General features: G+C 64.2%; 46 protein-coding genes and 1 tRNA gene (2 of these 47 only partly in view). 17 read left to right on the top strand and 30 right to left on the bottom strand.

Features of this window, described 5'->3' with window-relative positions:
- Positions 1 to 618 carry the 3' end of an NAD(P)H-hydrate dehydratase gene (locus WIT60_RS04405; protein ID WP_339582721.1) on the top strand. The gene continues 927 nt to the left of window position 1, outside the view, so 618 of the gene's 1545 nt are visible here — the last part of the coding sequence; its start codon lies off the left edge, out of view; it ends in the stop codon at positions 616 to 618.
- Here WIT60_RS04405 and WIT60_RS04400 read toward each other — a convergent pair whose 3' ends face one another.
- The 3 genes from WIT60_RS04400 to WIT60_RS04390 are packed head-to-tail and all read right to left on the bottom strand — an operon-like array spanning position 619 to position 7898.
- A complete protein-coding gene (locus WIT60_RS04400; RefSeq protein ID WP_339582720.1) occupies positions 619 to 2361 on the bottom strand; it encodes a GGDEF domain-containing protein in 1743 nt (580 codons plus the stop codon). It abuts the gene before it with no gap.
- Positions 2362 to 2364: 3 nt separating this feature from the next.
- On the bottom strand, positions 2365 to 4587 hold the full coding sequence (locus tag WIT60_RS04395) for a putative bifunctional diguanylate cyclase/phosphodiesterase (protein WP_339582719.1): 2223 nt from the start codon (positions 4585 to 4587) through the stop codon (positions 2365 to 2367).
- The gene (locus WIT60_RS04390) at positions 4584 to 7898 is read right to left on the bottom strand and encodes a response regulator (RefSeq protein WP_339582718.1); all 3315 of its coding nucleotides are present in this window, start codon (positions 7896 to 7898) and stop codon (positions 4584 to 4586) included. The genes WIT60_RS04395 and WIT60_RS04390 overlap by 4 nt, the downstream gene beginning before the upstream one ends.
- Before the next feature lie 89 nt (positions 7899 to 7987).
- On the opposite strand from WIT60_RS04390, the gene WIT60_RS04385 reads away from it, so the two are divergent.
- Positions 7988 to 8773, top strand: coding sequence for a sensor histidine kinase (locus WIT60_RS04385; protein WP_339582717.1), 786 nt, complete (start codon positions 7988 to 7990; stop codon positions 8771 to 8773).
- 40 nt (positions 8774 to 8813) lie between these two features.
- Here WIT60_RS04385 and apbC read toward each other — a convergent pair whose 3' ends face one another.
- Complete coding sequence (gene apbC / locus WIT60_RS04380; protein WP_339582716.1) at positions 8814 to 9926, bottom strand: iron-sulfur cluster carrier protein ApbC; 1113 nt, start codon at positions 9924 to 9926, stop codon at positions 8814 to 8816.
- Positions 9927 to 10054: 128 nt separating this feature from the next.
- On the opposite strand from apbC, the gene metG reads away from it, so the two are divergent.
- Positions 10055 to 12136, top strand: a complete 2082-nt coding sequence (gene metG / locus WIT60_RS04375; RefSeq protein ID WP_339582715.1) for a methionine--tRNA ligase — start codon at positions 10055 to 10057, stop codon at positions 12134 to 12136.
- Between the two features lie 107 nt (positions 12137 to 12243).
- Here the strand turns inward: metG and WIT60_RS04370 are convergent, their stop codons facing one another.
- On the bottom strand, positions 12244 to 13809 hold the full coding sequence (locus WIT60_RS04370; protein WP_339582714.1) for a CYTH domain-containing protein: 1566 nt from the start codon (positions 13807 to 13809) through the stop codon (positions 12244 to 12246).
- Between the two features lie 118 nt (positions 13810 to 13927).
- Here WIT60_RS04370 and WIT60_RS04365 point away from each other — a divergent pair, with 118 nt between their 5' ends.
- The 6 genes from WIT60_RS04365 to WIT60_RS04340 all read left to right on the top strand — a co-directional run bounded on the left by WIT60_RS04365 (position 13928) and on the right by WIT60_RS04340 (position 18637).
- Positions 13928 to 14131, top strand: a complete 204-nt coding sequence (locus WIT60_RS04365; protein WP_320365461.1) for a DUF3460 family protein — start codon at positions 13928 to 13930, stop codon at positions 14129 to 14131.
- A 49-nt stretch (positions 14132 to 14180) separates the two neighbouring features.
- On the top strand, positions 14181 to 15029 hold the full coding sequence (locus WIT60_RS04360; protein ID WP_445207647.1) for a segregation and condensation protein A: 849 nt from the start codon (positions 14181 to 14183) through the stop codon (positions 15027 to 15029).
- Between the two features lie 50 nt (positions 15030 to 15079).
- Positions 15080 to 15904 carry a 3-methyl-2-oxobutanoate hydroxymethyltransferase gene (panB, locus tag WIT60_RS04355; protein WP_339582713.1) on the top strand — a complete coding sequence of 275 codons (825 nt, stop codon included), beginning with the start codon at positions 15080 to 15082 and terminating at the stop codon, positions 15902 to 15904.
- Between the two features lie 41 nt (positions 15905 to 15945).
- Positions 15946 to 16821, top strand: coding sequence for a pantoate--beta-alanine ligase (panC, locus tag WIT60_RS04350; RefSeq protein WP_339582712.1), 876 nt, complete (start codon positions 15946 to 15948; stop codon positions 16819 to 16821).
- A gap of 82 nt (positions 16822 to 16903) precedes the next feature.
- A complete protein-coding gene (locus tag WIT60_RS04345; RefSeq protein WP_445207642.1) occupies positions 16904 to 18244 on the top strand; it encodes an ammonium transporter in 1341 nt (446 codons plus the stop codon).
- A gap of 51 nt (positions 18245 to 18295) precedes the next feature.
- A complete protein-coding gene (locus tag WIT60_RS04340; protein ID WP_339582711.1) occupies positions 18296 to 18637 on the top strand; it encodes a hypothetical protein in 342 nt (113 codons plus the stop codon).
- Positions 18638 to 18688: 51 nt separating this feature from the next.
- Here the strand turns inward: WIT60_RS04340 and WIT60_RS04335 are convergent, their stop codons facing one another.
- From WIT60_RS04335 to WIT60_RS04265, 15 genes are all read right to left on the bottom strand, one after another.
- Positions 18689 to 20926 (bottom strand): ATP-dependent DNA helicase, encoded by a 2238-nt coding sequence (locus WIT60_RS04335; protein ID WP_339582710.1) that lies wholly within the window; start codon positions 20924 to 20926, stop codon positions 18689 to 18691.
- A gap of 84 nt (positions 20927 to 21010) precedes the next feature.
- Positions 21011 to 23485: a zinc-dependent metalloprotease gene (locus WIT60_RS04330; RefSeq protein ID WP_339582709.1), complete on the bottom strand. Its 2475-nt coding sequence runs from the start codon at positions 23483 to 23485 to the stop codon at positions 21011 to 21013.
- 290 nt (positions 23486 to 23775) lie between these two features.
- Positions 23776 to 25929, bottom strand: a complete 2154-nt coding sequence (locus WIT60_RS04325; RefSeq protein WP_339582708.1) for a TRAP transporter large permease subunit — start codon at positions 25927 to 25929, stop codon at positions 23776 to 23778.
- 74 nt (positions 25930 to 26003) lie between these two features.
- Positions 26004 to 27056 (bottom strand): putative solute-binding protein, encoded by a 1053-nt coding sequence (locus tag WIT60_RS04320; RefSeq protein ID WP_339582707.1) that lies wholly within the window; start codon positions 27054 to 27056, stop codon positions 26004 to 26006.
- A gap of 198 nt (positions 27057 to 27254) precedes the next feature.
- Positions 27255 to 28280, bottom strand: a complete 1026-nt coding sequence (locus WIT60_RS04315; protein ID WP_339582706.1) for a hypothetical protein — start codon at positions 28278 to 28280, stop codon at positions 27255 to 27257.
- A 169-nt stretch (positions 28281 to 28449) separates the two neighbouring features.
- The gene (gene ettA, locus WIT60_RS04310; protein ID WP_320365476.1) at positions 28450 to 30114 is read right to left on the bottom strand and encodes an energy-dependent translational throttle protein EttA; all 1665 of its coding nucleotides are present in this window, start codon (positions 30112 to 30114) and stop codon (positions 28450 to 28452) included.
- Between the two features lie 169 nt (positions 30115 to 30283).
- Complete coding sequence (locus WIT60_RS04305) at positions 30284 to 30619, bottom strand: DUF167 domain-containing protein (protein ID WP_339582705.1); 336 nt, start codon at positions 30617 to 30619, stop codon at positions 30284 to 30286.
- Positions 30620 to 30704: 85 nt separating this feature from the next.
- On the bottom strand, positions 30705 to 31202 hold the full coding sequence (locus tag WIT60_RS04300; protein WP_339582704.1) for a histone: 498 nt from the start codon (positions 31200 to 31202) through the stop codon (positions 30705 to 30707).
- Positions 31203 to 31360: 158 nt separating this feature from the next.
- A complete protein-coding gene (locus WIT60_RS04295) occupies positions 31361 to 32584 on the bottom strand; it encodes a ribonucleotide-diphosphate reductase subunit beta (protein WP_339582703.1) in 1224 nt (407 codons plus the stop codon).
- 168 nt (positions 32585 to 32752) lie between these two features.
- Entirely contained in the window at positions 32753 to 35620 is a 2868-nt protein-coding gene (locus WIT60_RS04290) for a ribonucleoside-diphosphate reductase subunit alpha (protein WP_339582702.1), read from the bottom strand.
- A 225-nt stretch (positions 35621 to 35845) separates the two neighbouring features.
- Entirely contained in the window at positions 35846 to 36436 is a 591-nt protein-coding gene (gene ampD, locus WIT60_RS04285; protein ID WP_339582701.1) for a 1,6-anhydro-N-acetylmuramyl-L-alanine amidase AmpD, read from the bottom strand.
- A complete protein-coding gene (locus tag WIT60_RS04280; RefSeq protein ID WP_339582700.1) occupies positions 36426 to 37988 on the bottom strand; it encodes a sigma-54-dependent transcriptional regulator in 1563 nt (520 codons plus the stop codon). The genes ampD and WIT60_RS04280 overlap by 11 nt, the downstream gene beginning before the upstream one ends.
- On the bottom strand, positions 37985 to 39808 hold the full coding sequence (locus WIT60_RS04275) for a two-component system sensor histidine kinase NtrB (protein ID WP_339582699.1): 1824 nt from the start codon (positions 39806 to 39808) through the stop codon (positions 37985 to 37987). The genes WIT60_RS04280 and WIT60_RS04275 overlap by 4 nt, the downstream gene beginning before the upstream one ends.
- A gap of 13 nt (positions 39809 to 39821) precedes the next feature.
- Positions 39822 to 40085 carry a PP0621 family protein gene (locus tag WIT60_RS04270; RefSeq protein WP_339582698.1) on the bottom strand — a complete coding sequence of 88 codons (264 nt, stop codon included), beginning with the start codon at positions 40083 to 40085 and terminating at the stop codon, positions 39822 to 39824.
- 7 nt (positions 40086 to 40092) lie between these two features.
- Positions 40093 to 40959 (bottom strand): cytochrome C assembly family protein, encoded by an 867-nt coding sequence (locus WIT60_RS04265; RefSeq protein ID WP_339582697.1) that lies wholly within the window; start codon positions 40957 to 40959, stop codon positions 40093 to 40095.
- 32 nt (positions 40960 to 40991) lie between these two features.
- Between WIT60_RS04265 and ffh the strand changes: the two genes are divergently transcribed.
- Both ffh and WIT60_RS04255 read left to right on the top strand, forming a co-directional pair.
- The gene (gene ffh, locus WIT60_RS04260) at positions 40992 to 42365 is read left to right on the top strand and encodes a signal recognition particle protein (RefSeq protein ID WP_339582696.1); all 1374 of its coding nucleotides are present in this window, start codon (positions 40992 to 40994) and stop codon (positions 42363 to 42365) included.
- Between the two features lie 103 nt (positions 42366 to 42468).
- On the top strand, positions 42469 to 43362 hold the full coding sequence (locus WIT60_RS04255; protein WP_339582695.1) for a DUF2726 domain-containing protein: 894 nt from the start codon (positions 42469 to 42471) through the stop codon (positions 43360 to 43362).
- Between the two features lie 21 nt (positions 43363 to 43383).
- Here the strand turns inward: WIT60_RS04255 and ftsY are convergent, their stop codons facing one another.
- Entirely contained in the window at positions 43384 to 44511 is a 1128-nt protein-coding gene (ftsY, locus tag WIT60_RS04250) for a signal recognition particle-docking protein FtsY (RefSeq protein ID WP_339582694.1), read from the bottom strand.
- Positions 44512 to 44567: 56 nt separating this feature from the next.
- Between ftsY and rsmD the strand changes: the two genes are divergently transcribed.
- Genes rsmD through WIT60_RS04235 form a run of 3 tightly spaced genes read left to right on the top strand, consistent with a single transcriptional unit; the run spans position 44568 to position 46123 of the window.
- On the top strand, positions 44568 to 45263 hold the full coding sequence (gene rsmD / locus WIT60_RS04245) for a 16S rRNA (guanine(966)-N(2))-methyltransferase RsmD (protein WP_339582693.1): 696 nt from the start codon (positions 44568 to 44570) through the stop codon (positions 45261 to 45263).
- Positions 45264 to 45317: 54 nt separating this feature from the next.
- Positions 45318 to 45818, top strand: a complete 501-nt coding sequence (coaD, locus tag WIT60_RS04240) for a pantetheine-phosphate adenylyltransferase (RefSeq protein WP_339582692.1) — start codon at positions 45318 to 45320, stop codon at positions 45816 to 45818.
- Positions 45819 to 45871: 53 nt separating this feature from the next.
- Positions 45872 to 46123: a YfhL family 4Fe-4S dicluster ferredoxin gene (locus WIT60_RS04235; protein WP_339582691.1), complete on the top strand. Its 252-nt coding sequence runs from the start codon at positions 45872 to 45874 to the stop codon at positions 46121 to 46123.
- On the opposite strand, the gene WIT60_RS04230 is transcribed toward WIT60_RS04235, so the two are convergent.
- The 8 genes from WIT60_RS04230 to WIT60_RS04195 form a co-directional block, all read right to left on the bottom strand.
- Complete coding sequence (locus tag WIT60_RS04230; RefSeq protein WP_339582690.1) at positions 46124 to 46693, bottom strand: hypothetical protein; 570 nt, start codon at positions 46691 to 46693, stop codon at positions 46124 to 46126.
- A gap of 42 nt (positions 46694 to 46735) precedes the next feature.
- On the bottom strand, positions 46736 to 47413 hold the full coding sequence (gene pth / locus WIT60_RS04225; protein ID WP_339582689.1) for an aminoacyl-tRNA hydrolase: 678 nt from the start codon (positions 47411 to 47413) through the stop codon (positions 46736 to 46738).
- A gap of 105 nt (positions 47414 to 47518) precedes the next feature.
- Positions 47519 to 48139 carry a 50S ribosomal protein L25/general stress protein Ctc gene (locus tag WIT60_RS04220; protein WP_339582688.1) on the bottom strand — a complete coding sequence of 207 codons (621 nt, stop codon included), beginning with the start codon at positions 48137 to 48139 and terminating at the stop codon, positions 47519 to 47521.
- Between the two features lie 83 nt (positions 48140 to 48222).
- Positions 48223 to 49185: a ribose-phosphate pyrophosphokinase gene (locus WIT60_RS04215; RefSeq protein ID WP_339582687.1), complete on the bottom strand. Its 963-nt coding sequence runs from the start codon at positions 49183 to 49185 to the stop codon at positions 48223 to 48225.
- Positions 49186 to 49342: 157 nt separating this feature from the next.
- Positions 49343 to 49419 (bottom strand) — tRNA-Gln (locus WIT60_RS04210).
- Positions 49420 to 49564: 145 nt separating this feature from the next.
- Positions 49565 to 50473, bottom strand: a complete 909-nt coding sequence (gene ispE / locus WIT60_RS04205; protein WP_339582686.1) for a 4-(cytidine 5'-diphospho)-2-C-methyl-D-erythritol kinase — start codon at positions 50471 to 50473, stop codon at positions 49565 to 49567.
- Between the two features lie 30 nt (positions 50474 to 50503).
- The gene (locus WIT60_RS04200) at positions 50504 to 51124 is read right to left on the bottom strand and encodes an outer membrane lipoprotein LolB (protein ID WP_339582685.1); all 621 of its coding nucleotides are present in this window, start codon (positions 51122 to 51124) and stop codon (positions 50504 to 50506) included.
- Positions 51121 to 52953, bottom strand: coding sequence for a tetratricopeptide repeat protein (locus WIT60_RS04195; protein WP_339582684.1), 1833 nt, complete (start codon positions 52951 to 52953; stop codon positions 51121 to 51123). The genes WIT60_RS04200 and WIT60_RS04195 overlap by 4 nt, the downstream gene beginning before the upstream one ends.
- A gap of 70 nt (positions 52954 to 53023) precedes the next feature.
- Between WIT60_RS04195 and mutM the strand changes: the two genes are divergently transcribed.
- The 3 genes from mutM (at position 53024) to mutY (ending at position 57053) form a co-directional block, all read left to right on the top strand.
- On the top strand, positions 53024 to 53854 hold the full coding sequence (gene mutM, locus WIT60_RS04190; protein ID WP_339582683.1) for a bifunctional DNA-formamidopyrimidine glycosylase/DNA-(apurinic or apyrimidinic site) lyase: 831 nt from the start codon (positions 53024 to 53026) through the stop codon (positions 53852 to 53854).
- Positions 53855 to 53952: 98 nt separating this feature from the next.
- A complete protein-coding gene (locus WIT60_RS04185; protein WP_339582682.1) occupies positions 53953 to 55962 on the top strand; it encodes a dynamin family protein in 2010 nt (669 codons plus the stop codon).
- Positions 55959 to 57053 (top strand): A/G-specific adenine glycosylase, encoded by a 1095-nt coding sequence (mutY, locus tag WIT60_RS04180; RefSeq protein WP_339582681.1) that lies wholly within the window; start codon positions 55959 to 55961, stop codon positions 57051 to 57053. Before WIT60_RS04185 ends, mutY begins: the two co-directional genes overlap by 4 nt.
- Here mutY and WIT60_RS04175 read toward each other — a convergent pair whose 3' ends face one another.
- On the bottom strand, positions 57054 to 57671 hold the 3' portion of the coding sequence (locus WIT60_RS04175; RefSeq protein ID WP_339582680.1) for an exodeoxyribonuclease III. The gene runs 162 nt beyond the window's last position; 618 of the gene's 780 nt are visible here — the last part of the coding sequence; the start codon falls outside the window, past its right edge — the gene reads right to left on this strand; the stop codon is at positions 57054 to 57056. It lies immediately after the preceding gene.

The raw sequence follows: 57671 nt of genomic DNA, 5'->3' as shown, positions 1-57671 counted from the left end.
CAGGGGGGGCTGCAGTCCTTGCTCGACGATGCTCGCTTGAGCGCCGTGCTGATCGGCCCCGGGGCTTTGGGGGGAACGCACCCTGGCGGCCTCAAGGGCCTGGTCTTGACAGTGTTGGCCAGTGGTCGGCCTGTGGTGCTCGATGCCGATGCGCTGTCGGTCTTCCAGGACGATCCTGAGTTGTTGTTCGCGGCGATTGCCGGCCATGGACGCCCGGTGGTCATGACGCCGCACGATGGCGAGTTCTCGCGCATCTTCGCCCCCTCGACGATGGCAAACTGCGACAGCAAGCTGGCGCGGGCACGCAAGGCTGCGCAATTGAGTGGGGCGGTGGTGTTGCTCAAAGGACCGGACACCGTGGTGGCGGCCCCCGATGGCCGTGCGGTGATCAATGCGTCTGCGCCACCCACGCTGGCCACGGCTGGCTCCGGCGATGTGCTGGCAGGCTTGATCTTGGGCTTGCTGGCGCAGGGCATGCCGGCCTGGCAGGCGGCCTGTGCCGCCGTCTGGTTGCATGGCGAGGCGGCTCAGGCCTTTGGGCCGGGCCTGTTGGCCGATGACTTGCCGGAGCAGATTCCCACAGCATTGCGCCGCCTGGCGGCCCATGGGCTGGGCTGATCAGCCTGTGCAGGTCCGGTTCTTGCCCGTGCGCTTGGCCTCGTAGAGTGCCACGTCCGCACGGTCGAGGGCCGCTTCAATGGCTTCACCGGGGCGGTAAATCGTGACACCCGCCGAGAAGGTGATGAAGACCTTGTGGGTGTCGTGGGTGAAGAACTCGGCGCTGAGGCTGCGTTGCAGCCGTGTGAGCGCCTTCTGAGCTTCGTCCAGCGGGGTATCGGGCAACATGACCACGAACTCCTCCCCGCCATAGCGCGCGACGACGTCCACCGGTCGCAAGGACTCACTGACCCGTCTGGCCAGGAATTTCAGGGCTTCGTCACCGGTCTGATGGCCCAGTTGGTCGTTGAGCTTCTTGAAATTGTCCACGTCCAGCAATCCCACCGCCAACGGGGTGCCCTGACGTTCGACACGGGCTTGCTCGGCCTCGAACGCACGCATCAACCCCCGGCGGTTGGCGATCTGGGTGAGCGGGTCGGTGGAGACTTCGTCAGACAACTTGCGGATTTCATCTTCCAACTCACGCACGCGGTCGGTGAGTTCGGTGGCCCGCGCGTGTTCGCTTTGCAAGCGGGTTTGCGTTTGTGTGACGACGGACTGAACCTCGCGGCTTTCTTCCACCATTTCACGCACGATGCCCGCGAGGCTCTGGATGGAGTCGGCGGCGCCAATCGTTTCGGCGTACACACCCAGCTTGCTCTGGAAGCGATCGGTGGTGCTGCCCAGCAGAGCGATCTGCTGCAGCATTTGGTGGATCAGATCCTTGAGAGCTTTGCGGGCGGCTTCCCGCTCCTGCTTGAGCTCGAGTTGGCGCGCCCGCGTGTCGCTGAGCAGTTGCTGCATGTGGCGCACGCCGCGGCTGTGCAGCCCTTCGTCGAGTTGGTGGCGCATGGCCTGGCACTGCCCCTGCACCCAGCTGTCATCCTCCGACAGGTCGACGAGGCTGTCGGTGAGCGAGTGACACAACTCGGTGAGCTGTGTGATCAGGTGGTGGCGGTGCTCAATGATGCGCTGCGCCTGCTCGCACGCCTGGGTGAGTTCGGCTTGAACAGCGGTGGCGTCGGGCTGGTCAGAAGCGCGGCTGTGTGCCAGCGCGTCGCGCAGGGCCTGAGCGGCCTCCCGGGATGGCGGCTGATCTGGGGGCAGCGCCACCAGCACGGTCTGCTCCAGCTGGGCCAGGGTGTGCAGCGCCACGGCCGGCCAGGTGACCTGCTCGCTGCTGTCGCTCTCACCGAGCGTGAGCTTGATGGGGCTGACCGGAGCTGAACCCTGGGAGGCGGTGCTGATGTCGTCGCTCCCAGGGGCCTGTGGCAGCGGTGCTGAGCCGTCGTCTTCCAGCAGGGTGTTGTCCAGTGTGTCGCTGTCCCAGCTGCTGACCAGTTGGCTGAGGCGCTGGTGCAGGCGCGTGGCAGAGCTGCGGCTGCCTTCGATGACACGCTGCAGACTGTCCTTCTTGCGTGCGGTGGTCCACTGCCGCCCTCCGCGCTCGGCGCCGCGCACGATGCGCGCGATCAGGTCTGCCCAGCGTGCGCCCTCTTCGGAAGGGGAAGGCAAGCCATCCAGTGGTGCAGGTTGGGTGATGCCGCCAAAGTCGGTTTCCTCGCCCGACTCCAGGGCGTAGGCCTTGCGGTAGTTTTCGGGGGTGGGTTCCTGTCGCTGTTGGGCCAGGCGCACCAGCGCTGCTTTGGCAATCTGTGCAGGAGTGAGTTCGCCGGATGGACGCCGGCTAGGGGTGGTGGACATGTTTCAGCTCAGGGTGCTGACAGGTGGGGGAAACAAAGGGGCAGTGTCGGACACGCGCGGCAGGCCATCACCCTGGAGCACCTCGTTCAACCATGTGGCAACCTGGGCTGCGGGCATGGGCCGCGCAAACAGGAAGCCCTGGCAGATGTGGCAACCCAGGCTGTAAAGCACCTCCATCTGGGCGGTGGTTTCCACGCCCTCGGCGATCACGCGCAGGCCCAGTGCGCGGGCCAGCGCGATGATGGCCGAGACCACTGCAGAGCTCTGGGGGGTCTCACCCAGGTCGCGCACAAAAGACCGGTCGATCTTGAGCTCGCTGATGGGCAGACTGGTCAGGTAGGCCAGTGAGGAATAGCCGGTGCCGAAGTCATCAATGGAAATCTCGACACCAATCTGGTTCAGGCGGGTGAGCGAGGGCACCACACCTTGCAGGTCCTTCATCAGCCCGGTTTCGGTGATTTCAAGCTCCAGCGCACGCGGGGAAATGGCTTCTCGCTGGAGGATGCGTTCAATTTGGGCCACCAAGTCGTCCTGCTCGAACAGTCGGCTGGGCAGGTTGACGGCAATCGAGGCGTCGAATCCGAATTGGGCTTGCCACTGCTTGGCCTGACGGGCGGCTTCGCCGATGGCCCACAGGCTCATCTCGTTGATCAAACCCGTGGATTCGGCCAGCGGGATGAACTCGGCCGGCGAGACCAACTGGTTGCCGCGCTGCCAGCGCATCAAGGCTTCCACGCCCACCATGCGGTGGGTGCGCACGTCGATCTTGGGCTGGTAGTGCAGCACCAACTCTTGCCGCTCCAGTGCCTTGTGAAGGGCGGTGTCGAGGTCCAGGCGCACGCGACCTTTGCTGGCAAGGTGCGGGTCGTAAAGTTGCGCCATGTTGCGACCCTGGCTCTTGGCAAGGTCCATGGCCACATCGGCGTGTCGCAACAGATCGGCGGCGTTGATTCCGTGTGCGGGATACACCGCCACGCCAATGCTGGCCGTGACGAAGCATTCCTGCCCGCCGATGGTCAGGGGCGCACGTAGCGCGTCCAGCATGCGGTGCGCCGTGGCCAGGGCCTCATCCGGGTGGTTCACTTCGGGCAGCAGCACCACGAACTCGTCGGCGCCCAAACGGCCCACGGCCTCCAGGTTGCGGTGCGCGCGGGTGGATTGCAACTCCAGTGGGCCGTCGAGCATCTCTTCCGAGTGGCGCACGCAGGCGCGCAAGCGGTGGGACGCCTCGATCAGCAACTCGTCGCCTGCATGGTGACCCAGGTTCTCGTTGATGATCTTGAAGCGGTCCAGACCGACTTGCAGCAGGGCCACACCATGGTGCAGGCGGCGTGCATGCTCGATCGCGCGTTCGCTGCGTTGGAACAACTGGCGACGGTTGGGCAGACCGGTGAGGGTGTCAAAGTTGGCGAGGTGCTTGATCTGGTCTTCGGCCAGGCGGCGGTCGGTCACGTCTTGCACGATGCCGGTGTAGCCGACCAGGGTCGCGTGCTCGTTGAACTCGGGCTCTGCCTCCAGATGGAGGATCCGCTGGCGGCCGTCGCTGATGTTGACTTTGACGTCGAGGCAGAGGACGGAGCCATGACGCCAGATCTCGTGCAGCAAATACTGGAAGCTGCGGCGTTCGTCAGTGGGCATCATGCGCAGCACCTGCCGCAGGCTGACATGTTCACGGGGCCCAAGGCCGAGCACCCGCAGACCTTCAATCGACATGTCGAGATGGCCTGAACCGCGGCGCCAATCAAAGCTGCCCATGCGGGCCAGGTCCTGCGCACGGGCCAGCTTGGCTTTGCTGCGTTCCAGTTCAAGGCGGGTGCGTGCCGAGCGCAGCAGGTAGCGCAAGCGGCCGGCGAGCAGGCTCCATTGGGTGCTCTTGACGAAGAAGTCTGTGGCGCCTGCTTCGTAGGCTCGGGTGATCGAGGCATCGTCGTCCAAGCCGGTGAGCATCAGCACCGGAATCGACTCGTGCCCAGGGATGTTGCGCAACTCCTGGCAAGTGGCGAAGCCGTCCAGACCCGGCATGACCGCGTCCAGCACGACGACATCCGGCAGCCAGTCTCCCAGCAGACGCAAGGCGCGTTCCCCGGATGTGACCTCGGTGACCGCAAACCCGCGCTCTCGCAAGGCGATCGACGTCAGCAGCAGGGTGACCTCGTCGTCATCGACCAGCAAGACCTTGGGCTGCGCCTGGTCTTCGTCGTCGATCAACGGGTGGCCCCGAGTCATGCCTGTGTCTCCAGCACGTGTTGCAAGCCAGCCTGGACGCGTTCGGCTTCGAGGGGAATGTCTCGGATGCGTGAGCTCAAGTCTTCTCCTGTCTGGCGCCGGATGATGCTTTCGATCTCGGCGCACATCTGTGACAGCTTGAGCGCACCGATGCTGGCCGACGATGATTTGAGTGTATGCGCGACATGGGCCACCGTCGCGAGGTCGTGTTGTTGTCCCGCCTCGCTCAATTGTGGCAGTAAGCGCGCCAGCGACGTTTCGAATGCACGCGCGACCCTTTCCAACAAGTGGTTCTCGCCCTTGGGGTCGAGCTCTCTGAGGCGACGCAGGGCATCCGGATCGAGCAGTGGCGTGCCCGACGAGGGGGGGGGTGTGACGCTGGTCTCCGTGCCCCTGATTTCGGGGGGGGATTTTTCCGCATGATGGGAGTCAGCGGTGTGGGTCACCAGAATCTGCTGCAACTGCCCCTGACGGAAGGGCTTGGAGAGGTAGTCGTCAAAGCCCAGGTCCAGGAAGCGCTGCTCGTCACCTTCCAGAGCGTTGGCGGTCACGGCGATGACCGGGGTGTCGGGTGGTGTCACAAAGGTGAAGCGCTTGCCACTGCCCTTGCGGAACCAGGTGAGGGCTTCGATGCCGTCCATGCCGGGCATCTGGATGTCCATCAGAATGAGGTCGTAGTGCTGTTCGCCCAGCCTGCGCAGGCCCTCCAGGGCGGAGCTGGCCACTTTGACATCGCAGCCCAAGCGGCGCAGCATCTGGCCGCAAACCTCCTGGTTGACGGGGTTGTCCTCCACCACCAGCACCCGTTTGTCTCGCCCGGGTTGGGCGTCGGCATAGGGGGCTTCGTGGCTGGCCGCCAGGCTCTGCAGGGTTTGTCGCAGCTCGGCCTTGCGCAGTGGCTTGCGCAGCACGCTCTGGAAGCCCGCGTCCTGTGCACGCTGAACTTCTTCGGTGGATGACAGGGACGACAGCAGGACCAGCTGGAGCTGCGGATAACGTCGGCTGCGGCGCAGGATCTCGACCATGCTCAGGCCATCCAGCTCCGGCATGTGCATGTCCACCAGTGCCAGGTCGATGTCCAGGTCGTTGTCCGGGTGCTGGAGCAGGAGATCCAGTGCCTGTCGGCCGCTGTTGGCCAGGGTGACTTTCATGCCCCAGGCGTTCAGCATGTTCTCCAGCACCGTGCGGTTGGTGTCGTTGTCATCGACCACCAGCACCTTGTAGTGCGGCAGGCTCAGTTCGCTGGCCGGGTCAGGGGACAGGTCGGTCTGGCCGATGGTCAGCGGGATGTCGAAGCTGAACTCGGAGCCGATGCCAGGGCTGCTGGTGACCTGCAGATCACCCCCCATGAGCTCGACCAGTTGCTTGCTGATGGGCAACCCCAGGCCGGTGCCACCATAGCGCCGCGCGGTGCCACCCTGGGCTTGCACGAAGGCCTGGAAGATGCGGGGCAGGGCCTCGGCCGTGATCCCGATGCCCGTGTCGCGCACGCGGAACGAGAGCGTCAAGGTGTCGGGGGTGCCGGCGCCGAGAGGGGTGGCACGTCGGATGTCGACCACCACTTCGCCGTGCTCGGTGAACTTGATGGCGTTGGCCACCAGGTTGGTGAGAATCTGGCGTAGGCGCAGCGCATCGCCGTGCAGCACCGGCGGCAGCCCCGGCTCTTCACGAAAACTCAACTCCAGCCCGCGCTCGTGCGCGCGAGGCGCCAGCAACTCCAGGGTGTCTTCCACCAGGTTGCGCAGCACAAAGTCGCTTTGTGTCAGTTCGACATGGCCGGCGTCGATCTTGGCGAAGTCGAGGATGTCGTTGACGATCTCCAGCAGGCTCTCGCCAGAGCGGTACACGGCTTGGGCAAAACGGCGCTGCTTGTCGTTGAGATCGGTGCCCAGCAACAGTTCGGTCATGCCCAGGATGCCGTTCATGGGCGTGCGAATCTCGTGGCTCATGTTGGCCATGAACTCGCTCTTGGCCTGGCTGGCGGTCTCGGCCTGATCGCGTGCGCGCTGCAGATCCAGCGCCTGTTGCCGCTCGTCGGTCACGTCGGAGAGCAGGCCGTAAATGCGAGACTCCCCACTGAGCAGGCGGCGCGAGCGACTCTTGTGACGCATCCATCGCACGCCGCGCCCGGGGACGTCCAGACGCAGCAAGGTGTCGGTGGCCTGCTGTTGCCGCTCTTGCTCCTCCTGGTGGGCCAAGGTGGAGCGGTCTTCCGGGATCACCAGCGCGCGCAGGCGGTCGGACAAGTCGGCGAGGTCTGTCTGCGTCAGTCCGAGCAGCGTGCCGGTCTGGGGGCTGTGATACAGGCACTGCATTCGGGCGCCATCGCTCACATACACACCGTCGTCCATGGACTCGACGAGTTCACGGAAGCGACGCTCCGATTCTTCCAGATCGGACAAGGCGCGCTGGGCCACCGTGATGTCGCGTACCAGTGAGATGAGAAGTCGAGGGCGCCCATCGGCGTGTCGCAGCGCAAAGTGCCGCGCATTGATGACACGCATCTGCGTGCCGTCATGCCAGCTGAAGTCATGCTCCACGGGTTGCCCGGAGGTGGTGGCGGCCTGGATGTGGGCCTGCACCCTTTGCAGCACTTCCCGCCCCATGGCATGTTGGATCGAGCGGCCGACCACCTTGTCGCGTTGCAGCTTGAACTCGACCTCGGCGTGATGGTTGATGGTCACGATCTGGCTGTTGGCCGGGTCCACCACGAACAGGCTCACCGGCAGGTTGGCCAGCAAGGCTTCCTGGAAGGCGCGCTCCTGCTCTGCCTGTGCATCTTGCGCACGTCGGCAGGTGACGTCGGTGAACAGGCACACGTATTGGCTGAGCTGGCCGGCTTCGTCGAACACCTCGAAAGCATCGATTTCACCCCAGTAGGCGGTGTCGCTGCCAGCACGCTGGGCTTCATAGTGCAGCCGAAACGACTTGCCTGCCTGCAGGTGCGCGCGCAGTTGAGGCAGGCTGTCGCGGTCCTGGATGTCTGGAGACAGCAGGTCTGGCAAGGGTCGACCGATGGCATGACTCTCGCTCCAGCCGGTCAGTGCGAGCAGGGCCGGGTTCACCCATTCCACCTTGCCATCTCTGTCGATGATGGCCACGCCGTTGTTGATCCGGGATGCCACCAAGCTGAGACGATTCATCTGCTGGCGAGCCGCCTCCAGCTGGGCGTGGGTGAGGGCCGCCTCATGGGCGCTCTGGCGCAGGTGCCGTCGCAGCCACAAGGCGCCCGGCACCGTCAGTGCCACAACGATCAGAATCCAGAAAAACGGCATCACGGGTGGATATTGAGGCTGGATGAGGTCCGCCATCCAAGAGGGACTCTGACAAATGTAGCGGGACTGTGAAATTCTGCGCCAGAGGCAAAAACCCGCTGACGACGGTCCGTACAATCGGTCAGATGCACACCGCTGGCGACCCTCCTGCTCCAGTCCCGCCGCCTGCTGCCTGGTCCTCGGACGGGCAGCCGGTTGTCGGCATGGGCTTGGACGAGCAAGCCGCCCTGCGTCATGCCATGTCGCATGACTTGCGCGCGCCGCTGCGTGTGGTGGAAGGGTTCACCCGCATCCTCAAGGAAGACTACGGCTCCCAGCTGGACGCGCAGGCCAACGGGTATCTTGATCGCGTGCTGGGTGCGGCCGAGCGCATGAGCGACATGATCGATGCCCTGTTGATGCACGCGCAATTGAGCTCCGAGCCACTCCGCAGGCAAGCCGTGGACGTCAGTGCCCTGGCCAAGGAGGTGGCGGGCGAGCAAGTGTTGGTGCTCAACGGATCTGCTCGCGCCGATGTGGACGTCGCCGAAGGCATGACCGCCCACGCTGATCCGGTCTTGTTGCGTCGCGTTCTGGAAAACCTGATCGGCAATGCGCTGAAGTACAGCAGCAAGACCGAGCGGCCGCATGTGGCCGTTGGGGTGGTGCCAGAGACCGACCCGGAGGTGTTTTTCGTGCGCGACAACGGTGCCGGTTTCGACATGGGCTGCGCCGACAAGTTGTTTGGCATGTTCCAGCGCCTGCACAGCGCCAAGGAGTTTCCGGGCAACGGGGTGGGGCTGGCGGCGGCGCAACACATCGTGCAACGCCACGGCGGCCGCATCTGGGCCGAGGCCGCGGTGGGGCAGGGCGCCTGCTTCTTCTTCACGCTAGGCGCCTCGCACCACCATCAGCGCCGCACCGAGCGCTGAACGCCTGCTAGGCGGGGCTGTGTAGGCCCCCCTCGTCAGTTCAGCCCTGGGTCTGCACGCTCACGGCGGGCATCTTGCTGCTGTAGTCCTTGGGCAGCTTCGACAGGCCGGCGGCCAGTTTGCGCGCCATGTCCTTGTAAAGACCGGCCACCTTGCTGTCGGGCTCTGCCACCAGCGTGGGTTGGCCGCTGTCGGCCTGCAGGCGGATCTTCAAATCCAACGGCATGGAGCCCAGCAGCGGCACATGGAACTCCTCGGCCATGCGCACGCCGCCGTCCTGGCCGAAGATGTGTTCTTCGTGACCGCAATTCGGGCAGCAGAACACCGCCATGTTCTCGACCACGCCCAGCACCGGCACCGACACCTTCTCGAACATCTGCAGGCCCTTGCGGGCGTCCAGCAGGGCGATGTCCTGCGGGGTGGTAACGATGACGGCAGCAGTCAGCGGGGCGCGCTGGCTGATGCTCAGGTGGATGTCACCGGTGCCCGGCGGCATGTCGACCACGAGGTAGTCCAGCGGTTGCCCGGGCTCGCCCCAGTTGGTCAGGCGCAGCAGTTGGTCGAAAGCCTGGCTGGCCATCGGGCCGCGCCAGATCGTGGCCGCCTGGTTTTCCACCAGCAGGCCCATCGACATCATCTGCAGGCCGTGGTTCACCGGCGGCGTGATGGTCTTGCCATCGGGGCTGGGCGGCTTGCCCTGGATGCCCAGCATCAGCGGCTGGCTGGGGCCATAGATGTCGGCGTCGAGCATGCCCACGCGGGCGCCTTCGGCCGCCAGGGCCAGCGCCAGGTTGACAGCGGTGGTGCTCTTGCCCACGCCGCCCTTGCCCGAGGCCACGGCGATCACGTTCTTGACGCCGGGCAGCAGGGCCTGGCCGCGCGAGGCCGCGTGCGCGAGGATCCGGGTGGACCAGACCACGTCCACGCCGGTGATGCCGTCCACCTTCTTGAGCGCAGCTTCGATCAGGGCGGTGTAGGCGGACCACTGCGAGCGGGCCGGGTATCCCAGCGCGATCTCGATGCGGGCCTGGCCACCCTGCACCGTGAGGGACTTGAGGTGGCGGGTGCTCACCCAGTCCTGGCCAGTCAAGGGGTCGATGACGGTGCGCAGGGCGTCGAGGGCTGCGGCTTCAAGAGGCGTGGGGGTGCTCATTCCAAAGGGCATGTCATTCTTTTGAGACGGGCAGTCTAGCGCGCCCTAAAATTACCGGTTACCCCCCGACTGCCAACAGGGACTTCGGTCTTGTCTTGACCGGGCCCCTCGTTCACCTGATTCCCACCATGCCACGCCAGCTCTTCGTCACCACCGCGCTGCCCTATGCCAACGGCCACTTCCACATTGGCCACATCATGGAGTACATCCAGGCCGACATCTGGGTGCGCTTCCAGCGCATGCAGGGCCACCAGGTGCACTTCGTGGGCGCCGACGACGCGCACGGCGCACCCATCATGATCGCGGCCCAGAAGGTCGGCAAGACGCCGCAGCAGTTCGTGGCCGACATCGCCGCAGGCCGCAAGCCCTATCTGGACGGCTTTCACATCAGCTTCGACCACTGGTCGAGCACCGACAGCCCCGAGAACCACGAGCTGGCGCAGAGCATCTACTTGGCCCTGAAAGAGCAAGGCCTGATCGACGTGCGCCCGATCGAGCAGATGTTCGACCCGGAAAAGGGCATGTTCCTGGCCGACCGCTTCATCAAGGGCGAGTGCCCCAAATGCGGTGCCAAGGACCAGTACGGCGACTCGTGCGAGGTGTGCGGTGCCGTGTACGCGCCCACCGAGCTGAAGAACCCGTATTCGGCCCTGTCCGGCGCCACCCCGGTGCTCAAGACCTCGGACCACTACTTCTTCAAGCTGTCCGACCCGCGCTGCCTGAACTTCCTGCAGGAATGGACCCAAGACGGCAAGCTGCAACCCGGCGTGGCCAAGAAGATCAAGGAGTGGTTCACCAAGGACGAGAACGGCGAAGGCGGCCTTGGCGACTGGGACATCAGCCGCGATGCGCCTTACTTCGGCATCGAGATCCCTGGCGCGCCGGGCAAGTACTTCTATGTGTGGCTGGACGCGCCCATTGGCTACCTGGCCTCGCTCAAGAGCTACTTTGCCGCTGGCGGCCCGAAGGCCAAGTACGGCGAAGCCCGCTCGTTTGATGAGTTCATGGCCGACCCGGCCGTCGAGCAGGTGCACTTCATCGGCAAGGACATCACCTACTTCCACACCCTGTTCTGGCCTGCGATGCTGCAGTTCAGCGGCCGCAAGCTGCCCAACCAGGTGAACGTGCACGGCTTCATGACCGTGAACAACGGCGAGAAGATGTCCAAGAGCCGTGGCACGGGCCTGGACCCGCTCAAGTACCTGAGCCTGGGCATGAACCCCGAATGGCTGCGCTATTACATCGCGGCCAAGCTCAACGCCAATGTGGAAGACGTGGACTTCAACCGCGACGACTTCACGGCGCGCGTCAACAGCGATCTGGTGGGCAAGTTCATCAACATTGCCAGCCGCGCTGCCGGCTTCCTGAGCAAGCGCTTTGGTGGCCAGTTGACCGCCGCTTTGGGCGCCGATGGTCAGACCCTGCTGAGCACCCTGCAAGCCCAACGTGGTGCCATCGCCGATCACTACGAGCAGCGTGAACTGGGCAAGGTGCTGCGCGAGATCATGCTGCTGGCCGACCGTGTCAACGAATACGTGGACGCCAACAAGCCCTGGGAGCTGGCCAAGCAAGAGGGGCAGGACGCTCGCCTGCAAGAGGTCTGCACCGTCTGCATCGAAGCCTTCCGTCTGTTGAGCATCTACCTCAAGCCGGTGCTGCCGGCCTTGGTCGCCAATGTGGAAGCCTTCCTGCAGGTGCAGCCGCTGGTGATGGCCGATGCCGAACGCCTACTGGGCGCACACACCATTGGCGCCTATCAGCACCTGATGCAGCGTGTGGACCCGAAGATGCTCGACGCGCTGTTCGAGCCCAAGCCCGAAGAGGCGCCGGTGGTCGAGGCTGTGCAACCCGGTGGCGAAGACATCGCTCGGACGATCACCATCGACGACTTCGTCAAGGTGGACCTGCGCATTGCCAAGATCGTCAACGCCGAGCACGTGGAAGGCAGCACCAAGCTGCTGCGCCTGACGTTGGACGCGGGCGAAGGCCGCACACGCAATGTCTTCAGCGGCATCAAGGAGGCTTACCAGCCTGAGCAGCTGATCGGCAAGCTCACCGTGCTGGTGGCCAACCTTGCCCCGCGCAAGATGAAGTTCGGCGTCAGCGAAGGCATGGTGCTGGCCGCCTCGCACGCCGACGAGAAGGCCAACCCGGGCGTCTACGTACTCGAACCTTTCCCTGGTGCCGAGCCTGGCATGCGCATCCGCTGAGGTCTTGGCGACCTCGGCCGCCTCAGCGTGTCACCCATCACGGGTGGCACCTGAGCGTGGTCATCGGGAACAAGCGCCGCCCGGTGTCTCGGCGGTCGGTGTGCCGGTCACCAAGGGGCTTTGACGTCTCGCCAAGCCAGCAAGGCGCGGTTGGCCTGTCTGCGCAGCTTGCGACGTCGGCCGTGCAGCCAGTCCTGCGCCCAGCGCGCGCGGGCATCGTCTTTCGCCGCCTGGGCGTACCAGCTTTCGGCCACGGCCTCGTCCTGCAGGCGGCCCATGGCATCGAGCGCGGCCTTCAAGGCCTGGCCATGTGCCTGCTGTCGCTTGGGCTTCCAGGCCGGTGCGAACAAGTCAGCCATCAGCCGCAGGCGCTTCGCGCGCTTGCGCAGTGTGTGTAGCTCGATGTCTGACAGCTTGCCAGCGTGTCGCGCAGCCTGACGGCAACGTGTCCGCCAAGCCCCCAGGCGTTGCACCAACCAGGGCCGATACGGCTGTTGAGCCTCGGCGTTGTCGCCAGGCGGGTGCAGCAGGGCGGCCAGCAGGTCCAGGCACAACGTGGTGGCCGGGGCCGAGCGCGCCAGGGCGATCACGGCCTCATCGTGGGTGGCGGCCATGTCCGGGTAGGGCAAGGGCAGATCTGGGCCGCCCTTGTGCACGATCTTGGCGGGCAATCTGGCCAGTGCCTGTGCGTCGCGCCACAGGCCCAGTTGGGCATACAGCTTGTCGGCTTGGGCCAGTGCCGCATGCGGGAAGGGCAAGCGGGTGGGTTTGAGCAGCCGTCCCAGGGCCCTCAGGCGTCGCAAGCCCAGCCGCCACTGGTAGCCGGTTTGCTGGATCTGGGTGGGCGCGGTGCCCAGCTCGCTCATGTTGCCGCTGATCTGTTCCAGGCAGCTCTCCAGGGCCGCGCGCCAGGCGTCGTCCAGGCTGCTGTCGGGCTGGAGCCGGGCAGGGCGGGCCAGCACGGCGTGCTCGCTGCTCACCTCGCTGGCGTCGGTGATGGGCTGGGAGGCGAGGGCGGCCAGACGCGCCAGGCGGTCGCCACGGTGGGCCTTGGTCTGGGTGTCCAGCCACACGCCGTGGCGCTTCACCCAGTCGCGGCTGGCTTCGATCACAGCCATCGGGTGGCCGGAAATGGATTCGATCTCCAGCTCGCGCACCGGCACGTCCAGGTCACCTGCGTGAATGTGACCCAGGTCGAGCGCCAACTCCACCATGCCCTCATGGGGTGTGCCCACGCCCACGGTCACCCGGGCGCGATGGCGGGTGATGTCGGTGCGGTACAACTCGATCAGGCCCGAGGCTGCGCCGCTGGGGTCTTGCACTGGGTCCCAGGCCAGCACGGCGCGCAAGGCGGCTTCGGCAGGCGTGCCCAGGTGACGGGACAGGTCGGCCACCACCGGCTGCTTCGCCTTGGGGGCCTTCGCGGGCTGGTTGTCTTCCAACCGCATCATCGTGTTGCTACCGCCCGCCTTGAGCGTCTGCACCCACTGGCGGCCCTCCTGTCGCACCCGCAGGGCCATGCGAGCGTGAGCCAAGGCGCGGTCGGGGGTGTCGAAGTAGGCGGCGCGCAAGCGCAAGGGCTGGTGCTGGCCGCCATCAAGGGCGGTGAGCTCGGCCTGCACGGCACCCAGCGCCTGCGCCGGGATCTGGAATTTCAGTTCGATTTCCTGCATGGTGGACATTGTCCTGCGCTTCGCCAGCCCTGCGGCTGTCCGGTTGGCAGAGATTCTTGAGGGATCTCCCGCAAGACCGATAAAATGGCGGGCTAAACACCTTTTGCAGGACCACACCATGCCTCTTTTCTGGAAGCCCTACAAGTCCGACGCGACCCAGTTCATCGACAGCCTCAAGCAGCGTGACCCGCAGCTTGAAGAGCGTCAGCGTCAGGGCCGCTTCCTGCTGTGGGACCGTCCCCCGGTGGACCTGGACACCCAGAAGGCGCAGCGCGAAGCCCGCGTGGCCCAGAAGCCCTACGTCTACCAGACCAAGGGCTGAGCGCCCTGACGGCAGGCTGACCCCAGGCTGAGCGGTGACGCACGAAGCCCTGACCGCCCCGGAGGGCGGGATCTCGGCGCCGGGCCTGGATGACCAGGGCCTGCCCCTGGTGGTGGATCAGGTCGCCTTGGCGCGGCTGTACGGCGAACCGCTGTTCGCCATGCCGTCCGACCTGTACATCCCACCCGATGCCCTCGAAGTCTTTCTCGAGACCTTCGAAGGCCCGCTGGATCTGCTGCTCTACCTGATCCGCAAGCAGAACTTCAACATCCTCGACATCCCGCTGGCCGACGTCACGCGCCAGTACCTGGCCTACGTCGATCAGATCCGCAAGCGCAACCTCGAACTCGCCTCCGAGTACCTCTTGATGGCAGCGATGCTCATCGAGATCAAGTCGCGCATGCTGCTGCCGCCCAAGAAGGTAGAGGGCGCGGATGAGGCCGAAGACCCGCGCGCCGAGCTGGTGCGCCGCCTCATCGAATACGAACGCATGAAGCTGGCCGCCGCCGGCCTGGACCAGCTGCCCGTGCTGGGCCGCGACTTCATGCGGGTCGAGGTGCACAGCGAGCCATCGCCGAATGTGCGTCACCCTGAGGTCACGCTGGACGATTTGCGGCTGGCCTGGCTTGACATCCTTCAGCGTGCCAAACTGCACACGCACCACACGATCTCGCGTGAAGAGCTCTCGGTGCGCGAGCACATGAGCATCGTCTTGCGCACCTTGCAGGGCAAGCGCTTTGTCGAGTTCGAGCATTTGTTCGACGTGACTCGCGGCGCCCCGGTCATGGTGGTGACCTTCATCGCCATGCTGGAGTTGGGCAAGGAACGCCTCATCGAGATCACGCAGGCCGAGGCCTTTGCCCCCATCTACGTGCGGCTTGCCTACGAGCCGTCCTAGAATCCCGTCACCCTTTTGCATGGGGCCTGTCGGCCAGGTCCCCTTTCAAGATGACCGCTGTTGCCCCCGTTTCCCGCAAGCCCATGAACCTGCATCGCCTGCGTGAGATGCATGCCCAGGGCGAGAAGATCACCATGCTCACAGCCTACGACGCGACCTTCGCGCGCTTGGTCGACGAAGCCGGTGTGGACTGCATCCTGGTGGGCGACTCGCTGGGCATGATCGTGCAGGGACACGGCAGCACGGTGCCGGTGTCGCTCGACGAGATGGTTTATCACACGCGCTGTGTGGCACGTGGCAACCAGACCGCCTGGATCGTCAGCGATCTGCCCTTTGGCAGCTACCAGGAAAGCCGCGAGCAGGCGCTGCGTTCGTGCGTGGCCCTGATGCAGGCCGGCGCTCACATGATCAAGCTCGAAGGCGGTGGCTGGACCACCGAGGTTGTGCACTTCCTGACCGAGCGCGGCATTCCGGTGTGCGGCCACCTGGGCCTGACGCCGCAGAGCGTGCACGCGCTGGGCGGCTATCGCATTCAGGGCCGTGACGAAGCGGGCGCCACCACCTTGCGCAAGCACGCTGCCGAACTGGCCCAGGCCGGTGCCGCCATGACGGTGCTGGAGTTGATGCCCTCGGCCGTGGCCCGCCAGGTGCAAGACGAGAACCCCGGCATGATGGTCATCGGCATTGGTGCAGGCGGTGGAACGGCTGGCCAGGTGCTGGTGCTGCACGACATGCTCAACATCACGCGCGGCAAGCTGCCGCGTTTCGTGCGCAACTTTGCCGCCGAGGGCGGCTCGGTCGAAGACGCCGTCCGCCGCTATGTGGCCGCCGTCAAGGACGGCAGCTTCCCCGACGAAACCCTGCACGCTTACTGAGCCCACTGCGTCCACTTAGCTGACTGAGACTGGCGATTCCCATGAAGACGATCCACACCCTGGCCGAGTTGCGTGCCGAACTGGCCCAGGCGCCCGCTGCCCCCGCTTTCGTGCCCACCATGGGCAACCTGCATGACGGCCACCTGGCCCTGATCCGCCAAGCCCGCGAGCTGGTGGGCGATTCGGGCAGCCCTGTGGTCGCCAGCATCTTCGTCAACCGCCTGCAGTTCGGCCCCAACGAAGACTTCGACACCTATCCGCGCACGCTCGAGCGCGATGCCCAGTTGCTGGCCGAAGCTGGCTGCGACATCCTGTTCGCCCCATCCGAAGCTGAGCTCTACCCACAGCCGCAAGGCTACAAGGTGGTGCCGCCTGCCGAGCTGTCCGACATTCTCGAAGGCGCCTTCCGCCCCGGTTTCTTCACCGGCGTCTGCACGGTGGTGCACAAGCTGTTCAACATCGTGCAGCCTCGCATCGCGGTGTTCGGCAAGAAGGACTACCAGCAGCTCATGGTCTTGCGCAACATGGTGGCGCAGATGGCCCTGCCCATTGCCATCCACGGCGGCGAAACCCTGCGTGCGCCGGATGGCTTGGCCCTGTCTTCGCGCAACGGCTACCTGAGCGAAGCCGAGCGCGCCGAGGCGGTGCAGCTGATCAACACGCTGCGCACCGTCAAGGCGCAAGTTGGGGCGGCGCGTTCCGGACAGCAACTGGATCAGGCGGCCATTGCCCGCATCGAAACCAAGGCTGCCGCGGCACTCAATGAGCGTGGCTGGCAGACTGACTACGTCATGGTGCGCCGTCAGCGTGACCTGATGCTGCCCACAGACGCCGAACTGGCACAGGGTGAGCCGCTGGTGTGTCTGGCTGCCTCACGTCTCGGCAAGACGCGTCTGATCGACAATTTGGAGCTGTGAGTCACATCGCATCGGGATGATGCGCAAACCGGGTCTGGTTCTTGCTGAGGTTCAGGGTGTTCCCTAACCTTGGTAGTACCCGATGACTCGTCTCTTTCAACGATGTGGCGCGACTGGCATGGTGGGCGCCGCCATGCTGTCGGCGCATGGATGGGCTTTGGCCGAAGCGGTGAAGCCCACGGCTCCTGGTCCCTTTGTCGTTCCCATGGCCCAGCTGGATGCGGGCAACACCGCGTGGCTGATGGTGTCGGCCGCCTTGGTGCTGCTGATGAGCATCCCGGGGCTGGCGCTGTTTTACGCGGGCATGGTCCGCAAGAAGAACATCCTGGCCACGATGGCGCAGACCCTGGCTGTGTGCGCGCTGGTCAGCGTCTTGTGGTGGGCGGTGGGCTACAGCTTGGCCTTCATGCCAGGCAATGAGTTCATCGGCAGCCTCAAAGGGGCTTTCCTCGATCACCTGATGATGGACATCCGCTCGGGCGAGGTGTCGGTGCACTCGCTGGTGCCTACGGTGCCAGAGGCGGTCTTCATCTTGTTCCAGATGACGTTTGCGATCATCACACCGGCTTTGATCACCGGTGCCTTTGCGGAGCGCATGAAGTTCTCGGCCTTGTTGTGGTTCATGGCCCTTTGGTCTGTGCTGGTGTACGCGCCGGTGGCCCACTGGGTGTGGGAGCCGGGCGGCTGGTTGGCACAGAGGGGGGCATTGGACTTTGCCGGTGGCACCGTGGTGCACATCAACGCCGGCATTGCCGGACTCGTGTGTGCGTGGATGCTGGGGCGCCGCATCGGCTTTGGACAGACTGCCCTGATGCCTGCCAACCTGGGCTACACCATGATTGGCGCCTGCCTGCTGTGGGTGGGCTGGATGGGCTTCAACGGCGGTTCGGCCGGGGCGGCCGATGGGCGTGCGGGCATGGCCATGCTGGTCACACAGATGGCCGCTGCAGCGGCCGCCTTGAGCTGGATGCTGGCTGAATGGCTGGTGCGGGGCACGCCCACCTTGCTGGGTCTGTGCAGCGGGGCCGTGGCCGGTCTGGTGGCGATCACACCCGCGTCCGGGTTCGTCGGGCCACAGTCGGCCGTGGTCATGGGCGTGCTTGCGGGCGTGGGCTGCTACTGGGGGGCCACGGGCCTCAAGCGTTGGCTGGGCGCCGATGACTCGCTGGACGTCTTCGGCGTGCACGGCGTGGGCGGCATCATCGGTGCCGTTCTGACCGGGGTACTGGCAGCGCCGGCCATCGGCGGCGTGAGTGGCTCGGTGGCGGCCCAATTGGCAGGTGTCGCCGGCACGCTGGTCTACAGCGGCTTGGTGACAGCGGCCATCCTCTGGGTGGTCGACCGCGTGGTTGGTTTGCGCGTTTCGGCCCAGGCGGAGCGCGATGGGCTGGATCTCAGCCAGCACGGTGAGCGGGTCGAGTGAGGCGCCACAACCTTGGGGTGGCCCTCGCCGTGTGAGTCTCAGGAGGACATGATGCTGGACAGTGAAAAGTTTGCCATCGCGGCGCACCTGCACGTGGTGCTGCGCCGGGTCAACGGCCGGGTGACCGATGTGGAGTGGATGATCCACAGCTCGGAGTATGCCCGTGAGGTCATCCGGGTCGCCCGCACCGAAGACCATCCGGAGTTGCTGAGGCTCGCCGACAAGCTGGAGGCCGCATTGCTGCCACCTGCACCGGTGCCCAAGCCTGAGCGGCGGGCGCCACCGCCCGAGGCATCGTCCAGAGAGGCCAGCGACTTTGGTGCCTCCCGCTTTGCCTCATCGGACTTCGACCCGGTGGTGCCACGCCAACGCTATGTGGGCACCCTGCGCTGAGCGCTGGGTCCTGACGGCCTGTCGAGAGCTGTCTCTGGTCTCTGGGCAGGCTCACAAAGTGAGCAGGAAGTCCACGACCTCCTGCTCGATGCGTGAGCGTCGCATCGGCGGCAGGCTCTGCCAGATGCGGCGGCCGTAGGGCTTGTCGATCAGGCGGGTGTCGCAGATCATCAGCACACCGCGGTCGGTCTCGCTGCGGATGAGGCGGCCTGCACCCTGCTTGAGAGCGATGATGGCCTGTGGCACCTGGTGGCTCATGAAGGGGTTGCCGCCGGCCTTGGCGAGCAACTCCAGGCGCTTGGCCAGCACCGGGTCGTCGGGCGGGGCGAAGGGCAGCTTGTCGATCACCACCAGCGTGAGGGCATCGCCTTTCACGTCGATGCCTTCCCAGAAGCTGTGGCTGCCCACCAGCACGGCGTTACCGGCGCGGCGGAAGTCTTCCAGCAGTGTGGGGCGGGGCGCATCGCCTTGCTGCAGCACGGGGAAGGGGTCGCCGGACTCCCCAAAGATCTTCTTCAGGCGCTCGGCGGCCTTGGCCACCGCACGCAAGCTGGTGCACAGCACAAAGGCCCGCCCCCGGTTGGCGCGGATCAGCGGCAGGGCTGCATCCACCACCGCATCGGTGTGGCCGGGGTCGGAGGGTTGCGGCACGTTGTGGGGCACGTACAGGATGGCCTGCGAAGGGTAGTCGTAGGGGCTGGACCAGGACTGGCACGCGGCGTCTTCCAGTCCGAGCGCATGGGTGAAATGGCTGAAGTCGTTTTTGACCGCCAGCGTGGCCGAGGTGAAGACCCAGGCCTTGCGAGGCGGTGGGGCGATGCTGCTGACCTCGGCCGAGAGCTTGGCGGTAGGGGGACGCTCATGACCAGAGGGCGAGCCTACGTCGTCGGCCCCCGCGAGCAGCGCCTGCAGGTCCTCCGCGTCATCGCCATCCGCATCGTCCTCAGCGTTGCCGCCGCGCTGCCTACTCGGGCTGGTCGGCCGCAGCGGGGCTACCGGCTCGACATCCCCGAAGGCGTCCATCATGGCGGCTTCATCGTCGTCCAGTGTGTGGCGCACGATCTCGTCGTTTTCGTCCACCTCCTCATCGGGCGCGATCTCGGCCTCGCCCAAGCCGAGGCGCTGGCGTCGGAAGACCTCGGCCACCGAGATGGGCGTGCGGTGCAGTTGAACACCGTGCGAGCCCACATCGATCCAGCACAGCTCGGGCTCCCCAGCGCGCTCCGGGGCCCCCCAGGCCATCAGGCGCTGCATCAGCTCATGGGCGCGGCGGTGCAACTGGGCCAGGTCGGGGGAGCGTTCGGCCTGGCTGTCGAGCACGTCGCGCACGTGCGCGAGAGCATCCTTGAGCTTGTCGAGCGCGGCCCACAAGGGGTGATCCAGACCAAGCTGGGCTTGTGACAGACGCTGTAACTGTGGCCCGAAACACAGGCGCAGATCGCGGGCGGCACGGTCCAGCGGGGCGAGCACGTCGTTCCAGTTGGCGCCATCGCGGGCCTGCGCCTGGCCCGTGGCCAGGGTGTCGCGCAGCAGGTCGAGGAACTGCAGGGTCGAGACCGAATCGCCAAAGAACAGCGTGGCCGTGTCGGGCAGCTGGTGGGCTTCGTCGAAGATGATGGTCTGGGCGTTGGGCAGCAACTCGGGCACGCCTTCTTCGCGCAGCATCAGGTCGGCAAAGAAGAGGTGGTGGTTGACCACGACGACATCGGCGTCCTGCGCCTCGCGTCGGGCCTTGACGACGAAGCACTCGCTGTAGCGCGGGCAGTCGCTGCCCAGACAGTTCTCGCGGGTGGACGTGACGCGGGCCCAGATCGTCGCATGCTCAGGCACCGTCGGGCATTCGGCCTTGTCGCCGGTGGGGCTGCGGTGGATGAAGCTGTTGATGAAGCCGAGGTCACGTACCTCCTGTCGGCTGCCCAGCAGCGTGGCGTCCTGGTTGGTGCGGTCGAGGTGGTGCCAGCACAGGTAGTTGCTGCGGCCCTTGAGCAGCGCAACCTTGATGGGCACCCCCAAGGCATCGCGCACGGCGGGCAGGTCGCGGTGAAAGAGCTGGTCTTGCAGGGCCTTGGTGCCGGTCGAGACGATGACCTTGCCACCTTCGAGCAGCGAGGGCACCAGGTAGGCCGCTGTCTTGCCCACTCCGGTGCCGGCTTCCAGCACCACCGTGCTGGCTTCGCGGATGGCGGCTTGGATGGCTTGGGCCATCTCGATCTGCTCGGTCCGCACGCAATAGCCATCGAAGGCACGGGCCAGCGGGCCGGATTCAGAGAAGAGGGTGGGCAGGTCCATGCGAACAATTGAAGGCGGTGAGCCGCTATTGTCCCTCTTGCGGCTCACCTGAGCGTCACCCGCTGGGGTGAAGGGCACTCCCCCTCAAGGGCCGGTGCGCATCACCCGGGCCTGCAGGGCGTTCTGGAGGATCTCGATGCAGGCGCGTCGGTGCGCCTGTTCGGTGCGGTCGCCGCTGGCGCTGGCCTGCAACTGGCGCAGCAGGGTTTCGGCTTCCAGACGGACGATGGCGCGGGCGTCGGCGCGTCCGGTGCTGCGCAGCACGGCGGCCGCCAGACGCGTGACATGCTCGCGCCGCAGGTTGCGTTGCCAAGATGCCTGCCCACCAGCAGGGCGCCACACGGCTTGTCGCAGGCCTTGCTGCAATTCGGCTACAGACAGCGGATGTGCTTCGCGATCGCGCACCTTGTCGGCGTTGTCTTGCAAACGGTCTGCCAGTGTGTCGGCCATCAGGTGATTCAAGACGGCTCGCTGCAGGCTCAGCAACTGCTCGGCGGCCGAAAAGTCGGTGCTGCTGGCGTCTTCACGTTCCAGATAGTCTGGCGCCAGTCGGCGAAGCAGCGCGGGCGGCAAGGCCACCGCCTCACTCGACAGGAAGTCGCTCAACAGCATTTGCAAGGCCTCGCGCTGGGCGGCAGCCGGCAGCGGTTCAAGCAGGTCGCGGCCACTGCCAGGCGCATCGCGGCGGGTGATCAAGCCACCGACCTGTCGCAGCAAGGTCTGGCTGGTGCGTGCGAGGTCGCGCAAGCCATAGCTCACGCTGCGACGCAGCACGGTGGCATCGTCGTTCGGGCTCAGCGTGCGCGTGGCTTGGCGGTTCAGCAGGTCACGCACGATGGCGATGCGAGTGCGTGCAAAGGCCACTGGGTCGCGCCCGAGGTCAAAGGTCAAGGCTTGTGGGTCCAGTCCCCACAGATTGTCCTCGTCGGTGCCATACGCCAGAGCATCCGCTTGAGCGGGGTCCGCACTGCGTTGCGCCAAGGACTTCAGCGCCGCCGAAGCCTGTGCGGTGTCATCTGGCAGGTCACCATAGCCATAGGCGATGGCCCAGAAGTCATAAGGGCCCAAGGTGGTCTGGAACGGCGCGCCGGCCGATTGCCCCGGTGCGGGCAGGTTGATCGGGGAGTACTCCATCACCGAGGCACTGATGCCGTGCTCGGCCGTCAACAGCGGATGGGTCAACTCCTGCGCGGTACGCCAGCGTGAAGCGCGGAAATTGTGGCGCAGACCCAAGGTGTGGCCCACCTCGTGCATGGTGGTGTCCTTGATGTAGGCCAGCACGAAGTCGCGCACCTGTGGGCTATCGGGGTCGATCACGCCTTGCGCTTCCAGCACGTCGAGACCCAAGGCGAGTTGCTCGGCAGCGAGGTCGCCATGTTGGCAGGCTGCTCCGTGGGCATCATCCGCATGTTCAAGATGAAGCGCTGTGGACGTCAGGATCTGGCTGCGCACCGTGCGGATGCTGCGGGACGACAGACTCTCCAGCGCAATGTCGGCCCCCAGGATCTCTCCGGTGCGTGGGTCGACATGCGATGGGCCGATGGCACCAAAGCGAGGCTGGGCGTTGGTCATCCAGCGGATGGAGGCCTGGCCAGTGGCCAGGGTGTCGATGGACTGGCCGGGCTGAGGAGCACGCACTTCGATGGCGTTCCGGTAACCGATGGCCTCAAATGCACGGTTCCAGACCAGCACACCCTCGGTGATGGTGCTGCGGTAAGCCTCCGGAATGCTGGGATCGAGCCAGAACACGATGGGCTGCACAGGCTCAGACAGCGGTGCGTTCGGGTCCTTCTTGCTCAAACGCCAGCGGTTGATGAAGTGTTGACGCGGCGTGCGCGTCAGGTCGTCGGTGAAGTCGGTGACCGAGGTGGTGAAGTAGCCCACGCGCGCGTCGGCTGGCCTGGGGCGCATGGGTTGAGCCGGTAGGGCCGACAAGGTGTAATGCGTCGTCAGGAACAAGCTGCGTGGGTCGGGAACGGCCTGAGGCGTGCTGGGATTGGGTCCACTGCCTGTGGCTCCGACGGACGCACCAGGCGTGGGGGCCGCCAGGTTGGCGCTGGCGAAGTGTTGGCTGACCTCAAACACGAGCCGATCAGGGGTGGCGCGTGCGCTCAGCACGCTTGAATTGCGTGCATCCAGGCTGTAGCCCTGTCGGTAGGTGCGCTGCAGTTGCATGCCCAGACCGAGCAGGTCACTCAGCAGCAGCGGCGTCAACTCGATCAGCACGGCGCCGGTTTCAGGGTGCGGCGCACTGGCTACGGGGACGCTGCCCAGCAGGCTGGGGGAGAAGGCTGCCTCCACCGCACGAGCCTGCGGCGTGCCTGGCAGGGCTGTGTACGCGGCATTCACCGCGAGCAACTGCACCTGTTTGTGTACCTGACGGAAGGTGACCCACTGCGGCCGACCGACCTGCGCCCATCGACTTTGCATCAAACCGCCAAACAGCCCGCCTTCACCAATACCTGAGGCCAGCTTGGGCGAAAAGAACAAGGGCTTGTTGAGGCTCTGTGGGCTCAACTCCAGCCAGACCTTGTCTTCCTTGCGCCACAGAGGCAGCAAGCCACTCTGCCGTTGTGCGCCCTGGATGACCGTTTGAAAGGGCGTGCTGCCTGTCGCACTGGCCGCAGACGGAGACGGTGAGGTCGATGTCGATGCGGGCGCAACTGGGCGAGCCACACTCGGCGTTGTCGCGACGGTGGCTGCCTCCATCGAGTTGTGGGTTTGCTTCTGAGGGGCGGAGCCACAGGCACCCAACAGCAGCAGAGGACTCAGACAAAGCGGGGCAAAAAAAGGGCGGCAAGTCATGGCGTGACCATAACATTGCCGCCCTGCAGGCCGTGCGATTGAACTTATTCGGTCGCGTGAGGCAGCAAGTCCTTCAGGAACGAGAAGGCTTCCACATGCTGCGCCAGCAGCGGGCCGAAGGCAACGATGAACAGGCCCAGCAGCATCACCACCACAGGCAGGATCCAGCGTTCGTAGCGACCGTAGAAGCCCAAGTGACGCACGTCGGCATCGGCCTGTGCCACTTCATCCTCACCCACAACCTGTCGCGTCAGCAACTGATTGAGGGCCACCGGTGGCGACAGATAGCCCAGTTCGAACGACACCAGCACCACCATCCAGAAGTGCAACGGGTCGATGTGGTTGGCATAGGCGATGGGCGCCAGGGTGCCCGATACCAGAATGATGGCGCCCAATGGGTCCATCACCATGCCCAGGAACACCATCACCAGGCACAACACAGCCATGGCATGCCAAGGCGACTCGAAGACCTGCGGGAACAGGTGAACGATTTCAGAGCGCTCGATGATGCCGCCCACAGCCAGGGACAAGGTCATCAGGCTCATCAGGGCACCCACGTGGCCAATGGCTTCTGTGGTGGCAAAACGCACCGAACGTTCGACGCCTTCCTGGCGATGGCTCGCGTAATCGGGCGTGAGCTCGGCCTTGCCCTTGTTCGTCGCCTTGTCATAGATCAGCAGCAGCAGCAAGATGATCGGCATGATCGTCGGTGCGGTGATCTCGTTCAGCGGGGTTTCGAGCGCGTAGTCATACAGCATCACGATCGCTACGGTCAGCAGAGCGTAAGGCAGCACGGGGATCATCTTGCGCAGCATGGCAGGGATCGCGACCGAGGGCGATTCGATCGAAGCGCGTTGCTTGCGCAGCAACTGAGACACCAGGAAGAACAGCGTGGAGGTCAGCAGGAACACATAGAAGCCCCAGTGGTACAGGCCGTTTGTGGTGACTTCCTTGTTCAACGCCGCGATCATCACGATCAGCAGACAGGGACGCAGCACCACACCCAGCGAGCCGGACATGGCCGTGGCAGCCAGGGCAAAGTGACGGGTGCCGCCTGCAGCGCGGACCTCGTGATAGATCACTCCACCCGCGGCGATCACGAAGATCCCCGATGCGCCGGTGTAAGCAGTGGCCACCGAGGCGCCCAGCAGAATCAGATAGGTCAGCAATTGGGGCGACAAGCTCCACGGACGGATCACGTCCAGCAGCAGGTCAACGATGCGGCTTTGCTTGAGCAGCATGCCGGCCCAGATGAACAAGGCCAGGTTCATGAAGATGCTCGGCAGGGCCATCAACTGGTTGATGTAGATGGCCAGGCCAGCGTCGTGACCGGTCAGCAGGAAATACACGCCAGCGATGATGGCCATGTTGGCGTACAGGGGCACGGCCAGCATTGCAGCACCCCAGGTGCCTGCTCCCTCCGAGGATCTGAGCGGACGGACCACGCGCACCACATTGATCAGCAACATGATGGTGAACAATGCCATCCAGATCCAGTGGAGCACCGCCTCTTCCTTGGGCACGCCCCCGCTGCCTTGCAGGATCTGGTAATAGCGCACGCAAGAGAACAGCAGGAAGCCATTGGCGATCACCTGGGCCAGGGTTTGAGCCTGATGGTCACGCGTATAGATGACCGGGCGGATGCCAATGTGGTGCCGGCCCAGTGTGGTGGTGATGGTCGCAATGGCCACCATCAGCAGCAGGATCAGAGGGCGATTCTCGGTGCCGATCTGAAAAAGCCCGAAGAAGCTGGTCTCGATGGTCCGGTACATCTGGACCTGAGGCGTCTGCAGCGCCAGCACGCGCTCGTACAGCGAGTGCTTGGCTTGACAGATGGCCTGGGCCTGTTCGATGGACTTGCGCAGCACCGCTGGATCGTTGGCCGTGGCGGTGTCCCCGAAGAGGTTGTCGATGTCGTCGCCACCCTGTGCAGGCGCCGCCGACTGACGCTGCACCTCGGCGTCGATGTCGATAGATGGGTTGCACTCGGGCTTGACCGGTTCGGCGCGCAGCATGAAATATTGCACCTGCGTTTCCGGGTTGCCAAACAGCGACTCGCCAAGTTTGAGCAACTGACCGTGGACCATCTCACCCGTGCCGATCACCAGGGTCAGGATCAGCATGATGAATACGGGCAGGGTCGAGAACCATTCCAGGGCGGTTCTGCCCATCAAGGGACGTGAGGTGGGTGTGTGCATGAGGTACTCGGACGACCGTGGTATCGGGAGGGGAATTCAGCGCGCAGATGCAGCGAGGCGAGGGCGGTGGCAGATCACTTCCAGTCTTCTTCGGACTTGGTGGTGCACTCCGGGTCGGCCGGGTTCACATTGCAGCGGATCTTCTTGATCACCTTCAATCCGCGCTTGTCGTACAGGCCCTTGTGGGCGATGTCGATGCGAGATTCGCGCAGCATCAGCGTGTATTTGTAGGAGTTCTCGGCACTCAGGTCCATCCAGGTGGCGGGAGGGATGCTCGCGTCGGCTTGCTTGATCAGCTGCATGGCGCGATCGAACTGACTGCTCCAGTACTCACGCGACTTCACACCGAAGCCATCGGGAAACTTCGTCCGATTGATGACCATCTGATAGGTGAGGATCATGATCGGAAACCGGGTGATCGCGCCGTTCTTGCCGATGCCCTTGGCCAACTCCAGCGGCTTGTAGGCCATGGTCGGGGCGGCGATCATGTCGACGGCCCCGTTGTTGAACTTGGTTGAAAAGTTGGTGATGTCCGCCGAAACAGGCTGTGCGCCAATGCGCTGGATCATCACGGCTTGGGCCTTGTCGTGATCGAAGGCCGCAATGCGTTTGCCCGCCAGGGCCTCGATGGTGTTGATCTTGCGATCGGCCACGATGGGGTAAGCCGCCCCCAGGGGAATGATGCCGCCGATCTCGTTGTTGCCTTCGGTCATCAGCTTGGTGGCGGCCGGCGACGCATAGGTCTGGATCAGCTTGCGCACCACCTCGTAGCTGGCGGGGATGTCGATCTTGCCGTTGCGCACGATGGTGGTCGCACCCAGCGTGTCGATCGAGCCAGACACTGCGTTGAACTGGCGAATGCGAAAAGCGGTGGCCACCACCGCGTCACATTGACCGGTTCGGAAGTCTTCGGTGGCCACCCGCTCGTCGGTGTAGCCCTTGAGTTCGATGGAGGCGCCGCTGCGCTGCATGGCCACGACATAGTCCTTGGTCATGTTGTACAGGTCGCCGGTGGCCCCCAGCATGTCGTACACACAGAGCTTCTGATCGGCGTGTGCCTGACCCATGGCCCCCAAAGCGACCCCCACGGTCGCCACGATCCTGGCTGACTTACGGCCCAACTTCATGCTGACTCCTCGGTACCCCAAAAAACAAGGGCCTTGACTGCAGGCCCTTGGGTGACCGGTTCTCCGATCACATCTGATCACTGTTGTGATCTAAAACAGTCGTTTACAACTATATCGATCTGCGCTGGAAATGGGGTCATTTCACGGCCCGCACCCAGGGGAAGGGAATTCCCTGTGGGTGGGGGCCAAAGGCCAATATCAATTCAGGAAACTACCAGCATCAATATCGCCACCGGCTTTGTCATCCCAGAACTTGCCCAGTGAGCCGATTGGGGTGCGGGTGCCTGCGTTCTGTGTCCACATGCGGTCGGAGATGTTGGTGATCTGCGATTGCGCAATGGCGTCCAGCAGGCGGTACTCGGTGCTGGGCGTGAAGTTCTCGGCCTTGCCGAAGCGCTGGATGACGCTGCGCAGGCGTGGCTTGTTGTCGGTGGACTGGGCGGAGATGGCTGCCATCACGTGGGCCAGACGCACGCCCTTGTGCTCACCAATGCCCATGGCCGTGTCAAACGTGCCTTGCACGTCCTTGCCAGCATCGGCGCCCGGGATGATGCTCCACACCACAGCACGTGCGGCCTGGGGCACTCCCCACCACTTCACGTTGTCCAGGCAGTTCATGGCGCGCTCGACCTGGGGGGCAATGTCGGTGGGCACACCTACAGCTTGCTGCGCAGCGATGTCGTTCTGCATGGCTTGCAGACCACCCACCGATCCCAGCAGGTACACCATTTCATCAAAGTCACGCGTGAAGCGCGGGCACTCCTCGCCGTACTTGAAGTAGTACTTCTGCTGCAGCTTGAGTTTCATGCGCACGAAGGCGGTGTACTGGCGCTCAGCCGCTGTGGCCAGCAGGCGCTTCTGGGTGATGCGGGCGTCCAGCGCCTCGTCGGCGCGCTTGTCGCGTGAGGCGCGCAGATAGCGCATTTCCTCGGCGATGGCCTGGTTCTCGGAGCACACACCGGCCGAGCTCAGCATCACGGTCTCCATCAAGGAGGGGTCACCGTAGAAGTTGCGCGCGGCGCCCACCAGCGGGGTGTTGATCATGGAGAAGCCGCAGCCCATTTCGACATCGCTGAGCGTCAGCACGGGAGGCGTGAAGCCATCTTCCAGAATGCTCAGCGTGGTGCCGGCGACATTGGACTGGATCAGGGCGCAGCCACTCAGGGTCACGGCCGAGACAGCCAAGGCGGTGGAGGCGAGCAGGCGTGTAAACCGAAGGGTCATCAGAAGGTCTCCAAGTGGCGCCGTGCGCCTTAAAAGTCCTTCTGATTCTAGGAAGCGGCTTCAACGCCCCCCTGCGGCTCACACTAGGGATAGCCCCCGCAGCCCCTCACTTCGGGGAATGAAAAAGGCCCGTCTGCGACGGGCCTTGGCATGGGTAAATCCGGATGGATCAGCGGATGGGCTTGAAACGCACGCGCTTCGGGCGCGCACCTTCCTCACCCAGACGCTTCTTCTTGTCGGCTTCGTATTCCTGATAGTTGCCGTCGAAGAAGAACCACTGCGAATCACCTTCGCAGGCCAGGATGTGGGTACAGATGCGGTCGAGGAACCAACGATCGTGGGAGATGATCATGGCCGAGCCGGCAAATTCCAGCAGGGCGTCTTCCAGTGCGCGCAGGGTTTCGACGTCCAGGTCGTTGGAGGGTTCGTCGAGCATCAGCACGTTGCCGCCCTGGGCCAGGGTCTTGGCCAGGTGCAGACGGCCGCGTTCACCGCCGGACAGGTTGCCCACCAGCTTCTGCTGGTCGTTGCCCTTGAAGTTGAAGCGGCCGATGTAGGCACGCGAGGGCATCACGAACTTGCCGACGACGATGTTGTCGAGGCCGCCCGAAACGTCTTCCCACACGGTCTTGTCGGCGGCCAGGCCTTCACGGCTCTGGTCCACGAAGGCCAGTTGCGCGGTCTTGCCGATGACAACTTCGCCGCTGTCCGGTTGCTCGACGCCCTGGATCATGCGGAACAGAGTCGACTTACCGGCACCGTTGGGGCCGATGATGCCGACGATGGCGCCTGCGGGCACCTTGAACGACAGGTTGTCGATCAGGCAGCGGTCGCCGAAGGACTTGGTGACGTTCTTGAACTCGATGACCTCATTGCCCAGGCGCTCGGCCACGGGGATGAAGATTTCGTTCGTTTCGTTACGCTTCTGGTATTCGACGTCGCTCAGCTCTTCGAAGCGGGCCAGACGGGCCTTGCTCTTGGCCTGACGACCCTTGGTGTTCTTGCGCACCCATTCCAGTTCCTGTTTCAGGGCCTTGGCGCGGGCGTCTTCGGTCTTCTGTTCCTGCTCCAGGCGCTTTTCCTTGGCTTCCAGCCAGTCGGAATAGTTGCCCTTGTAGGGGTGGCCGGCGCCACGGTCGAGTTCCAGAATCCACTCGGCGGCGTTGTCCAGGAAGTAGCGATCGTGGGTGATTGCCACCACGGTGCCGCTGTAGCGCTGCAGGAACTGCTCCAGCCAGTCCACGGACTCGGCGTCCAAGTGGTTGGTGGGTTCGTCGAGCAGCAGCATGTCGGGCTTGGACAGCAGCAGGCGACACAGGGCCACACGGCGCTTTTCACCACCGGACAGGTTGCCGATGATGGCGTCCCAGGGCGGCAGACGCAGGGCGTCGGCGGCCAGTTCCAGTTGCAGGTCGGTGTTCTCGGAGCCACCGGCAGCGATGATGGCTTCCAACTCACCTTGTTCGGCGGCCAGAGCATCGAAGTCGGCGTCGGGCTCGGCATACAGCGCATAGACCTCGTCCAGGCGCTTCTTGGCAGCCAGCACGCCGCCGATGCCTTCTTCCACGGCCTCACGGACGGTCTGCTCGGGGTTCATGACCGGTTCCTGGGGCAGGTAGCCGATCTTGATGCCCGGCATCGGGACGGCTTCGCCCTCGATGTCCTTGTCCACGCCCGCCATGATTTTCAGGAAGGTGGACTTGCCGGAGCCGTTCACGCCCAGCACGCCAATCTTGGCGCCTGGGAAAAAGCTCAGGGTGATGTCTTTGAGGATCTGACGCTTCGGGGGAACGATCTTCCCGACGCGGTTCATGGTGAAAACGTACTGGGCCATGTAGGTATGTGCTTGCGCGCACGACAAGGTGCACGACGTGGAGACGCCAAACCCTATAGCTTAAGGCAAGCGCGCCCTTTGCGCGCAGATCGCGGCGCAAGAATGACCGTTTCACTCAGATCACGCTGGATTCAGGTGTCCGAACGCGGGTTTGACGGGGGGCGAAGGCTCAGGTCTGCAGCACGCTCTGGCGGGACAGCCAGGCGCTCACATCGGCCTCGGGGGCATCGATGGCCCATTGCTTGCGCCGACCGCTGGCGCCCCGCAGCAGCGTGACGCGCGCCTGAGGCACGCCCAATTCGCTGGCGAGCCATTTGCGCAAGGCTTCATTGGCGGCACCGTCCACCGGCGGGGCGGACAGGCGCACGCGCAAGGCACCGTCATGCCAACCCACCAGTTCGGTGCGTTTGGCATTGGGTGAGACGCTGAGGTCCAGCACCACCTTTTGCTGGGTGCCTTTGCCATCCAGTCGCAGGCAGGGCCAGGAGGGGGAGGGTGGGTTCATGCCAAGCCAGAATGAGAAACCCGGCCGAAGCCGGGTTGTGATGCCCGTGTGCACACGGGCATCAGCCGTTCAAGCTGCTGATCACTCAGGGCTTGTTGCCGGTCGGGAAAGGCCATGCGGCTTGGGGGCTCAGCGTGGTCTTGGCGGCCGGGGCGGCAGGCTTCTTGGCAGGAGCCGGCTTGGCAGCAGCCTTCTTCGCAGCCGGCTTGGCCGCGGGCTTCGCTGCTGGCTTAGCGGTTGGCTTAGCGGCTGGCTTAGCAGCTGCAGTCTTGACCGCAGCCTTCTTGGCAGGAGCTGCCTTCTTCACGGCGGCCTTCTTGGCCGGTGCAGCCGCCTTCTTGGCTGGCGCTGCAGCCTTCTTGGCGGGAGCGGCGGCCTTCTTCACGGCAACCTTCTTGGCAGGTGCTGCGGCTTTCTTCACAGCGACCTTCTTGACGGCGACCTTTTTGGCCGGTGCAGCTGCCTTCTTGGCAGGCGCAGCCTTCTTCACAGCCACAGCCTTTTTAGCGGGTGCAGCTTTCTTTACAGCGACCTTCTTGGCCGGAGCGGCTTTCTTTGCTGCCACTTTTTTTGCAGTTGCCATACGTATCTCCTTGATCAAGTTGCAAAGAGCACTGCACTGCCATGCGCAGCACAGGGATTCATCACCCGTCGCCCCCTAGGATCTGGGCGCGGTGTGGTGAATGGGGTGGGCCGGGGGCTCATGTGGGGGCTGGTCCAGTGCTCTGTGCGTGGCTTGGATCAATCCCAGGACAGGGCGCCGCCCGACTGGTATTCGATGACACGGGTTTCGAAGAAGTTGCGTTCCTTCTTCAGGTCGATCATTTCGCTCATCCAGGGGAAGGGGTTCTCTTCATTCGGGAAGAGCTCTTCCAGGCCGATCTGTGTAGCGCGACGGTTGGCGATGTAGCGCAGATAGCCCTTGAACATGGAGGCGTTGAGGCCCAGCACGCCACGCGGCATGGTGTCCTCGGCATAGGCATATTCGAGCTCGACCGCTTTGAGGAACAGGGCCTTGATCTCGGCCTTGAACTCGGGCGTCCACAAATGTGGGTTCTCAAGCTTGAGCTGGTTGATCAGGTCGATGCCGAAGTTGCAGTGCATCGACTCGTCGCGCAGGATGTACTGATACTGCTCGGCGGCGCCGGTCATCTTGTTCTGGCGACCCAGTGCCAGGATCTGCGTGAAACCGACGTAGAAGAACAGACCTTCCATCAGGCAGGCGAACACGATCAGCGACTTGAGCAGGGTCTGGTCGTTCTCGGGTGTGCCGGTCTTGAAGTTCGGGTCCATGATCGCCTCGATGAAGGGGATCAGGAACTCGTCCTTGTCGCGGATGGAGGAGACCTCGTGGTACGCGTTGAAGATCTCGGATTCGTCCAGGCCCAGGCTTTCAACGATGTATTGATAAGCGTGGGTGTGGATGGCTTCTTCAAACGCCTGACGCAACAGGAACTGGCGGCACTCGGGCGCCGTGATGTGGCGGTAGGTGCCCAGGGTGATGTTGTTGGCGGCCAGCGAGTCGGCGGTCACGAAGAAGCCGAGGTTGCGCTTGATGATGCGGCGCTCGTCTTCGGACAGACCATTGGGATCCTTCCACAAGGCGATGTCGCGCGACATGTTCACTTCCTGCGGCATCCAGTGGTTGGCGCAGGTGGCCAGATACTTTTCCCAAGCCCACTTGTATTTGAAGGGCACCAACTGGTTGACGTCGGTCTGGCCATTGATGATGCGCTTGTCGGCCGCATTGACGCGACGGGTCGAGGCGCTGGCAGCCAACTGGGCTTGCGGTGCGGTTTGAGTGGGAGTGCTGCGGGGGGCAGTGCCCTGAGATGCCGATGGCATCGGGGTTGCAGCGCTGATCGACGGTGACGCCATCGTGTTCCGTGCGACGCCTGATGAGGGGGGCACAGAACCAACAGGTGTTGAAGAGGCGTTGGAGGAATCTTCTTCCCAGACCAGCATGGTAAATATCCTATGGCATCAGATTATGGAAGGGTGTTGTGATAAACACCAAGCACTTCTTGACAGATGCGGGCAGCAGTTGTTGCTGCCGTGCATCGAAACACGTCAGAAGGTGCATGAATACGGGGATTCAGGGCGACAGGCTTGGCGGCGTGTCGCCCTTCATCTTCATTGGCAGGCTTCGCAGTCGGGGTTGTCGATGGAGCAGAACTTCACATCGGTGGCAGGCTCAGCGGCTGCAGCGGTGGCCACCGGGGCGGCATTGGAGACCGCGTTGAGCTGGCCGCGCGACACAGTCGACTTCTCGGCATGCGTGGCGCTCATGGTGCGCAGGTAGTAGGTGGTCTTCAGGCCTCGCACCCACGCCAGCTTGTAGGTTTCATCGAGCTTCTTGCCCGATGCGCCGGCCATGTAGATGTTGAGCGACTGGGCCTGGTCGATCCACTTCTGGCGACGCGAAGCGGCTTCCACCAACCAGATGGGCTCGACTTCGAAGGCCGTGGCGTACAGGGCCTTGATGTCCTCGGGCACGCGGTCGATGCGGCGCAGCGATCCGTCGAAGTGCTTGAGGTCCATGACCATCACGTCGTCCCACAGGCCGAGCTTCTTGAGGTCGCGCACCAGGTACTCGTTGACGATGGTGAACTCGCCCGACAGGTTGGACTTGACCGAGAGGTTGCCGAAGCAGGGCTCGATCGAGGCATCGACGCCGACGATGTTGGAGATGGTGGCCGTGGGCGCAATGGCCACGCAGTTGGAGTTGCGCATGCCGTGCTGAGCGATGCGGGCGCGCAGCGCGTCCCAGTCCATCGTCACCGAGGTGTCGACTTCGACATAGCCACCGCGCTGTTCGGCCAGCAGCTTGAGCGAGTCGATGGGCAAGATGCCGCGGTCCCACAGCGAGCCACGATAGCTGCTGTAGCGGCCGCGCTCTTCGGCCAGCTCGGTCGAGGCCCAGTAGGCGTAGTAGCAGACGGCTTCCATCGAGCGGTCGGCAAACTCGACGGCTTCGGGGCTGGCGTACGGGGTGCGCAACTGATACAGCGCGTCTTGGAAGGCCATGATGCCCAGACCCACCGGGCGGTGACGCAGGTTCGAGTCACGCGCCTTCTTGACGGCGTAGTAGTTGATGTCGATGACGTTGTCGAGCATGCGCATGGCGGTGCGCACGGTCTTTTGCAGCTTGGCGTGGTCGATGCCACCGTCCTTGATGTGCTGGGACAGGTTGACCGAGCCCAGGTTGCACACGGCGATCTCGCTGTCGTTGGTGTTGAGCGTGATCTCCGTGCACAGGTTGGACGAGTGCACCACACCGACGTGCTGCTGCGGCGAGCGCACGTTGCAGGCGTCCTTGAAGGTGATCCAGGGGTGGCCGGTTTCGAACAGCATCGACAGCATCTTGCGCCACAGGTCCACGGCCTTGATGCGCTTGAAGGGCTTGATCTCGCCACGGTCGGCCTTGGCTTCGTAGGCTGTGTAGGCCTCTTCGAAGGCGATGCCGAACTTGTCGTGCAGGTCGATGCAGGTGGAGGGCGAGAACAGCGTCCAGTCACCACCTTCCATCACGCGACGCATGAACAGGTCGGGGATCCAGTTGGCCGTGTTCATGTCGTGGGTGCGACGGCGGTCGTCACCGGTGTTCTTGCGCAGCTCCAGGAACTCTTCGATGTCCAGGTGCCACGATTCCAGGTAGGCGCAGACGGCGCCCTTGCGCTTGCCACCCTGGTTCACGGCCACGGCGGTGTCGTTGACCACCTTGAGGAAGGGGACCACGCCTTGCGACTTGCCGTTGGTGCCCTTGATGTGCGAGCCCAGGGCGCGCACCGGGGTCCAGTCGTTGCCCAGGCCACCGGCGAACTTGCTCAGCAGGGCGTTTTCCTTGATGGCTTCGTAGATGCCGTCGAGGTCGTCGGGGACGGTGGTCAGGTAGCACGACGACAGCTGCGAGCGGCGGGTGCCGGAGTTGAACAGCGTCGGGGTGGACGACATGAAGTCGAAGGACGACAGCAGCTCGTAGAACTCGATGGCGCGGGCTTCGCGGTCGATTTCATTGAGGGCCAGGCCCATGGCAACACGCATGAAGAAGGCCTGCGGCATCTCGATGCGTTGGCCGTCGTGGTGCAGGAAGTAGCGGTCGTACAGGGTCTGCAGGCCGAGGTAGTCGAAGTTCAGGTCGCGCTCGTACTTCAGCGCGGCGCCCAGGCGGGCCAAGTCAAACTGGGCCAGCTTTTCGTCGAGCAACTCGGCTTCGATGCCCTTCTTGATGAACTTGGGGAAGTACTCGGCGTAGCGCGTGGCCATGTCGGCGTGCGTCACTTCTTCGCCCAGGATCTCGCGGCGGATGGTGTGCATCAGCAGGCGGGCCGTGGCACGGGTGTAGGCCGGGTCGTGCTCGATGCGGGTGCGGGCAGCCAGGATGGCGGCCTTGTAGACCTCGTCGATGGAGACGCCGTCGTACAGGTTGCGCTGGGTCTCGGCCAGGATGGGCGCGGCCTTGACGTCTTCGCCCAGGCCTTCGCAGGCGGACTCGATCAGGGCTTGCAGGGCGGGCAGGTCGAGCGGGACGCGCTGGCCGCGGTCGATCACGGTGAGGGTGGGCAGGGCGGCGGCTTGTTGCTCGGACGCTTGCTTGGCGCGCTCCTGGGCCCGGCGCTCACGGTAGAGCACGTAGGCGCGGGCGACCTCGTGGTGGCCGCCGCGCATCAGGCCCAGTTCGACCTGGTCTTGCACGTCTTCGATGTGGAAGGTGCCACCGCTGGGGCGGGAGCGCAGCAAGCCACGCACCACGGCTTCGGTCAGGTTGTCGACGTCTTCACGCACGCTGGCCGAGGCAGCACCTTGGGTGCCATGCACGGCCAGAAAGGCCTTCATCAGGGCGACGGCAATCTTGCTCGGCTCGAAGGCCACGACGGCACCGTTGCGGCGGATGATCTGATAGCCGGCGTAGGCCGATTGGCGCGGCTCGGTGGCCACGGCGGAGGCGCCGGTGAAAGCAGAAGACGAGGGCGGCAAGGTGCTGGACGTGGACGTTTGCATGGAGTTCCCTTGGGGTTCGTCGGGCCGCACGACCGAGCGTGGCGGGCCCCAGATTCAGGCTTCCGAGCCCGACAAGGGTTCGTGGAGGCCACTGCGTCCGAGCACTATATCTGGTGTTTTGTGACATCGCAAGCACTAGGGGTAGTGTCTGCGAGGTTTGTGAGATCGGGGGAAGCCCCAGGATTCACGGCCACAAAAACGGACTTTCCAGAGGGGGAACGTCGCTCAGGCGAGCGCCTGGCCCCATGGAAAGACCTGGTCCGGCCAGGATGTGAGTGTTTGTAACTGGCGCCAATCGAACGCGCAGCCAGGGTCCTTCTTGCGGCCGGGGGCCACGTGTTCGTGCCCTGCAACCTGGTTGATCGGATAGTGCTGTGCGAGGGTGCGCAGCAATTCTCCGAGCCGGGTGTACTGCGCGGGCTCGAAGGGGCGGTCTTCCAGACCTTCGAGCTCGACGCCGACCGAGTAGTCGTTGCAGTTGTCGCGGCCCTGCCAGCTGGAGCGCCCAGCGTGCCACGCCCGCTCGTCCACCGACACGAACTGCAGCAGTTCACCGTCGCGGCGGATGACGAAGTGGGAGGACACCTCCATGCCGCGGATCTGATCGAAGTAGGGGTGGGCATCCCAGTCGAGCTGGTTGGTGAACAGCTGCTCGATCTCGGGGCCACCGTACTCCCCAGGGGGCAGGCTGATGGAGTGGATCACGGCCAGGGTCACGGCCGTGCCGGGCGGACGTGGGCCGAAGTTGGGAGACGGAACCGCGCGCGCATCGCGCAACCAGCCGTGTGACCAGAGGGGGGTAAGCTCAGATGGCATCGGGATCGAACTGTTCGTCCAACACCACGCCTTGATCCGTGATCTGGATGCCCAGTCGCGCCATGCGATAGCGCATCTGGCGGAGCGACAAGCCCAGGCTGCCCCCGGCAGCCGTGCGGTTGTTGCGATGCTTTTCCAGTGCGCGCACCAAGATGTCGCGCTCGATCTCATCGAGGTGTGCGGCCAGATCGCTGGGCAAAGGCGGGGAGGTGTCAGGCCGGGAGGTGCCCGCAGAAGCGATGACCGGAGGAGGGGCGTTCTGCGAGATCACATCAGGGAGAACAAAGGTACAGCGGTCTTCTGCGTGGTCGGGGATGGTCGGGGCAAGTCCGCGTTCGCACGCAATGCCCAGGTCCTCGGGCTCCAGTACCGAGTGGCTGCTCAGGGCCACGGCTCGCTGCAGCAGATTCTCAAGTTCGCGCACATTGCCCGGGAAGGGGTGCTGCATCAGGGCTCGCATGGTTGCCTGGCTGAGCGTGGGCGGCGGGCACAGACCGGCCTCATGGGCGATTCGCTCCAGGATGCGGGCGCTCAGCTCAGGCAGGTCTTCCAGGCGCTCACGCAGCGCGGGCAGGGTGACCTGGATGACATTGAGGCGGTAGTACAGGTCTTGGCGGAAGCGTCCGGCCTTGACTTCACTCTGCAGGTCCTTGTGGGTGGCGCTGAGCAGGCGCACATCGACCCCCACCTCGTGCGTGGCACCCAAAGGTCGGACGGCGCGCTCCTGGATGGCGCGCAGCAGCTTCGATTGCATCGCCAGCGGCAGGTCCCCAATTTCATCCAGAAACAGGGTGCCCCCGTGTGCTGCCTGAAAAAAGCCTTCCCGGTCTTCCTGGGCGCCGGTGAACGCCCCCTTGCGGTAACCGAAGAACTCTGCTTCCAGCAATTGCTCTGGAATGGCGCCACAGTTGACCGGGATGAAGGGGCGCTCGGCTCGCACGCTGACATCGTGGATGGCCCGTGCGACCAACTCCTTGCCCGTGCCGGATTCGCCCCAGAGCATCACCGGGGCCATGCTTCGGGCGACTTTCTCGATCAGTTCGCGCACGTGCTGAATGGGGGCGCTGTGGCCAGCCAGACGCGACAGGGCCCGCGGCGGGGGGAGGCAGGGACTGATTGAGGCTGCGTTGGGGGGCGATGCCGTGACGGTGACACCTGGCACCGGCTGTCCTGGGCGCTCGGAGGCAATGGCGGCGGCCACCACCGACCGAAACTGCTTGAGGTCGACCGGCTTGGTCAGATAGTCGTAGGCGCCGCTCTTGAGGGCGCTCACGGCGTTCTCGGCCGACCCATAGGCGGTGATGACGATGGATTTTTCACGACGCCCCCCGGCCTCCAGTCGCTGCAGCAGGTCGAGCCCGGTGCCGTCTGGCAGGCGCATGTCGGTGATGACGGCGCTGAAGGTCTGGTCTTGCAGGTGCTGCCAGGCCTCACCCACGGTGCCCGCGGTCTCCACGTCGTAGCCCTCACGCAGCAGGGTCAGTTCGTAGAGGGTGCGCAGGTCTGGCTCGTCGTCAACAACCAGCAGGCGATGAAGGGCAGGGGAGCTCATGCGATGTGGAGGGCGGACCCTTCAGGTTCGATCGGCATCGTGACGAAAAACTCGTTGCGGTGGCGTACTGCCGGGGGATGCTGTCGATAGTCGATGGCCGCCCCATGACGTTCGCACAGCTCCTTGCAAATATACAAGCCCAGACCGGTACCACGGCTGCGCGTAGAGAAGAAGGGTTCGAAGAGCGAGCGCTCAGTTTCAGCGCTCAGGGGCTCACCATCACTGCCGATGGATAACACCAGCATTGCGCCGCCGTGACGGGCAGGACGCCAGGTGAGTCCGACCTCAATGGCCCCGGGCTGTCCGCTGCCGTGGCGCAAGGCGTTGTCCAGCAGGTTCACCAGCACCCGTTGGAGGTGCTCAGGCTCGAAGCGCACGCGCAGCGGCCCTGGGGCTTGTGAGAGGTCGGTCAGACGCAGCTGCAGCAGCGACGAGGGCCCATCGCTCAGTCCGTGGGTGAGTCGCCACTCGTTGCAGATGGACTGCGTGGCCTCGACCGCATCGATCGCTGGCGCTGGGGGGCGAGCGCCTGGTGCCACGGCGAGGATGTCGTCGACAATGTGCTGCAGTCGCACGACGTTCTCCGAAATCATCCGTGTCAGGCGGTGCTGTGTCGGGTTGGTCGCGTCCTCCCCCAGCAGGGCATTGGCTTGGGAGATGGCGGCCAGCGGATTGCGGATTTCGTGGGCAATCCCCGCCGACATCCGTCCCATGGCGGCCAGCTTGTCCTGGCGCTGGCGAGCACGCACGATGCGCAGATCTTCCAGCCACAGCATGCACATGTCCTCCGCTTGCAGCGCCTTGTGCCCGCGGGTAAAGCGCACGCGCACCCTCAGGTCTCTGCGGCTGCCATCGTCGAAATGCAGCCGCACCTCCTGGCCGGCTTCAGCCTGCAGCGGTGCACTCACGGCCTGGTCGACCGCCTGAACCAAGCCTTGCCATGCGGATTGGCCACGCAATTGAAACGGTGCGAGCGGTGCGAGCCCTTGGGCACCCAGCAGGCGACGTGCCGCCGGGTTGGCCGTGCGCACGCGTCCTTGCCGGTCGACCACCAACACGCCCTCGCTCATCTCCTCCATCACCAGCCGGTTCAGCTGTGCCTGCTGCCGTGCCAGCTCCAGGCTGCCTCGGGCGCTGCGCTCCTCTCGGGCCACGCGCGCGGCCAGTTCACTTGCCAATGCGGCGATGGCGAACAAGCCAAAACCCGTCAAGCCGGCCTCGGTGAGCTGTGCGCTCAAGGTGGCCGTGAGGGTGCCTTGGATCCATGCGGCCGCCAGCAGATTGAGTGAGGCCACCGCAGCCACGGCCAACGCCACCAGCCTGGGCATCATGACCCCTGCCATCAGCACCGGCAGGGCCAGCAAGGCCTGGGTGTTGAGCGCGGTGCTCATCAGGTGCTGGAGCAGCGAGAAAAAGGCGAGATCCAGACCGATGCTGAAAACAGCCTGACGGGGGCTCAGGGTCGGCGTGCCGGGCGCGCCCCCGGTACGTTGATGGGCCACGGTGGAGGGCCACGCCCACAGCAGCAAAGCGAGGCTGGCGTAAGCCACGGCCGTGACAATCCAGATCAGCGCCCGATTGCCCATCAGCCAGTTGCCAGCCAGCAGGGCCAGCAGCACCACAGCGAGCAGCGCCCGCGCGCTCAGGAACGTCCGGTAGGTGCGCAGGAAGGATTGGTCGTCTCGCCGCCCTCGAGGCCCTGCCTCTTCGTGAGTCGATGTCGACCAGGGTAGATCGGTCGTGTCAGACCAGGCATCGGCGTGATTGGGCTCGGATCGACCAAACCATGAGGTCTGTGGGTCCCGCGATGAAGCAGACATGACCGGCCGTGCCTCAGTGTGCGGATGGGCCTGCGTCGCGGTGTGCTGCGCAGCAATAGGGGCGTTGCGCGGCGTCCAGACAGGCTTCGCTGGCAGGCAGGTGAATACCGCAGTGCGCACAGGCCACCATGTCTTCCACTTGGGCGGCGGGGGGCGGTGACGGGCGGGTTGCAGGTCGCGATGCGGGGCGATCACGACGCAGTTGCCGCATCCGCTTCAGCAGCGGTGAGTACAGCAGCCAGATGACCAGCACACCGATGAGCAGATACTTCAGCATGGCGCGCTCAGGTCGGATTGGCGCGATGGAGGATGACCTCCAACACGAAGCGCGATCCCACATAGGCCAGCAGCAAGAGGGTCGAACCAGCGACCAGCCACCGGATGGCGAGTCGACCGCGCCACCCAAAGCGCGCTCGTCCGACCAGCAACACGGCAAAGACCACCCAGGACAACACCGAGAACACGCTCTTGTGATCCCAGCGCCAGGGCGTGGTGAACCAGAACCCCAGCAGCAGGGTGAGTGACAGCATCACGAAACCCGCCCACACAAATTGCAGCGTCAAGGCCTCCAGCCGCAGCAGGGGCATGCCCAGGGCCTGCCCGCCATGCCGCGCCCGCAAGGGCAGGGTGCCCGATGCGCTGGGGGGCGCACGCAATTGCCGTTCGGCGTGACGCCATAACACCGCATGGAGCAAGGCGGCGCCAAACAGCCCGTAAGACGCAAAGCCCAGCAACCAGTGCAACGGTGCCCAGCTGGAGCCTTGAGCAGATTGCAACTGACCCGGAAACAGCCAGGCGATGCCGACGGTGAGCGCCGCCAGCACCGGGAGCACGCGGCGCACACTGGGCAGACCCAGGTGGCGGCTCTCGTAGGCGTACACCGCCACCACGAGCCAGCTTGTGATCGACAGCGCTGTTCCAAAGCCGAAGCGGGCTCCCATCACCCCCTCATGGGACACGACGGTGTCCAGCACAATGGCCACAGCCTGGGTCAACCAGGCCAAAGACAGGGCCGCCCAGATGGGGCGCTCCTGACGCGCAAGCCCCCCTGAAGCGCCTCCCGGCCAGGCTGCAGCCAACAAATAAGCCAATATGGCCAACGCACTGGGCCAGAGCGCGGGTTGCGAGGGCAAGGCGGGCGATAAAATCATGGGTCAAGTTTACGAGCACACGCAGCGATTTCATGGCATCCAACCTCACTGAACGACTCAGTCGCCTGGTCAAGACCATGCGCGGCCAGTCCCGCATCACCGAAACCAACGTGCAAGACATGTTGCGTGAGGTGCGCATGGCGCTGCTGGAGGCTGACGTGGCGCTTCCCGTGGTGCGCGACTTCATTGCCCGCGTCAAGGACAAGGCGCTGGGTCAGGAGGTCGTCTCCTCTCTGACGCCCGGGCAGGTGCTGGTCAGCATCGTCCAGAAGGAGCTGGCAGCCACCATGGGTGAGGGGGTGTCCGACATCAACCTCGCGGCCCAGCCGCCCGCCGTCATCCTGATGGCCGGTCTGCAAGGTGCGGGCAAAACCACCACCACGGCCAAGCTCGCCAAGCACCTGATCGAAAAACGCAAGAAGAAGGTGCTCACCGTCTCCGCCGACGTGTACCGTCCAGCGGCCATCGAGCAGCTCAAGACCGTGACCGGGCAGGCGGGGGCCGAATGGTTCCCTTCCACGCCGGATCAGAAACCTGCCGACATCGCGGCGGCGGCCATCGACCACGCCCGCCGTCACTACTTCGACGTGCTGCTGGTCGACACCGCCGGCCGCTTGGCCATTGACGAAGCCTTGATGGCTGAAATCAAGGCGCTGCACGCCCAACTCAAGCCGGTCGAAACCCTGTTCGTCGTCGACGCCATGCAGGGTCAGGACGCGGTCAACACGGCCAAGGCCTTCAAGGAAGCCCTGCCGCTGACCGGCGTCGTGCTCACCAAGCTCGATGGTGATTCCCGCGGTGGTGCGGCCCTGTCGGTGCGCCAGGTCACAGGTGTGCCCATCAAGTTTGCTGGCGTCTCCGAGAAGATCGACGGCCTGGAGGTGTTCGATGCCGAACGCCATGCCGGCCGTGTGCTGGGCATGGGCGACATCGTGGCCCTGGTCGAAGAGGTGCAAAAGGGCGTCGACATCGCTGCCGCCCAGAAGTTGGCCGACAAGGTCAAGTCTGGCGCTGATTTCGACCTCGAAGACTTCCTGGCTCAGATCAGCCAGATGAAGAACATGGGCGGCCTGTCCGGTCTGATCGACAAGTTGCCCACCGAGATCGCTTCCAAGGCTGGCCAGGCTGACATGGACAAAGCCGAGCGAGACGTGCGCCGCATGGAGGGGATGATTCGCGCCATGACCCCGCAAGAGCGTCAGAAGCCCGAGATCATCAAGGCCAGCCGCAAACGCCGCATCGCCATCGGTGCCGGGGTGCAAGTGCAGGATGTCAACCGCATGCTCAACCAGTTCGAGCAGATGCGCACCATGATGAAAAAGATGAAGGGCGGCGGCCTCTTCAAGATGATGAAGCGCATGGGCGGCATGAAGGGCCTGCCCGGTATGGGCGGCATGGGACGCTGACCGAGCTTGTCACGCCTTGTCACGCCTGGCCGCAATTTCTGATTGATTCTGGTGCGTGCCGCTGTTAGCGTATGCATTCGATCAATGCGTACGCAGACAGAACATGATGGATTGGGTGTCGTTGTGGCCGGCCTTGCTGGTGGGTGGGGTCGGTGCCGTGGGCGTGGCCGCTGCGTGGCGTTTCGGCCGTGGGCGTTTGGCTGCCTCACAGGTGACCCGTCCCGCCCATCCCCAGGACGGTGATCCGCGCCCTCGCAAATCGGGCCGCCCTTCGGCATACGACAGCCTCGACACGGTGCTTGATTGGGAGCCTGGCTCCACCCGGCTCCTGACCCACACCGAGCGCGAGGCCTACCACCTGCTGCGCAAGGCATTGCCTGATCACATGATTCTGGCCCAAGTGCCGGTGGCCCGTTTCATCAAGGTCCCGACACGCAACTCCTATGCCGAATGGTTGCGACGCGTCGGTTCGCTCTGCGTGGATCTGGTGGTGTGCGACATGGCTTCGCATGTGCTGGCCGTGGTGGAAATTCGTCGCCCATCTGATCAGGAAACCGACCGCACCCGGCGTCGCCACAGCCGCATGGACAAGGTGCTGCGCGCGTCACACATTCCCGTGCATGTCTGGCATGAAGAAGCCTTGCCCGATGTTCAGGCCGTGCGTGAGGCTGTTCTGGGGGCGGACGCGGCCCGTTTGGGCGCACCCGGACGTGAGGGCGGCGCGGGCTCCGCAGAGAGCAGCCGCAGTCGTCGTGATGCCGAAGCGGCAGCCGTGGTCGCCGCCATGCGCACCGGTGGCCTCATGCAAGGCATGTCCGTCAAAGAGCGCGGGGTGGACTTCAACCTTGATGACCTCGACGAGTCCGATCAGGCTGGCGCCGGGCGCCATGCTGCCACCCACCGGGATCCGCCTCCTTCGACCTGGTTTGATGACCTGGAGCCGACCATGCCGGCCCCGCTGGACGAAGTGCCACCACCTGCGCAACGCTCACGCTGAGCCTGTGCGCTGCGGGTGAGATCAGCTCAGCAGCGCTTGCGCAAACTCGCGGGCCTTGAAAGTCTGGAGATCCTCCAGCTTCTCGCCAACACCAATGAAGTAAACCGGCACGCTCTTGTGACGCTCGCGCGACCACAGGGCGATGGCCGCGAGCACGCCGCCCTTTGCGGTGCCGTCCAGCTTGGTCACGACTAACCCTGTCAGGCCGAGGGCTTCGTCGAATGCCTTCACCTGCGACAGGGCGTTCTGTCCCGTGTTGCCATCGACCACCAGCAACACCTCGTGCGGTGCGCTCTCCATGGCTTTGCCAATCACCCGTTTGATCTTGCGCAGCTCTTCCATCAGGTGCAACTGCGTGGCCAGGCGGCCGGCTGTGTCGGCGATCACCACATCGCAGCTGCGTGCATGCCCGGCCTTGACGGCGTCGAAGGTGACGGCCGCAGGGTCGCCACCCTCTTGGCTGACGATCTCCACCCGGTTGCGATCGGCCCAGACCAACAATTGCTCGCGCGCCGCCGCCCGGAAGGTATCGGCTGCAGCCAGCAGCACGCGCTGACCCGCATCAGCCAAATGACGGGTGAGCTTGCCGATGGTGGTGGTTTTGCCGGCGCCATTGACCCCGGCCACCATGATCACCGTTGGCGTGTGGTGCCCCACCTCGAGCGCTTGTTCGAGCGGCTGCAGCAGTTCGGTGATGGCGTCGATCAGCAGACCCTTGACTTGCGCCGGGTCGGTGGCCTTGGCTTCTTTCACCCGGCGCTTGAGATCTTGCAGCAGAAACTCGGTGGCCGAGACGCCTGCATCGGCCATCAGCAAGGCTGCTTCCAGCTCTTCATACAGCGCATCATCGATTTGCGTCCCGGTGAACACCTGCGCAATGCTGGAGCCCGTCTTGCGCAAGCCCTGGCGGAGCTTGTCCAGCCAGGAGCGACGCTCCACCACCGGCTCTTCGGCCATCAGCACGATGTCCGAAGAGGGCGTCGGAGGGGGCGATGTCACCGCGGCGCTCGCAGGCTCGGGCGTTTGCGGTGCCAGGAGGGTGGGGGTGGCAGGCGTCTCAACCTGGGTGGCCTCGGGCGAGGGCTCCTGGGGGGACGGCTCGGCTGGCGTGGTGCCCCACCCCAGCTTTTTCTTGATGAAACTGAACATGCGGTGATTGTAGGTGCGCGGGCCTTTTTACAATCCCCCCTTTGATGCGCCACGACATGACAAAACCACCTTCCTCGCGTTCGCAGCGCCCGTCTGGGGCCCAGACCCGCTCCCAGGCTGCAGATCCCGCGGCAGCTGCGCGCAAAGTGGCCCGCACGGCGGCCCAAGAGGTGCGCATCCTCGGGGGGCAATGGAAGCGCACGCCTTTGCACGTGCCGGTGTCTGCCGGATTGAGGCCCACGCCCTCGCGCGTGAGGGAGACGCTCTTCAACTGGCTGGGGCAAGATCTGGCAGGCTGGCGTGTGCTGGACGCTTTTGCGGGCAGTGGGGCATTGGGCCTGGAGGCCGCCTCCCGTGGTGCGGACGACGTCTGCCTGCTGGAGCGTGATCCGGCGTTGGTGCGCGCCTTGCAGGCCGCACTGGTGCGCCTCAAGGCCTCGCAGGTGCAGGTGCAGCAAGCCGACGCACTGCACTGGATGGCGCAGGCGCAGCGAGCAGGACGCTTTGATCTGGTGTTTCTGGACCCCCCTTTCGATGCCGACGTGTTCGCACCGGCATTGGCCTTGGCGGCGCGCTGCGTGCCCGTTGGCGGCTGGATTTATCTGGAAGCAGACCGGGCGTTCGCTGACGATGAGCCCGCCGTTCAACGTGCCGGCTTGCGTCAGCACCGTCATGGTCAGGCAGGTGCCGTGCACTTTCACCTTTTTCAGCGCGTGGCTGATGCAGCGTTTGCTGACGCTTCGGCGGCCTGACACTTACACTGAGGGTCAACCCGAAGGGGTAAGGCCCGCGCAGGAGTTCTATCGATGTCATCCCCTTTGTTGACCGCCGTGTACCCCGGCACGTTCGACCCCATGACCCTGGGCCATGCGGACCTGATGCGCCGGGCCAGCCAGCTCTTTGGGCGACTGGTGCTGGCGGTGGCGGCTGGACACCACAAGAAGACGATGTTTTCTCTGGAGGAGCGTTTGAGCATGGCCCGCGAGGTGGCCAGCGAGTACCCCAATGTCGAGGTCATCGCGTTCTCGGGCTTGCTGCGTGATTTCGTGGTGGCCCATGAAGGCAAGGTGGTGGTGCGTGGCCTGCGTGCGGTCAGCGACTTCGATTACGAGTTTCAGATGGCCGGGATGAACCGCCACCTCATGCCCGAGGTGGAGACCGTGTTTCTCACACCGTCTGATCAATACCAGTTTGTGTCCGGCACCTTTGTCCGTGAGATCGCGATGCTTGGCGGCGACGTCTCGAAGTTCGTTGCGCCGGCCGTTCTGGCGCGTTTGAAGGCGCGCGTGGCGCAGCAGTCGGCCTGAGGCTGGCTCGCAGCGATTGTCGATTCACCCCGTCCAGCAGTCAGGTCAAGATCGTGGCACTGAAAATCACCGAAGAATGCATCAACTGCGATGTGTGCGAGCCCGAGTGCCCCAATCAGGCCATTTCGATGGGCGAGACCATCTACGTCATCGACCCCAACAAATGCACGGAGTGCGTGGGGCATTTTGACGAGCCGCAGTGCGTGCAGGTTTGTCCGGTCGAGTGCATTCCCGTCAACCCCGAGCATGTGGAAACACATGAGCAGTTGATGGCCAAGTACCTCAAACTGCAAGGCACAGCCTGATCAGGGCTTCAAGCGACCGGGTGTGGGGGTGTCGGCCATGAGCGGCGGCAAGATCCGGTAGCGCACAGGTCGGGCGTCCTTGTCTTTGATGTGCTGCACGTCGTTGTGCCGCCTGACATCTTCTTTTGACGGATCTTGCCGTACATGGCGTGTTCGACGAGGCGATTCAGCCTGTCGTGCCGCCCGTTGCCGGTCACGCTCCATGGTCTGGAGCAACTTGCGTTCACGCTGCATCATCGAGGTGCTGTGGACCACCTGGCCAGGCTGACGCCTGTCGTGGGCGGTCAGCTGGCGTTGACGGTTCGATGTCTCGCTCAGGCACGGGAACTGGCTGTAGGTCGTGCGCCCCGTGGCGTCTTGACAAGCATGCACGGGCCGGCTGCGACTCGACGGCATTTCGGCATGAGCGGGCGAGCGTGTGGTGTGGCGCGGACGTGCCACGCCGTCGGAACCGCTCTCAGACTTGGCAACGACGCTGGTGACCACGCACAGTGACAGCGCAGCAATGGCCCAGCCCCGTGTGCGAAGCGAGCGGATCAGATTGACGATGAATGAACGTGGCGGGGCCATGTGTCCTCCCTGTGGAATGGCCGGCCCCGAACGTCGCTTGCCTCATGCAGTGGGCTTGTCTGGGTTGGGGGCGCTGGGTGAGCCCGCGGTGCTGCCATCGACCGCCGGTGCGGCGGCGGGCATCACCTTGCGCGGCGGCTTGGGCCGTTGCGGTTGCGCGTGGATCTGGGCCGTGGCTTTGGCGGTGTCGCCGGCCAGCAGGAGCTCGGTGGCATCGAGCGCCTGACCGATGCATTTGAAAATCGCTTCGCGTTCCGACTGAGGCGGCTTGCGCAGCACATAGGCCGCGACCTCATGCTTCACACCCGGGTGGCCGATGCCCAGTCGCAGACGCCAGTAGTCGGGCGAGCCCAATTGGCTGTGGATGTCTTTCAGGCCGTTGTGTCCACCGTGTCCGCCGCTTTTCTTGAGCTTGACCTGGCCAGGGGGCAGATCGAGTTCATCGTGGGCCACCAACACTTCGTCGGGCGCGATCTTGAAAAAACGCGCCAAGGCTGCCACCGACTTGCCCGACAGGTTCATGTAGGTTTGGGGTTGCAGCAGCCACACAGGCCCATTGGGCGTGTTCGCGCGCGCCACCAGACCGTGATAAGCCCGGTCGGGTTGCAGCGTCACCTTCAAGCGACGCGCCAGGTCGTCGATGTACCAGAAGCCGGCGTTGTGACGGGTGTCTTCGTATTCCGGTCCGGGGTTGCCCAGGCCGACAAACAGTCGAATCATGATGGTCGCGGATTATGGAGAGGGGCCTGAAAATGGAAAAGCCCCGCTTTTGGGCGGGGCTTGACTCAAAGCCCGAAGGCTTTCGGCGGCGTTGCCGAAGAAGAATTACTTCTTCTTCTTGCCCTTGGCGGGTTCGGCAGCAGCCACGGGAGCGGCGATGACTTCCTCGACCGGCTCGACCACGGTAGCGATCAGCGGGTTCTTGTGGCCGTGGGTACGGACCTTGATGTGGCTGTCCAGGACCAGATCGTTGACGTGGATCGTTTGACCCTTCACGACCTTGGCCAGGTCCACCGTCAGGAACTCGGGCAGCTGTTCAGCCAGGCACTCGATTTCCAGTTCGGTCACGGCGTGGTTGATGATGCACTTGTCGATCTTGACGGCTTCCGACTGCTCTTCGTTGATGAAGTGCAGAGGAACCTTCTTGTGGATCTTGGTGGTGGCGTCGATGCGCTGGAAGTCCACGTGCAGCACCAGGGGCTTGTACGGGTGCTTCTGGTAGTCGCGCAGCAGGACCTTCTCAACCTTGCCATTCAGTTCCATCTCGAGGATGGACGAGTGGAAGGCTTCCTTGCGCATGGCGTGGTACAGCGCATTGTGGTCCAGCTCGATGTTCTTCGGCTCTTGACCAGCACCGTAAACGATACCAGGGGTCTTGCCGTTGTTGCGCAGGCGGCGGCTCGCTCCGGTCCCCTGCAGATTGCGCTCAAAAGCGGTGAATTTCATGGAATGCTCCAAGTGGGTATAGCGCCCGCGACCAGGCGCTGTAAAAAGACCGAACCTGTGACGGCCCGGTCAGGGAATTCGGATCAGAAGTTGGCGTTCTGTTCCGAGAAGAGGGACGTGACCGAGTCGCCGTCGGTGATGCGGCGGATGGTCTCAGCGAACAGGAAGGCGGTGGACAGCTGACGGATCTTCGTCGTGCCCTTGGCGGCTTCGTTCAGAGGGATGGTGTTGGTGATCACGACTTCGTCGAGGGCCGAAGCCTTGATGCGTTCAATGGCGGGACCCGAGAACACGGCGTGCGTGCAGTAGGCGTACACGCTCTTGGCGCCGCGCTCCTTCAGCACTTCAGCAGCCTTCACCAGGGTGCCGGCGGTGTCGATCATGTCGTCCATGATCACGCAGTTGCGGCCTTCGATTTCACCGATGACGTGCATCACTTCCGACACGTTGGCCTTGGGGCGACGCTTGTCGATGATGGCCAGATCGCAACCCAGTTGCTTGGCCAGGGCACGGGCACGCACCACGCCACCGACGTCGGGCGACACGACGACGAGCTCTTCGTACTTCTTGGCTTGCAGGTCGGACAGCAGCACGGGCGATGCGTAGATGTTGTCGACCGGGATGTTGAAGAAGCCCTGGATCTGGTCGGCGTGCAGGTCCATGGTCAGGACGCGGTTGACGCCAACGGCTTCGAGCATGTTGGCCACGACGCGAGCCGAGATGGGCACGCGGGTCGAGCGAGGACGACGGTCCTGGCGGGCGTAGCCGAAGTAGGGGATGACGGCGGTGATGCGCTGAGCGGAAGCGCGCTTGAGCGCGTCGACCATGATCAGCAGTTCCATCAGGTTGTCGTTGGTGGGGGCGCAGGTGGACTGCAGCACGAACACTTCGCGACCGCGCACGTTCTGTTGGATCTCGACGGTGGTTTCACCATCCGAGAAGCGTCCGACCGATGCCTTACCCAGGGTGATGCCCAGGTTGGTGGCAATTTCCTGAGCAAGCGCCGGATTGGCGTTGCCGGTGAACAGAACGGTATCGGAGATCATGGTGGGCCGACCTTGGGATCTTGTGCTGATAAACAAAAAAGCACTTGCCCAGCACCTTGCCCTCAGGAAGTCCTGATGTGTGAATCAGGATAAACAGCCTTCGCGGAAGGTGTAGGGCAGGTGTGTGATTCGGTGATGGTGCCGAATTTAGAAAATTTGGCAGGGGAGGAAGGACTCGAACCCTCGCATGTCGGAATCAAAATCCGATGCCTTAACCAACTTGGCGACTCCCCTACACAGGTTTCAAAACTGCGCTGACTTGCGTCTTTGCTGTCTTGCTACCTAGTAGTCTGTACTCTTGTTCAGAGCCTTCTATTCTAGATCAGCTTTTGCATGTTTTGCAAGTCTGTTGCTCATTTGCATCACGCTTTCGATGTCTTCAATCAGCGATCTGATTGAGCATCTTGAGCAGTGGGTGCTGAGGCAGACCGCGACATACGCGACCGATCCACAATCCGTCATTCAGGCCCAGATCGCTTGGCTGGATGTGATTCAAGTGGCTGGTTTGATCGGGGGAGACCCACGAAAACACCGTGCTGCCTGAACCGGTCATCCGGCTGTTGCCGAACTGGTTCTGCATGACTTCAAGTGCCAGGCCAATGTCGTTACCGGATTCGCTGCTGGCTTGGTAAGCCACCGCGGCATCCTGCAAGTCGTTTTGACCGAAGCGCTTGGGCGCTGCAAGAAAGTCTGCAACTATAGCAGGCTTTGTGTCGCGTTTCAACGCATCGCTGCCAAAAATCGCGGCGGTGGGCACGGCGATGGCGGGTTTGAGCAACATCAAGGGCGTTTGCAGCACCTCGTCGGGAAGGGCCAACGGGGTGATCTGCTCGCCAATGCCTTCGACCCAGGCGTTGTGGCCGCGCACGAAGAAGGGCACGTCGGCACCCAGGCGCAGGGCCAGGCCCAGCAGGCGGCTGCGTGGCCAGTGCAGGCCCCACAGCTGGTTGAGTGCGAGCAATACGGTGGCGGCGTCGGAGCTGCCGCCTCCCAAGCCGGCCCCCCAGGGCACGTTTTTTTCGATGCGGATGTCGCAGCCTTGGGAGGTGCGACTCTCGGCTTGCAACAGGCGCGCAGCCTTCAGGCAGAGGTCGTCCTCGGGCAGTGTCACGGTGAGGTCGTGGCGGCGGATCTGTCCGTCCGAGCGGGTCTCGATGTGCAGGATGTCCTGCCAGTCGATGAGCATGAACACCGATTGCAGCAGATGGTAGCCGTCAGGGCGGCGCCCCGTGATGTGCAGGAAGAGGTTGATTTTGGCCGGGGCAGGCAGGTGGTGAAGGCTGGGCATGGTGTCGGGGCGCCAGACGGCGCACGGCGGTCAACGGTCGAGGTAGACCTTGATGTGGATGGCGCGTTGTTGTTCCGTGCCGAGGCGGCTGGCCTGGAGGCGTTGCGCACCGAGTTCCCGGGTGTCGATGCGCCAGCCGGCCTGCTCGAAGACTCCGTCTTCGTTGGTGGTTGTGCTGACTTGTGATGGGTCGGGCACGCCTTGCATCCAGTGAACGAGGCTGCGCAGGGGCAGGGCTTCACCCAAGGTTTGTCGGCTGAGCTCGTCGAGATCCTGATAGGTCTGACGCCCTTGCGACGTGACCACCCAGGCCTCGTCGGCCTGCCAACCTACCTGAGCCATGAGGGTGCCAAGGGGCGTCATCAGGTCGAGCAGTCCCTGGTCCGTGTGGCCGCTGAAGAAAAAGCCCAGGCTCAGGCCTTTGGCTGGCAGGGTTTGCCAAGCATGCAGCTTGATGCTGAGTTGACCTTGCAGCGACAGGTGGGTGGCGGTCTCTGTGCCGGAGGCCGCCGCATGCTCGCTCGGAGGGGGAGCAGGTGGGTGGGGTACCGCGGCCATGTGACTGCAGGCACTCAAGGTGCCTGCCAGGGCGAGCAGGCTCAGTTGCCGCGACCACGCCATGCGCGAAACCACGCTGAACCAGCGGTTCACGGTTGCACGTTGAAGCGCTTGAGCACCTCAACCAGGGTTTCATTGTGACGATCAAGTTGCTGGCCTTGGCGCCACACTTCGCGGGCGCGGTCTGTCTGCCCTTGTTGCCACAGGACTTCACCCAGGTGCGCGGCAATCTCGGCGTCTGGTCGGGCCGACCAGGCCTGGTTGAGCAAGCGCAGAGCTTCTTCCGTGCGGCCCAGTCTGAACTCCAGCCAACCGAGGCTGTCGGTGATGAAAGGGTCGCCTGGGCGCAAGCTGAGGGCGCGCTCGATCAAGGGGCGCGCCTCGTCAAGGCGCACACCTCGGTCGGCAAGGCTGTAGCCAAGGGCGTTGTAGGCGTTGGGGCTGTCCGGTGAGAGGGTCATCACTGTTTTCAGCAGCCGTTCCATTTCGTCATAGCGGCGCAGGCGCTCGGCCATCATGGCGCGGTCGTAGAGCAGGTCTGGTTCGTCAGGGAAGCGTTGGGTGGCCTCGCGCAACACTTCGTATGCTTCCTGCCACTGGCGTGCGTCGCGCAGGATCTGTGCCTCTGCCTGGAATTTCAGGACCGCATCTCGGGGCTCACCCTCAGGGATGTTGCGGATGATGGCGCGCGCTTCGGGGATCCTGCCCTGACGAATGAGCAGGCGGGCGCGCTGGCTTTGGGTCAGGAGCTTCTCCTGACGAGGGTCAGCACGCTCCATCCAGTTGAGCGCATCCTGGGTTTTGCCGCGCAGTTCGGCGGCTTGCGCCATCAACAGGTAAGCCTGTTCCAGGTCCGCGCTCAGGCCAGGAGGCGACTTGGGGCCTTCGGTGGTGGCCGAGGCTGGGGTACGGTTGGATGGGTTGCTGGCCAGGGCCAGGACGGGTTGCAGGGCAGCTTCGGCCTGATCGGGCTTCTTGAGCTCGAGGCGGATGGCGGCCAGCAGCAGCCAGTGACCCATTTGGTCAGGCTGGTTGCGCACCAGAGTTTCCAGTTGCGGCTCAGCCTCGCTGTATCGCTGCAGCAAGGTCAGTTGGCGGGCGTAGGCCAGACGCACGACCGGGGAGGCATCCGGACGCTGGAGTTGCTGCCTCACGATGGCTTCGCTGTCGGGCGACTGTTTCATCAGGTCGATGGCGAGCAGTCCTGCCACCGGCAAGCCGGGCTGGAGGGCGATGGCCCGCTGCAGGCCTTCACGTGCCTTGTCGAGTTGGTTGGCACGCAGCCAACCTTCGCTGCTGGCAGCCCAGGCTTCGGCTTGCTCCTGGGGACGCTTGCGCCAGGGCTCGGTGGCCTCGTCGATGATGCGGGCGGCGGCCTGCTTGTCGTTCAGGCGGCTGAGGCTGCGCGGCAGGTTGGCCATGACCTGCGGCTGCTGTGGGGTCGGTGTCAGTTGGATGAGGCTGCGAAGGGTGCTGGCGAGCTCGTTGGTGCGCCCCAGAGCGATGAGGATCTGGCTGGTGAACTCCGCCGCAGGCCGCGACTGTGGCAGAGCCTGACGCCAGGCTTTGGCGGCCGTCAGTGCCTGCTCACCAGCGCGAGCTCGCAGGGCGATCTCGACCGCGCGCTGGAAGAGCTGGCCATCCTTGTGGCGCCGGGCGGCTTCCAAGTAGAGCTGGTAGGCGGAGCCAGGGTCGCCAGCATTGGCCTGGATCTCGGCGATGAGCACCTGATAGAACAGCGGCGCGTCCATGCTGGAGTTGCGCACGGCTGGCTTCACAACCACGCTGGCTGCCTGCGCCGCGGTGCGAGGTGTGGGCTTGTCGGGGGCGGCCCAGGCGCTGTGGCACGTCATGGCCAGAGCCAACAGGCCAATGCGCAGGGCTGGCATCGCAGAAGTGATCGCGGGCGTGTGGACGGGCATGGGGTCTCCAACTGATGTGGTCATTCTATTGATGTGCGCGAGGCTATGCGGCGCGCCAGATAATCCGCTCATGCCCGAATTGCCTGAAGTTGAAGTCACCCGTTTGAGTTTTGCCGATCGCATCGAAGGGGCGGAGGTGCTGGCCCTTCATCTGGGCAAGCCACTGCGCTGGCCCTTGGGGATTGATGGCGACGATTTGCGTGGTTGGCGGGTGGGCGTGGTGCAGCGCCGCGGCAAGTACCTGTGGTTGCCTTTGCACGCGTCCGATGGCCGTAGCGGAGGTTTGTTGATTCACTTGGGCATGTCGGGTTCGCTTTCGTTTTCAGGGCGAGCCGGTGAGGCTGGCCCGCATGACCACTTTGATCTGGTCACCTCGCGCGGTGTATTGCGCCTGCATGATCCGCGTCGGTTTGGTGCCGTGGTGTGGGGCGAGTCTCAGGCCACGGGCATGCCGGGCAAGCTGTTGGCCGGGCTGGGTGTGGAGCCGTTTGACGAGGTGCTGAACGGGCGGTATGTGCACGAGCGCCTGAAAGGCCGCACGGTGTCGATCAAGCAGGCTTTGCTCGCCGGCGACATCGTCGTGGGGGCGGGGAACATCTATGCCTGTGAGGCTCTGTTTCGGGCTGGCATCAATCCGAGGCTGGCCGTCGGCAAGCTCAGCCTGCCCCGTTGCGATCGGCTGGTGAGCGAGGTGCAAGGGGTGTTGCGTCAGGCGATGGCCTTGGGGGGCTCCAGCTTGAAGGACTTCAAGGATGCCCATGGGAGCCAGGGGCACTTTCAATTGGCCACCGCAGTCTATGGCCGTGAGGGCGAGCCATGTCGGACGTGCGGCACCTTGATCAAGCGCGTCGTGCAAGGACAGCGCTCGACCTTTTTCTGCCCCAATTGTCAGAAAAGGTGACAGATGCGGTCTGAATATCGCCAGACGTTGTATTTTTGGCAGCCATCTGCGTGATGGCCCTTGTTACAGCATGAGCGCCTTGCGCTAGGATCGACGCCATGATGCCCACCTTTGCCAGCCACCTGGATGCCTTGGGCCAGTGGCGTGCCGACACCGACGCCAGACTGGCGGCCTTGGCCCGTTTCGCCCGTGAACACGATCTGCTGGACGATGCGTCGGCAGAGTGGTTTGAGGCCATGCGCCATCGCCTGTCGGGCGAGAAGCTCATGGTGGCGTTTGTGGCGGAGTTCTCGCGCGGCAAGTCCGAGTTGATCAACGCCATTTTCTTCTCGGACAAGGGGCGCCGCATGATGCCCGCGTCGGCCGGGCGCACAACGATGTGCCCCGTCGAGTTGGGCTACGACGCAGAAGACCCGGTGGGCTTGTCCCTTCTGCCCATTGAGACCCGCTTGGAGGCGGCATCCCTGGCCGAGTACCGTCGCCAGAGCGCCGCCTGGACCTGGATCGATTTGGACTTGTCCGACTCGGACGGCATGGCTGCCGCCTTGGGTGAAGTGATGCGTACCCGTCTGGTGACGCAAGAAGAAGCCGCCAGACTGGGTTTTTGGGATGAGCAACGCCCAGAAGACAACCCGCCTGTGCAGGCCGATGGCCGCATTGAGGTGCCGGTATGGCGCCATGCGCGCATCAACTTGCCTCATCCCTTGCTCAAGCGCGGTCTGGTGGTGCTGGACACGCCGGGGCTGAATGCCATCGGTACGGAACCTGAATTGACGTTGGGGCTGTTGCCGCAGGCCCATGCGACGGTGTTCATCCTGGGGGCGGATACCGGGGTGACCAAGTCCGACCTGTCCATCTGGCGAGATCACCTGTGTGGCCCGGCTTTGGCGCGCTATGTGGCGCTCAACAAGATCGATGCCCTGATTGACCCGTTGAGTTCGCCTGCGGAGGTGAAGCAGACCATCGTGCGCCAGTGTGAAAGCGTGGCGCAGACGCTGGAGATTCCCGTCAACCACGTGTTCCCGATTTCGGCTCGCCAGGCGCTGGCTGCGCGCTTGTCAGGCGATGCGGCAGGTTTGACCGAGAGCCGACTGGAAGAGTTCGAGCAGGCGCTGTCGGAGGGCTTGTTGCCTCGGCGTCGTGAAACCCTGGCCGAAGCGGCCACGCAAGGTGCCGTGCAGTTCCAGCATCAACTCACCCGTCGTTTTGGTGAGATGCGTCGCCTGTATGCCGACCAGTTGGCGGAACTGCGCAGCCTGCGTGGCAAGAGTGCAGGCAAGGTGCAGATGATGCTGCAGCGTGTGCAGATGGAGGCCAACGAGTTCGAGCAATGCACGGCACGTTTGCAGGCGCTGCGCACGGTGCATGCGCGCATGCTGAAGGAGGCGCTGCAGGATCTGTCGGCCGAGCGGCTGCGTCACGAGGTGGAAGGGCTGCAGCAGGTACTGGGAGGCTCCTGGTTGCCGTTGGGGGCTCGCAAGGCCTTCATCGAGCTGTGCGCGCGTTTGCGTGCCTTGGTGGAGTTGGCCCAGCAGCGCAGCGACGAGATCCATTCGATGCTGGTGGCTTCGTACGCCAAGCTCAATGCCGAGTTCGGTTTCAGCCTGGTGGCCGACACGCCTTTGGATGTTCGCCGCTACACCGAAGACCTGAACCTGATCGAGCGCAATTACGTGCAGTATCTGGGCTTGAGCCAGGCCTTCCGCTTGGCCCAACCGGGCTTCCAGGAGCAGTTCCGTCGCATGCTGGTGTCGCGTCTGCGTGTGGTGTTCGAGACGGTGAGCAACGACATCGAGTTGTGGAGCAAGACGTCTTCGGCCCAGGTGGACAGCCAGTTGCGCGAACGTCGTCGCAACTTCAAGCGCCGCTACGAGTCGCTCGATCGCATCCAGTCGGCGGCCAGCGATCTGGACGCGCGTCTGCAGGATGTGCAGGCACAGGATGAGCGCGTGATGCAATTGCAAAACCGCCTGAACGTGTTGGTGGACGAGTTGCTGGTGCAGGCGCGTGACGACCGCCTGGGCGAGCTGGCGTCGAGTTCGGGTAGCCTCATGGGCGAGTTGGACTTGTCCGATGAGGCGCCGGCGCGCGCAGACTTGTCCGCATGAGTTGGTCTGATCCCGAGCACCTGCTGCAGCGTGCGCAGCAGGTGAGCCCTGATTTGGCCGAGCGTCTGGTGGCCTGGCAGCATCAGGATGGTCGCCATCACCTGCCTTGGCAAAAGCTGCGTGACCCGTACCGCGTGTGGCTGTCCGAGATCATGCTGCAGCAGACCCAGGTGACGACGGTGCTGGGTTACTTCGAGCGATTCTTGCAGCGGTTTCCGGATGTGCAGGCGCTGGCCGCAGCACCTTTGGTCGATGTGCTGACCTTGTGGGCCGGGCTGGGCTACTACAGTCGGGCGCGCAACCTGCATCGCTGCGCGCAGGATGTGGTCAACCTGCATGGCGGGCGCTTTCCGTCGTCCTGTGAGGCCTTGCAGACCTTGCCGGGCATTGGGCCGTCCACCGCAGCGGCCATCGCGTCGTTCTGCTTTGACGAGCGCGTGTCCATCATGGATGGCAATGTGAGGCGGGTGCTCAGCCGGGTGCTGGGCTGGGGCGAGGACCTGTCGGTGCGGGCGCACGAGAGGTCGCTCATCGCGGCCGCGCAGGTGGTGTTGCCCTTGCGTGCCGATGTGATGCCGTCTTACACCCAGGGCTTGATGGACTTGGGTGCGACCTTGTGTACGCCGCGTAAGCCGTCCTGCCTGATGTGCCCCTGGTCGGATCTGTGTGTGGCGCGTCAGGTGGGCGACCCCGAGCGTTACCCGGTGAAAAGCCGCAAGCTCAAGCGCAGCGAGCGCGAGAACTGGTGGTTGTGGCCGGAGTGGCGCGAGCAGGTCTGGCTACAGCAGATGCCCGACAAGGGCGTGTGGGCTGGCCTGTGGACCTTGCCTTTGCTGGACAGCGATGAGGCCGTGTCGGCCTTGTTGGGCACCACTCTGGATGCCCGGGTGGAGCGCCAGCCCCGCATGAAGCATGTGCTGACGCATCTGGACTGGTGGCTGCACCCACGCCGTGTGGTGCTGGACGATGCCGAGGCGGCGGCGCTGGAGGCGGCTTTGCGTGCGCAAGCGCCAGGTGGGCGCTGGGTGCCCCTGGCCGATCTGGCCAACTGGGGCTTGCCGGCGCCGTTGCGGCGCCTGCTGGTGGGCTGATCAGCCCAGGGTGACGACCACCGGGGCGTGGTCGCTGGGGCGCTCGTTCTTGCGCGGGGCCTTGTCGATGATGCAGGCGCTGACGCGTGGCTTGAGGGCGTCGCTCACCAGGATGTGGTCGATGCGCAGGCCCTGGTTCTTGCGGAAGGCCAGGTTGCGGTAGTCCCACCAGCTCCAGGGCTTGGGCGGCTGCTCGAACAGGCGGAAGGCGTCGGTGAGCCCCAGTTGCAGCAGCTTCTGGAAGTGCTCGCGCTCGGGCACGGTGCAATGGATCTGGTCTTTCCAGCCCACGGGGTCGTACACGTCGTCGTCGGTGGGGGCGATGTTGTAGTCGCCCATGATGACGAGGTTGGGATGGCGCGTGAGTTCGTCCTGCACCCAGGCTTCCAGTGCGGTCAGCCAGTTCATTTTGTAGACGAACTTGTCGCTGTCAGGCGCTTGGCCGTTGGGGAAGTAGCAGCCGATGACGCGCACGCTGCCGACCACTGGGTCGTTGACGGTGCCGGCGATGACGCGAGCCTGATCGTCTTCAAAGCCGGGGATGTTCTTGACGATGTCGGTGCTGGCGCTGCGGGTCAACAGGGCGACGCCGTTGTAGGTTTTCTGACCAAACCACTG

Origin of the sequence: Aquabacterium sp. G14 (assembly GCF_037482285.1) — a bacterium.
Classification (GTDB): Bacteria; Pseudomonadota; Gammaproteobacteria; order Burkholderiales; family Burkholderiaceae_C; genus Aquabacterium.
The sequence above is the reverse complement of the archived record's forward strand: the minus strand, read 5'-3'. Positions and strand labels throughout refer to the sequence as shown.

Bases quoted from the DNA above. Each gene is read 5' to 3' on its own strand.
- WIT60_RS04400 (WP_339582720.1), bottom strand. From the start codon at position 2,361: ATGTCCACCACCCCTAGCCGGCGTCCATCCGGCGAACTCACTCCTGCA.
- WIT60_RS04395 (WP_339582719.1), bottom strand. From the start codon at position 4,587: ATGACTCGGGGCCACCCGTTGATCGACGACGAAGACCAGGCGCAGCCC.
- WIT60_RS04390 (WP_339582718.1), bottom strand. From the start codon at position 7,898: ATGGCGGACCTCATCCAGCCTCAATATCCACCCGTGATGCCGTTTTTC.
- WIT60_RS04385 (WP_339582717.1), top strand. From the start codon at position 7,988: ATGCACACCGCTGGCGACCCTCCTGCTCCAGTCCCGCCGCCTGCTGCC.
- apbC (WP_339582716.1), bottom strand. From the start codon at position 9,926: ATGAGCACCCCCACGCCTCTTGAAGCCGCAGCCCTCGACGCCCTGCGC.
- metG (WP_339582715.1), top strand. From the start codon at position 10,055: ATGCCACGCCAGCTCTTCGTCACCACCGCGCTGCCCTATGCCAACGGC.
- WIT60_RS04370 (WP_339582714.1), bottom strand. From the start codon at position 13,809: ATGCAGGAAATCGAACTGAAATTCCAGATCCCGGCGCAGGCGCTGGGT.
- WIT60_RS04365 (WP_320365461.1), top strand. From the start codon at position 13,928: ATGCCTCTTTTCTGGAAGCCCTACAAGTCCGACGCGACCCAGTTCATC.
- panB (WP_339582713.1), top strand. From the start codon at position 15,080: ATGACCGCTGTTGCCCCCGTTTCCCGCAAGCCCATGAACCTGCATCGC.
- panC (WP_339582712.1), top strand. From the start codon at position 15,946: ATGAAGACGATCCACACCCTGGCCGAGTTGCGTGCCGAACTGGCCCAG.
- WIT60_RS04345 (WP_445207642.1), top strand. From the start codon at position 16,904: ATGACTCGTCTCTTTCAACGATGTGGCGCGACTGGCATGGTGGGCGCC.
- WIT60_RS04340 (WP_339582711.1), top strand. From the start codon at position 18,296: ATGCTGGACAGTGAAAAGTTTGCCATCGCGGCGCACCTGCACGTGGTG.
- WIT60_RS04335 (WP_339582710.1), bottom strand. From the start codon at position 20,926: ATGGACCTGCCCACCCTCTTCTCTGAATCCGGCCCGCTGGCCCGTGCC.
- WIT60_RS04325 (WP_339582708.1), bottom strand. From the start codon at position 25,929: ATGCACACACCCACCTCACGTCCCTTGATGGGCAGAACCGCCCTGGAA.
- WIT60_RS04320 (WP_339582707.1), bottom strand. From the start codon at position 27,056: ATGAAGTTGGGCCGTAAGTCAGCCAGGATCGTGGCGACCGTGGGGGTC.
- WIT60_RS04315 (WP_339582706.1), bottom strand. From the start codon at position 28,280: ATGACCCTTCGGTTTACACGCCTGCTCGCCTCCACCGCCTTGGCTGTC.
- ettA (WP_320365476.1), bottom strand. From the start codon at position 30,114: ATGGCCCAGTACGTTTTCACCATGAACCGCGTCGGGAAGATCGTTCCC.
- WIT60_RS04305 (WP_339582705.1), bottom strand. From the start codon at position 30,619: ATGAACCCACCCTCCCCCTCCTGGCCCTGCCTGCGACTGGATGGCAAA.
- WIT60_RS04300 (WP_339582704.1), bottom strand. From the start codon at position 31,202: ATGGCAACTGCAAAAAAAGTGGCAGCAAAGAAAGCCGCTCCGGCCAAG.
- WIT60_RS04295 (WP_339582703.1), bottom strand. From the start codon at position 32,584: ATGCTGGTCTGGGAAGAAGATTCCTCCAACGCCTCTTCAACACCTGTT.
- WIT60_RS04290 (WP_339582702.1), bottom strand. From the start codon at position 35,620: ATGCAAACGTCCACGTCCAGCACCTTGCCGCCCTCGTCTTCTGCTTTC.
- ampD (WP_339582701.1), bottom strand. From the start codon at position 36,436: ATGCCATCTGAGCTTACCCCCCTCTGGTCACACGGCTGGTTGCGCGAT.
- WIT60_RS04280 (WP_339582700.1), bottom strand. From the start codon at position 37,988: ATGAGCTCCCCTGCCCTTCATCGCCTGCTGGTTGTTGACGACGAGCCA.
- WIT60_RS04275 (WP_339582699.1), bottom strand. From the start codon at position 39,808: ATGTCTGCTTCATCGCGGGACCCACAGACCTCATGGTTTGGTCGATCC.
- WIT60_RS04270 (WP_339582698.1), bottom strand. From the start codon at position 40,085: ATGCTGAAGTATCTGCTCATCGGTGTGCTGGTCATCTGGCTGCTGTAC.
- WIT60_RS04265 (WP_339582697.1), bottom strand. From the start codon at position 40,959: ATGATTTTATCGCCCGCCTTGCCCTCGCAACCCGCGCTCTGGCCCAGT.
- ffh (WP_339582696.1), top strand. From the start codon at position 40,992: ATGGCATCCAACCTCACTGAACGACTCAGTCGCCTGGTCAAGACCATG.
- WIT60_RS04255 (WP_339582695.1), top strand. From the start codon at position 42,469: ATGATGGATTGGGTGTCGTTGTGGCCGGCCTTGCTGGTGGGTGGGGTC.
- ftsY (WP_339582694.1), bottom strand. From the start codon at position 44,511: ATGTTCAGTTTCATCAAGAAAAAGCTGGGGTGGGGCACCACGCCAGCC.
- rsmD (WP_339582693.1), top strand. From the start codon at position 44,568: ATGACAAAACCACCTTCCTCGCGTTCGCAGCGCCCGTCTGGGGCCCAG.
- coaD (WP_339582692.1), top strand. From the start codon at position 45,318: ATGTCATCCCCTTTGTTGACCGCCGTGTACCCCGGCACGTTCGACCCC.
- WIT60_RS04230 (WP_339582690.1), bottom strand. From the start codon at position 46,693: ATGGCCCCGCCACGTTCATTCATCGTCAATCTGATCCGCTCGCTTCGC.
- pth (WP_339582689.1), bottom strand. From the start codon at position 47,413: ATGATTCGACTGTTTGTCGGCCTGGGCAACCCCGGACCGGAATACGAA.
- WIT60_RS04220 (WP_339582688.1), bottom strand. From the start codon at position 48,139: ATGAAATTCACCGCTTTTGAGCGCAATCTGCAGGGGACCGGAGCGAGC.
- WIT60_RS04215 (WP_339582687.1), bottom strand. From the start codon at position 49,185: ATGATCTCCGATACCGTTCTGTTCACCGGCAACGCCAATCCGGCGCTT.
- ispE (WP_339582686.1), bottom strand. From the start codon at position 50,473: ATGCCCAGCCTTCACCACCTGCCTGCCCCGGCCAAAATCAACCTCTTC.
- WIT60_RS04195 (WP_339582684.1), bottom strand. From the start codon at position 52,953: ATGCCCGTCCACACGCCCGCGATCACTTCTGCGATGCCAGCCCTGCGC.
- mutM (WP_339582683.1), top strand. From the start codon at position 53,024: ATGCCCGAATTGCCTGAAGTTGAAGTCACCCGTTTGAGTTTTGCCGAT.
- WIT60_RS04185 (WP_339582682.1), top strand. From the start codon at position 53,953: ATGATGCCCACCTTTGCCAGCCACCTGGATGCCTTGGGCCAGTGGCGT.
- mutY (WP_339582681.1), top strand. From the start codon at position 55,959: ATGAGTTGGTCTGATCCCGAGCACCTGCTGCAGCGTGCGCAGCAGGTG.